The sequence below is a fragment of the Streptomyces liliiviolaceus genome, assembly GCF_018070025.1.
Classification (GTDB): Bacteria; Actinomycetota; Actinomycetes; order Streptomycetales; family Streptomycetaceae; genus Streptomyces; species Streptomyces liliiviolaceus.
Window position 1 is genome coordinate 8191830 of record NZ_JAGPYQ010000001.1, and the last position, 55954, is coordinate 8247783.

Sequence of the window (55954 nt, forward strand, 5' to 3'; positions counted from 1 at the left end):
GGCCGGGTCGACGCGGTCGTCTTCACGGCGGGCGTCGGGGAGAACGCGGCCCCGGTGCGCGAGGCCGCGATCGCGGGTCTGGACTCGCTGGGCCTGGCCGTGGACGGCGGCCTGAACGCCGTACGGTCCGGCGAGGCGCGGCTGATCTCGCCGGAGGGCGCGCGGGTCGCGGTGGCCGTCGTGCCGACCGACGAGGAACTGGAGATCGCGCACCAGACGTACGCGCTCGTGGCGGACAAGGACGCCGGGACCGCCTGAAAAAGCCTCGAAGACATTAAAAAGTCCGCTGGGAGAACGACGGGAAAACAGCCGGTCGGGTCCACGCCTGAGCGCACACCCGCCCATTTGTATCTTCCACCAGACGGAATATTCCGAAGCGAAACAAACCGATAGGATCGCCCCCATGCGCCGTTCCAAAATCGTCTGCACACTCGGTCCCGCCGTCGACTCCCACGAACAGCTCGTCTCGCTGATCGAGGCCGGCATGAACGTGGCCCGTTTCAACTTCAGCCACGGCTCCCACGCCGAGCACCAGGGCCGCTACGAGCGGGTCCGCTCCGCCGCCCGGGAGACCGGCCGCGCCATCGGCGTCCTGGCCGACCTCCAGGGCCCGAAGATCCGGCTGGAGACCTTCGCCGAGGGCCCCGTCGAGCTGGAGCGCGGTGACGAGTTCACCATCACGACCGAGGACGTCCCGGGCGACAAGTCGATCTGCGGCACCACCTACAAGGGTCTGCCGGGCGACGTCTCCAAGGGCGACCAGGTCCTGATCAATGACGGCAACGTCGAGCTGCGGGTCGTCGAGGTCGACGGCCCGAACGTGAAGACGATCGTCATCGAGGGCGGCGTCATCTCGGACCACAAGGGCATCAACCTGCCCGGTACGGCCGTGAACGTGCCGGCGCTGTCCGAGAAGGACGTCGACGACCTGCGCTTCGCCCTGCAGATGGGCTGCGACCTGGTCGCGCTGTCCTTCGTGCGCGACGCCCACGACGTGAACGACGTCCACAAGGTCATGGACGAGGAGGGCCGCCGGGTCCCCGTCATCGCCAAGGTGGAGAAGCCCCAGGCGGTGGAGAACATGGAGGCCGTCGTGGCGGCCTTCGACGGTGTCATGGTGGCCCGTGGCGACCTGGCCGTCGAGTACCCCCTGGAGCGGGTCCCGATGGTGCAGAAGCGCCTCGTGGAGCTGTGCCGGCGCAACGCCAAGCCGGTGATCGTCGCGACCCAGATGATGGAGTCGATGATCACCAACTCCCGCCCCACGCGCGCCGAGGCGTCCGACGTGGCCAACGCGATCCTGGACGGGGCGGACGCGGTCATGCTGTCGGCCGAGTCCAGCGTCGGCGCGTACCCGATCGAGACCGTGAAGACGATGTCGAAGATCGTCGTCGCGGCCGAGGAGGAGCTGCTCTCCAAGGGCCTCCAGCCGCTCGTGCCGGGCAAGAAGCCGCGTACGCAGGGTGGTTCCGTGGCCCGTGCCGCGTGCGAGATCGCGGACTTCCTCGGTGGCAAGGGCCTGGTGGCCTTCACCAAGTCCGGTGACACCGCCCGCCGCCTGTCCCGCTATCGCGCGGCCCAGCCGATCCAGGCGTTCACCACGGACGAGGGCACCCGCAACCAGCTCGCGCTGAGCTGGGGCGTCGAGTCGCACGTCGTGCCGTTCGTGCACAGCACCGACGAGATGGTCGAGCTGGTCGACAGCGAGCTGCGCAAGCTCAACCGCTTCAGTGACGGCGACATCGTCGTGATGACCGCCGGCTCGCCCCCCGGCGTCACCGGCACCACGAACATGGTCCGCGTGCACCACCTGGGCGGCTGACCGCCTCCCGTACGCGGCTGAGGGCGCTCCCTGGTTCACAGGGGGCGCCCTCGGTGCGTTCTGCCGTGCTGTCTTGCTGCCGTGCTGTCCACCGCGTCCCGGGGGCTAGCCGAGGGGCGTGTTGTACTGCCTCATCCCGGGGATCGTCAGGTCGCCGCCGAACTGGGCGGCCTGGACGACCTTCACCTTCGTGAAGTAGATCAGCGGGATGTTCAGCGGCGGAGGGTTCTCCGGGTCGAACGTGATCGGGATCAGTCCGAGCAGGTTGCCGGAGATGCTCTCCGTGTACATGACCGTCTTGCCGTCCTTGATGGTGGACGTCGTGCCGCTGCCCGCCTGGACGTGGTAGCGCACCCCGGCGTCCTTGTCGTCGACCGTCTGGTGCAGGTCGCCGATGTCGGTGCCGTTGGAGATCACGTACTTCAGGACCTTCTTGACCGAGCCGTTGGCGGTCTTCACCTTGACGATGCCCTTGTAGTCGGCGCCCTTGAGGGTCAGGGAGCTGGCCTCCAGCATCCACGGGTCGTCGGCGAGGGCGGGGATGCCCTGCTCGACACCGCTCTCGTCGTCCGTGGCGGCCGGGCAGTCGTCGGGGTCCGTGGTGGAGCTCGCGGACGGGCTGGGCGTCGCGGAGGCGGTGGCCTCGTCGGCCGCGTCCTCCAGCTCGTCCTTGGCGTCCTTCGCGGCCTCGGACGCCTTGTCGGTGACGTCCTTGGCCGTGTCCTCGGCCTTGCCGGCCGTGTCCTTGACGGTGTCCTCGACGTCGTCGGCCGCGTCGGACGCGCCCTTGGTGGCCGAGGCGCTGGGCGTGGCGGACGGCTCCGCGGTGGGGGTCGCGGTCTCCTTCCCGCCGGGCGTGAGGATGTCCTCAAGCGCGTCGCCGATCTCGTCCAGGACGTTGCCGCTGCTCTGCGACGGCGTGGGCGTCGGTGTGGACGCGCCGCCCCCGGACCCGGCCGGCTTGCTCGCCGAGGCGGACGGCGTGGGTTCGGGCTTGTCCTCGGAACCTGAATCCGAGGAAGAGCCGTCGCCCGTCGAGCCGTCGCCCGCGGAGTCGTCGTCCGAGGCGGGAGCGCTGGTCGAGGCGGAGGGCGACGGGGTGGCCGTCGTGTCCTTCTCCTCGTCGGCCTTGTCGTCCTTGGCGTCCTTGGCGCTGTCGTCCAGCGCCTCGACGCAGTCCTTGTACTCGTCGATCGTGAGGTTCTTCGCCGACGGCTTGTCGTCGGCCTGGGCGAGGGTCGGTGTGAACCCCATGCCCATGAGGATCGCGGTCGGCATCGACGCTATGGCTATCGCCTTGCCCGCGGGCACGTGCAGCCTGGTGAACAGCGGCTTCCTGGGGGCTGCGTGCCGCGGCCCGGTTCTCTCACGGGACTCGCCCGCGGAGTCCGCGTAGTGGACCTCGTCAGCCGGCACTGTGCCTCCCGTTCGCCCCGTCATCGGGGCTCGTTCCTGACAGATCGTTCGGCCCGCCCGTCCCGTCGGCCGGCGCGGCCTGCGGAACGCCTCCCTTGTCCGTACGGTCCGTCCCGGTCCGACGCTCGGCCGACTCCTCGCCCGGCACCCACGCGACCGCCATCCCGCCGCCCACCAGGGCCAGCAGGAAGCCGATCAGGAAGCCGCCGAGGTTCGACACGGGGATGGAGACCAGCCCCAGCAGGATCGCCGCGACACCGGCGAAGACCCGCACGTGCTTCTGGTACCAGAGGCTGATTCCGAGAACACCCAGGAGCACTCCGATGATGAGCGAACCGGCACCCGCGGTCGTCGCCATGGCCAGCGTGAGATGCCCGATCTGAAGGTTCGCATACGGGAAGTACGCGATCGGGAATCCGGCGAGCAGGATGAACAGGCCGGCCCAGAACGGGCGGCCACCACGCCAGACACGGAACCGCAGCCGCCAGTAGTCGAATTGACCGCGCGCGGCAGGATTCCCTGCAGGAGTCTCGGCGCTCATGGAAAACAGCTCCCTGGAACGGCGTTGCTGTGAGAGGTTCACGTACTGCTCAGAATGACTGAGCAAGGTACTACTCAGTAGGACTGAGCAGGGGGACGGGCGGGCGAGGCAGCACAGGCTCCCTCACCCGCCCAGGGAGTGCTTAGTAGCACTCCTTGACACCCTTGGACAGCGACATCTTCAGACCGCTGAGCTTGAAGGTGCCGGCGGTGGTCGCCCACGCCGTCTGCTTCACGTCGGTCAGCACGGCCTTCTCGGCCTGCTGCGCGAAGCCGTAGGGGTTCGCCTGGTCACCCTTGGCGATTCCCGGACCCTTGCTCGCGTCCTTGGCCGCAACACCGATGTCGATGTTGGTGAAGGTCGCGTTGGCCGAGAGGTCCTCGACGTCGATGTAGAGGTTCTCGGCCTCTACCGGCTTGCTGCCGCCGCCCGCCTTGAGGGTCAGGCTGACCGACCCGAGCAGCGGGATGTCCGGGGTGACCACGGACTGGCACATGTTCGTGATCGAGGCGGACTTGAACGCCGACACCGCGACCGGGTGCGCCGTCTTGTCGCCCTTGAGCGTGTACCCCTGGTCGATGGCTCCGTACTGCGAGAAGCCGGTGCCGACCAACTGGTCAGCCGTCACCTTGAACGACTGACCCGACACGCTGAACGACGCGGCGAGAGCGCCTTGTGCCAGTGCGATGCCTATGCACGCCGTGGCGGCCACGCTGGGCACCATGACGACGGCGAACCGCTTCCATCTGGTCCCGCCACGCACCTGGGACTCCATATTTCCTCCTTCTCGGACGTACATCTCCGGCCCTGGCCGCCGCCAGACAGCGACTCAGCCGGGCAGGGATGGGAGAAGTGCTACGTCCTCGGGAAGGAGAGCGCCCGAACCCGGAGGCGCGCAACGCACCCGAATCACCGGCGATCACCCCCGAGCGACAACCACTGGTCGCGCCTGAACACTTCACGCACAACCTGCCGGACAGGCTCCGCCTAGCGGCGAAGACCCCCCTGTCCAAGGACCGGCGCCACTGCCGCCGCCCCTACTCGGTGGGGACCCAAGGAAACCCGCTGACCCGAGTGGTTGTCGGGGGAAGGTAATGGACCGAGCGTCGCCGATCGTGGTGCATTCTCGCCGCCCGCACAAGGGGGTTCGTTACTGGCTAGTAACGGCCGGATAACCGAACAACGACCCGTCGGTGTCGGCCGACCACCGAGGGTGGCCCCGAGCGAGGTGACAAAGTGATCGAAGATTGGACGGAATCCGACAGATCACCACCCCGGCCTTACTCCCAGTAACAGCGGCCGCGTTTACCAAGTTTTGGTAAAACGCGGCCACTGTGCAGCCTTCGCGGCAAATCCTTCACCCGGGCATCACGGGTCGCCGCGTTTAGCGACTGGTCAGAACAGAGCGCGCGCCAGCGCCCTGCGCGCCGCCGTCACACGCGGGTCGTCGCCGCCGACGACCTCGAAGAGCTCCAGCAGCCGGACGCGCGCCGCCTCGCGGTCGTCGCCCGCCGTACGCGCCACGGTGTCGACGAGCCGCCCCAGGGCGTCCTCCACATGGCCGCCCACCAGATCGAGGTCGGCCGCGGCGATCTGCGCCGGTACGTCACCGGGCTTGTCCGCGGCCTCCTTGCGCACCTGCTGGGGGTCCACGCCCTGCACCCGCTGGAGCAGTTCGGCCTGGGCGAGGCCCAGCTTGGCCTCCGTGTTGCCCGGGTCGTCGCTCAGCACGTTCCGGTACGCCTGGACCGCGCCGGCCAGGTCCCCCGCGTCCAGCGCCTGCACGGCGGCTTCGAGCAGCGCGTCGTACGGACCGACCGGGACCTCGGAAGCCGCGGCGGCCCCCTCCGGGCCGTCCCCCTCGCCGTCCTGCGCCACGGTCACGCCCGTGAGCCCGAACCGCTCCTCGGCGACCTGGACGAGCTGGTCCAGCGTGCCCCGGATCTGCGCCTCGGGAGCGGCGCCCTGGAAGAGCGGCAGGGCCTGGCCGGCCACCACCGCGAAGACGGCCGGGATGCCCTGGATCCCGAACTGCTGCATCAGCATCTGATTGGCGTCGACGTCGATCTTGGCGAGGACGAACCGGCCGTTGTACTCGACGGTGAGCCGCTCAAGGAGCGGGCTGAGCTGCTTGCACGGCTCGCACCACTCGGCCCAGAAGTCGATGACGACCGGCACCTCGGTGGAGCGCTGAAGGACGTCCCGCTCAAAACCCGCCTCGTCGACGTCGATGACGAGACTCGACGCGGACACTGCGGGAACGGCCCCGCCCCCCTGTCGTACCGCTTCGGCGCGCGCCTGCTCCGCCTTCGCCTTGGCCTCCTGGGCCGCTTTCACCGCGGCGAGGTCGACGACTCCGCTCATGGACATGTTCCGTGGCTGCATGCGTCTATCCTCCCCCCTCCGCGCGCCTGTGTGAAAAGCGCTGTGAAAGCCAGTCCTGATACGTGTTTCTGACGCCGGGTCCCCACCTGGCGCCGCGTGGTCGTCGCGCTTTCGCTACGGCCCGTAGCGTAACTGTCCCGGCGCGGCCGGGGGAAGCCCATTCCGGTGATCTCCCTCACCCGTCCACAGGATCCCCCTCGGCGGAACGCCCGGATATGGTCGCCGACATGCAAAGTCGCAGTTCCGCACCCCGTACGGGCCGTACGGGACGTCCGCGCAGCGCCGAGGCCGACGAGGCGATCCTGGCGGCGACGCGTGCGGCCCTCGTGGAACTGGGCTGGTCGGGACTGACACTGGGCGATGTGGCCACCCGCGCGGGTGTCGCGAAAACGACCCTCTACCGGCGCTGGGCGGGCAAGAACGAGCTGGTGGTCGACGCGGTGGCGGTGCTCTTCGACGAGCTCGAACTGCCCGACCGGGGCAGCCTCGCCGCCGACGTGGAGGGCGTGGTCCTGCAGTTCGCCGGGCTGCTGGAGCGGCCGGAGACCAAGACCGCGCTGATGGCGGTGGTCGCCGAGTCGACCAGTGACGCCGTTCTGCGCGACCGTATCCGCTCGTCGATCGTCGACCGCCAGAAACGTCTCGTCACGGAGGGACGCGCCCGCGCGCAGGCCCGGGGGGAGTTGCCGACGGAGAGCGACCCGGAGACGGCCGCCCGCGGCTCGGACCTCATCTTCGACGTGATCGCCGGCGCGGTCGTGCACCGCTGCCTGGTGAGTTCGAAGCCCGTCGACACGGACTGGGCCCGCGACTTCACCCGCCTCCTGCTGAGCGGGCTGACCGCGATCTCACCGGCCTGACCGGTCAGCGACCGGTCAGCTCGTCAGCTCGCACCGGACGAGCTTTCCGCCCGTCCGGGAGCGCCCCATCGGGTTACGGGCGGTCGGAGCAGGCCGCCCGGCGGACGTGCCATGAAGACGTCGATCGGGTCCTGCTCCTCGACGACGAACCCGTGGCGCTCGTAGAGCCGTCGGGCGGCACTGCCCTGCAAGACGTTCAGACGGACGGTCGCGCCCTGAGCGTCGGTCCGCTCCAGCACCGTACGCAGGACAGCGGATCCGAGCCCCCGGCCCTGATGGTGGGGAGCGAGGTAGAAGTGCTCCAGCAACTGCCGGCCTTCGGAGGGCCGGACCGTGACGCAGCCCACGAGTTCGCGGTCGATCTCGACGATCGAGGTGTGCCGCGTGGAGAAGGAGTCCCGCAGCCGCTGCCGCACCCGGTGCTCGTCGTAGCGTCCAAGGCGTTCCAGATCCGCACGCATCACCGTGGCGCGCAGTTCCGCGACCGCCTCGACGTCCGATGACACCGCGGAACGCAGCGTCCAGTCGACGGGACACACGACCAGCACCCCCTGCATCACACCCACCCGCCCGGGCCACCTCATCCGGGCGGTCACAGCGGACCGCTCGCCGGTCAGGCCTTCGCGACCGCGCCCGGGTCGTCGACGACCTTGGACTCCAGCTCGCGGCTGACCTTGCGCTCCACGAAGAACGCGGCCGTCGGGACCGTACCCGCGAGCAGCACCCACAGCAGCTTCGGCACCGGCCACTTCGCCTTGGAGCCCAGGTCGAAGGCGAAGACCAGGTAGACGACGTACAGCCAGCCGTGCGCGACGCTCACGACACGCGTGAAGTCCGCGGCGCCGTCCAGGTCGAGCACGTACTTGCCGATCATGCCGAGGACCAGCAGGACCAGCAGGACACCGGTGACGTAGGCCATGACGCGGTAGCGGGTCAGCACGCTCTTTTTCATGGCTACGAGCCTAACCACCGGTTTGCCACGATCTTCGCGCGGGCCCTACTCCTCGTCGAAGTCGTGCGCCGCCACCCTCAGCGGTCGCAGCATCGCGAAGATCTCCTGGCACTCCTCGGCGTCGTACGCGCCGAGCCCGAAGTCCATCGCCATCAGATCGCGGGTGGCCGCGTCGCAGACCTCGCGGCCCTTGTCGGTGATGGAGGCGAGGGTGCCGCGGCCGTCGTTGGGGTTGGGCCGTTTGTCGACGAGCCCGGACCGTACGAGCCGGTCCACCGTGTTCGTCACGGACGTCGGGTGGACCATCAGCCGCTCGCCGATCTTGGACATCGGCAGCTCACCCGCCTTGGAGAAGGTGAGCAGCACCAGCGCCTCGTAGCGGGCGAACGTCAGCCCGTACGGCTTGACGACCCCGTCGACCTCGGCGAGGAGAATCTGGTGCGCGCGCATGATCGAGGTGATCGCGCCCATGGACGGCACGGACCCCCAGCGCTGTTTCCAGAGTTCGTCGGCTCGGGCGATGGGATCGAAGGCAAGGCTGAGCGGCTTCGGCACGGCAAAACCCTACCGGCCGGTCATATCGCGGTCAGCCCCGTCTCGCCTTTCGGTATTCGCCCGCTTCCGCGCCCTTCTTCCCCGCTCTTCTCCTTCACCCCTTCCGGGCGGCCTCGCCCCCCGTTCCTCCCGTGCGCCGCACCTCCGCCGCCAGGAGCAGACAGCACACCGTCCCGAGCACGCCGACCCCGCCCACCACCGTGCTGACCGGCCAGAACTCGGCCGCCGCCCCGGCCAGCGCCATGCCCACGCCCTGGATGGTCATCAGCCCTGCCGTGTGCACGGTCATCGCCCGGCCGCGCAGTTCGTCCGGCACGGCGTCCACGAACCAGCGGTCGAGCCCCAGCGTGTACGCGCCCGTCGACCCGGCGACCAGCAGCGCGAGCAGGATCCAGCCGAGGTCCGGATGGAAGGGGTAGGCCAGGAGCGGCAGCAGACCGCAGCCGGCGAGGGGCAGCACGATCCGGGAGCGGGTCGCCGGGGAGAGCGCGGAGCCCGCGTACAGCTCCCCCGCGATCGTGCCGATCGGCATCGCGCACATCAGCAGGCCGATCCAGGCCGTGCCCACCCCGATCTCGTCCGCGTACGCGGCGGCCAGTGCCTCCGGTGCGACGACGAACATCGGCGGCACCCAGAGCAGCAGGAGCAGCGCCCGGATGCGGCGGTCGGCCAGGACCTGCCGGGTGCCCGCGAGCGAGTACCGCATCAGCGGTCCGGCGCCGGTCCGCGCGGGCCTGCGCCGGGTGCCGACGCGCAGCAGCAGCGCGGAGGCGAGGAAGGTGCCGAAGGTGATGCCCAGGGCCCCGCGCGGGGACACGAACGTCAGCAGGACGCCGCCCAGGCCGAAGCCCACGAGCACGGCGCTCTGCGACACGATCCGCAGCAGGGAGCGGCCGAGCACGAACAGGTCGCCGTCCCCGAGGATCTGCGTCAGCGTGGCCATCCGGGTGCCGCTGAACACCGGCGAGACGGCGGCGATGGCGCACCGCAGGGCGAGCAGCGCGGCGACGGGGGTGGCCGGCACGGCCATCAGCGCCGCGCATCCGGCGCACACGAGGTCGCACACGACGAGCACCCGCCGGGCCGGGAACCGGTCGGCCACTCCGGACAGCAGCGTCCCGCCCACGAGGTACGGCAGGAAGCCCAGCGCGAAGGCCAGCGCGCTGAGCAGCGGCGATCCCGTCAGTTCGTACACGAGGACGGTCAGGGCGATCTCGCTGACGACGACGCCCAGCAGGGACAGGGCGTGGGCTGCGAAGACGAACCGGAACTCCCCGACGGCGAAGACCCGGCCGTATCCGCTTCCCCGCGTGTCGGCGGAGGGTTCGGGGGCCGCCGTCGCGGTCTGTGTTTCTTCTGGCATGGGAAGCAGCGTCGCGTGGCCGCGCCGGGCACCATAGAGTTTCGGCCCAGGCCGAATCTTCGCACTGAACCTTCGGGCTGGATCTTCGGGTCGAATCTCCGGGAGGCGTGATGCCGTACCACCTCCACTTCGGGGAGGACGACTTCCTCAACTGCCGTTTCGCGCTGTCGCCCCTGTGGGAGACGCACGAGGCGGTACGCACCCTGCGGCGCCCCGAGCGGCAGGGCTACCACCCCGCCTGGCTGCGCCGCATCCGTTCGGCCGCCGCCGAGCTGGACCTGGAGCCGCTGTGGCTGCTGATGCCGCAGCGCGGGAACAGCCCGGACTGTCTGATGCCCCCTCCGATCGGGCCCGCGGCCACGTTCGAGGAGGAGATCGCCGCCGTGCGCGCCACGGACCCCGAGCTCGCGCGGACCGAACTCGCGATCTCCCTCGCGGACACCCCGGGCGCCACCGAGTCCCCGGCCGGCCGGGCGATGCTCGCCGACCCCGCCCGCGCGGTACGGGAGCTGGCGGACACGACGGAGGCGGCCTGGCACGCCCTCGTGGAACCCGCCTGGCCGAGGCTGCGGGCCCTCCTGGAGGCCGACATCGCCTTCCACTCCCGGCGCCTCGCCGAGGTGGGCCTCGCCGGACTGCTCCCGGAATTGGACCGGCGGGTCGCCTGGGACGCGGGCAGGCTCACGGTCGACTCACGGGGCGAGCACGTACGCGAACTGGGCGGCCAGGGGCTCGTGCTGATGCCCAGCGTCTTCACCTGGCCGGACGTGGTGAGCGGCTTCGACCCGCCCTGGCAGCCGGCGCTGGTCTACCCGGCGCGCGGCATCGGGGGCCTGTGGGCCGAGCCGTCCGACCGCACACCCGAAGCCCTCGTACGGCTGCTGGGCCGGGGCCGGGCCGCCGTGCTGGCCGCGCTCGCGGAACCCACCTCCACCACGGCCCTCGCGCACCGCCTCGGCCTCGCGCCCTCGTCCGTCTCCGCGCATCTGTCGACGCTGCGGGACGCGGGCCTGCTCGTCGCACACCGGTACGGGCACCAGGTGCTGTACGAGAGGACACCGCTCGGCATCGCGCTGGCCTCGGGCGGGGCCTGACGGGCCGAAAGGGGGCGGGGGCTCGCGGTGTGGCGGCCTCGCGGTGTCGCACCCCTGACCGATAGGCCCGTTATGTCACGATGGCCGGAAAACCGTCACTGACGGTCACCTTCGCCCAAGGGGGCAGGATGTACCGGCCGACCCGTACCCGAACCCGTACCCGCGCGGCGCGCGCCGTGCTCGTCGCGTCCGCCGCGTCCGCCGCGCTGGGACTCGTGACGGGCTGCTCGTCCCCGTCCTCGGACGGGGACGGCCCGGCCGCCGCCGTCCGGGAGACCCGCGCCGCGAACCCCGCCGCGGGCTCCGCGTTCTGGGTCGACCCGCAGAGCCCCGCGGCCCGGCAGGCCCGGGCGTGGGAGCGGCAGGGCAGGGGGAACGACGCCCGGCTGCTCAAGCGCATCGCGGACCGGCCCGCGGCGCTGTGGCCGGCGGGCGACCACCCCGAGTCGAGGATCAGGGAGGCGACGGGGGCGGCCGCCAAGGACGGGCGGACGCCCGTGTTCGTCGCGTACGACATCCCGCACCGCGACTGCGGTCAGCACTCGGCGGGCGGGGCGCGCGACGCCGCCGCCTACCGGGACTGGATCGACCGGTTCGCGGGAGCCCTGGGCGACAGCCCCGCGCTGGTCGTCCTGGAGCCGGACGCCGTCGCCCACATCGTGGACGGCTGCACACCGGGCGAGTACCACGCGCAGCGCGAGCAGTTGCTCTCCGAGGCGATCGTGCGGCTGAAGGCCCAGCCGAACACGAAGGTGTACCTGGACGCGGGCAACCCGGACTGGATCGAGGAGCCGCGGAAGCTCGTCGAACCCCTCGGGCGGGCCGGGGTCGCGAACGCCGACGGCTTCGCCCTGAACGTCTCCAACTTCCAGACCGACGGGATCACCAAGGAGTACGGCCGCCGCCTCTCGGAGGCCCTCGGCGGCAAGCACTTCGTGGTGGACACCAGCCGCAACGGCAACGGCCCGCTGCGCGGCGACCGTGCGCAGGCCTGGTGCAACCCGCCGGGCCGGGCGCTCGGCACCCCGCCCACCACCGACACCGGCGACCCGGTCGTGGACGCCTACCTGTGGATCAAGCGGCCCGGGGAGTCGGACGGGCAGTGCCGGGGCGGCCCCGCGGCCGGGCAGTGGTGGGCGGACTACGCGCTGGGCCTGGCCCGCAACTCCGAGCCCCGGTAGGTCGCCCGGACGCCGCGGGCAGCCCTTCGGTACGTCACTTCACCTGCACCCACTTCGCCTCGGACGGTGTCCCGTCCGCGTCCGACACGAACAGCATGTACCAGCCGGGCGGCACCAGCGTCCGGTCCTTGGGTACGGCCACGGTCACCGAGTCCTTCGACCTGGTGAGTTCCAGCGCGATGGACCGCTGTTCGACGTCCGTGGTGTGCGTGACCGCGCTCGGCCGCATCAGCCGGGCGTTGACGACCTTCTCCGGGTGCCGGGTCGCGAAGGTGGCGCGGCCCTCGCCGTCCACCTCCTGCGGTCCGTCCCCGAGGACGGGGCGGCCCTTGCCGTTCTTGTGCAGGGCGGGCGGGGTGAAGATCTCCATGCGCTGCTCGAAGTGACCGAGCTTGGTGTTCTGCTGGTCGTCGAAGAGCGGGTCGGAGCCGAAGGTGGCGATCCGGCCGTCGGGCAGCAGCAGCGCCTCGGAGTGGTAGTTGCGGCCGACCTTCGGCGAGGCGGCCGTACGGAACGAGTTGGACTTGGGGTCGTAGAACTGCGCCTTGTGGATGTTGCTGGCGCCGCGCCCCCGGTAGTCCTTGGCGCCGTTGGACGTGAACACCGAGTCGTCCGGCATGATCACGCTGTTCAGATAGCGGGTGCCCTGCGGCAGGTCGGGGCCGTCCTCGAAGGCGGGGTTCTCCTTCTTGAGGTCGACGACGGCCGTGCGCGAGGTCGACTTCTCGGACTCGCCGACCCCGCCGCCGCCGAGGATCATCACCTTCTGGTCCTGGGCGGGCGGCAGCAGGAGCGAGGTCGAGGTCTCCGTCTCGTCCGGGTCGCTCAGCCCCGGCACCTTCTGGAACTTGTTGGTCTTCAGGTCCCACAGACCCGCGTCGCGGCCGAGTTCGGCGGGCCCGTAGCCGGCGTTCGAGGCCGGGTAGAAGAGCTTGCCGCCCTTGGTGAGGAAGAGGGCCGGATAGGTGGGGAAGTAACGCTTGGGCCCGGGGTTCCACTTCTGCGTCTTCGGGTCGTAGATCTCGTTGTCGCCCGGGTCGATCACGCCGACGTCGTCGAGCCCGGAGACCGCGAGCACCTTCCCGTCCTGGAGCCCGACCAGCGTCGGGTACCAGCGGGCCTTGTCCATCGGCTCGACCGGCACGTACTTCTCCGCCGTCGGGTCGAACTCGTAGGCGGCCCTGATCCCCTGGAAGTCCTGCTTCTCCATGGTGATCTTCTCGGAGAGGCCGTACGTGTTGTCGGCGTCCTTGCCCTTGAGGCCGAGGATCTCGTACTGGGCGCGCTTGTCCGTGACCGGCGCCGGGCCGTCCTCGGTGGCCTCGACGAAGACCCGGGCCTCGCTCGCCTTGACCTTCGTCTTCCAGGGCTGCATGACGCCGGCCTTGTTGTAGGTGATCTCCTGGGTGCGCTTGGCCTTGGGCACCGTGACGTCGACACGGCTGATGTACTCGACGCCGGAGGGCGAGCGGAAACGGGTGCCCTTCTTGAGGGCGATGGCCTTGTCCGGGTTCTCGTTCTTCACCCGCATACCGCCGCCGGCCCGCTCGACCTCCCCGTCGAGCAGTTCGTAGCGGGCCGTGCCGCCGGCCACGAGCATGCGGCCGCTGGGCAGTTGGGCGTGTCCGGCGCAGAAGAAGTCGGCCGGTGTGGCGATCTTCTTGAAGGTGTCGGCCTTCGGGTCCCACAGGATCGTGTCGAAGGACCCCTTGTCGAACTTCTTCTGCTCGTTGCCGGAGCCCGCGACGATCAGCACCTTGCCGGTGTGCAGGAGCGCCGCGTGGATGGCGTTGGTACGGAACTCCTTCGGGATGTCGAGCTGCTTCCACGAGCCGTACTTCGCCTGGTAGCCGGGCTGCGCGATCTTGTATTCGTAGTACTGCTCCGAGGCGAAGCCGATGGCGGCCGGCGCGTTGAGTCCGGCGAGCAGCGCGACGCCGCCGACGCCGAGCAGCCGCTTCTGGGTCTTCTTCGAGAGCGTCATCTTCAGTGACGCGTTCTTCACGGACGCCTTCTTCAAGGGCCGGTGGGCCATGGCCTAGCTACCTCCTGTCGTACTGCTGGAGACCGTTCCGGCGGCGCTGCCCGCGAGGGCCGGGGCGGGCTCGGCCGTTTCGCCGATCCGGACGGCGGGCACGAGGTGCCGCTGCGCCCTGCGGTCCCTGGCACGGGTCGCGGTCCACACCGCCACCGGGGCGAGGGAGATGGCCAGCGCGAGGACCGCCCAGGTGCGCATGGCCGCGTGGGTGTGGTCGAGCACGAACGACGCGACCAGGGACGACGTCAGGACCGCCGCCCAGAAGAGATGGATACGGAAGGTCGCGACGCGGTCGGGGCTGGTGTCGCCGCCCTTGGGGGTGATGACGAACCGGCTGGGACGGCGGATCAGGGCCGCGCCGAGGGACTTCAGGTAGATCGGCGCGGAGAGGGCCGACATCGCCATACCGGCCAGCCCGCCCGAGCCCTCCGGTTCGTGCGGCGAGACGTTGTGCCGCCGGTTCCACAGATAGAGCCCGACCTGGAGTGCGGCGGCGTCGCTGTAGAGCATCAGCCACATGGAGGCCGAGACCTGCGTACCGGACGCCCCGAAGCACAGGAACAGGACGCAGCTCAGAATGCCCAGCAGCCAGTTGACGGCCGTCATCGGGTAGTAGACGAGCATCAGCGTGTACGAGAAGAGCCGTCCCGGCGGCATCGAGAAGGGTGCCTTCCAGTACTGCTTGAACAGCGTCTCGTAGGTGCCGCGCGACCAGCGCATCTGCTGGGTGAAGAAGTCGGTCCAGGAGGCGGGGCCCTCACCGACGGCGAGCACGTCGGGGGTGTAGACGGACTGCCAGTGGTGACCGGTCCTCGGGTTCTTGTGCCGGTGCATCTCGAAACCGGTGGCCATGTCCTCGGTGATGGAGTCGTACAGGCCGCCGACCTGCTTGACGGCCGCGATCCGTACGACGTTGTTGGTGCCGACGAACATGGGTGCGCGGTAGCGGTTGCCGGCGCGCTGGATCAGCGCGTGGAAGAGGAACTGCTGGGACTCGGCCGCCTTGGTGACGGGGGTGGTGTAGTTGCCGTACACCTGCGGTCCGACGACGAAGGCGACGTCCGGGTCGCGGAAGTAGCCCATCATCCGTTCCAGGAACTCCGGGAGCGGGACGTGGTCCGTGTCGACGGAGGCGAAGAAGTCGTAACTGCCGCCGTGCATCGCGATCCACGCGTTGTAGTTGCCGTGCTTGGTACGGGTCTTGTGGACGCCCTTGGCCCTGTTCCACTCCGGAACACCGTGCCGGGTGAAGTGCCGGACGCCCAGCTCCTCGCAGAGCGCCTTGGCCTGCTCGTCATCCCCTTCATCGAGAAGCCAGACGTCGAGCGGACCGGTGTGGGTGACCCTGACGGCCCCTTCGAGGGTGGCGCGGACCATCGAGAGCGGTTCCTTGCCGGGGACGAAGGTGGTCAGGAAGGCGACGCGGGTGCCCTCGGCGGGGGTGACGGGGACGGGATCCCTGGCCACCATCGTCGCGTGCGCGATCGACACGACGTTGACGACCATGAAGAGCTCGATCAGGCCGATCGCCACGAGCATCGTGATGTCGAGGCCGACCAGCCAGCGGGCTCCGCCCTCGCGCTCCACCCAGTGGGTGGGCCACACGAGATAGACCAGCAGGAGTCCGGTGAGCACCGGGGCGAGCGTCATGAGCAGGACGGCTCGTATTCGGTGCGGCTCGCTCGACAGGAGCTTGGTGTACTGCACCCGGTAGGCCGAGCCGGACGGCTCCGTGAGCGGTCCGGCCAACCTGCTGTGGGTGTCGTAGTCGTAGCCCTCCGGCCGCACAGCGCCCTCCAGTGCCCAGTGATCGAACAAGCCGATACCCACACAAAAGTGGCATTACGTCGGCGTGTCGAACGGAGGGGGTCCAGGTGGGTGTTGTCTCCGACGGTTGGGGGGTTGCGTCGTCGGGTGGGGGTTGCGTGGTCGGGTGCGGGTTGTGTGTGGCTGGCCGCGCAGTTCCCCGCGCCCCTAAAGGATTGGGGTGCTGTCGGCGGGCTGCTTTTAGGGGCGCGGGGAACTGCGCGAACGGCCCCCACCGGGCCGCAGCCGGGAACGAACCCCGCAGCGCCACGCACCTTCAGGGGCGCGGGGAACTGCGCGGGCCACCCCCACCGGGCCGCACCCGGGACCCAAGCGACCGCGTCACACGGACAGGTGGCGCTCCACCGTCGACACCTTGGACGTCAGTCCGTCCGTCACCCCCGGACGGATGTCCGCCTTCAGGACCAGCGACACCCGAGGCGCCCGCGCCTCAACCGCCGCGACCGCCCGCCGCACGACGTCCATCACCTCGTCCCACTCCCCTTCCAACGAAGTGAACATCGCGTCCGTCCGGTTCGGCAGCCCCGACTCACGAACGACCCGCACCGCGTCGGCGACGTACTCCCCCACGTCCTCCCCGACCCCGAGCGGCGTCACGGAAAAGGCGACGATCATGCGCCCACGATCCCCTCGTTGCGCGCGCGGGACTTGATGACCGCGGCCTCGGCCTCACCCTTGAGCTTGCGCTCGGCGAAGAAGCCGCCCGTCGGCAGCACGGACAGCACGAAGTAGAGCGCCGCGGTCTTCAGCCCCCACTTCGCCCGGTTCCACGCGTCGGCCCAGAAGATCACGTACAGGACGAAGAGCACGCCGTGGACCATGCCCATCACCGGCACCGCGTTGAAGTCCGTGGTCCGCTTCAGCACCGAGCAGACGAGCAGCAGCAGGAACGAGACGGCTTCCGGGCCGGAGACCAGGCGGAGGCGGCGGAGGGCGGAGGCGGTCTTGATGTCCACGGGTCACCTTCGATGTTTGTGAATGAGAGCACAAGCGTTCGCCCATTGTGGCATTGGAGTGCCGGCGGACCGCCTCAGGGGTCCCGCGACGAGGCCCCTAGGGGGACACTCCGGGTCGTTCTCCACCCGTGGGACCTGTCGGCGGAGACGGCCCGCCCGCTACCTTCACTTCGTGGCGATGTTCCGACTACAAGGCAGCAAGGTGCTGGCCGTCGACATGACCGGCGACGCCGTGAAGGCGAAGAACGGCTCCATGGTCGCGTACGACGGTCAGATGGCCTTCAAGAAACTCAGCGGCGGCGGCGAAGGCATCCGCGGCATGGTGACGCGCCGGATCACCGGCGAGCAGATGACCCTCATGGAGGTGAAGGGCCAGGGCACGTGCTGGTTCGCCGACCGGGCCAGCGAGATCAACCTCGTGAGCCTCCAGGGCGACAAGCTCTTCGTCGAGTCGAGCAACCTCCTGGCGACCGACTCGGGCCTGCGCACGGGCACGTCCTTCACGGGACTGCGGGGTGCCTCACAGGGCAACGGGCTCTTCACGACGACGATCGAGGGCCACGGCCAGGCGGCGATCATGTCCGACGGCCCGGCGGTCGTGCTGCGGGTCAGCTCGCAGTACCCACTGACCGTCGACCCGGGCGCGTACATCGCCCATCAGGGCAATCTGCGGCAGTCCTTCCAGTCGGGCGTGACGTTCCGCACGTTCATGGGCGAGGGCGGCGGCGAGGCCTTCCAGATCCGCTTCGAGGGCGACGGGGTCGTCTACGTCCAGCCCAGTGAGCGCAACTCGATCGCGGGAGACGTGTGACATGCCCTTCCGTGAGATCAACTCGAAGATGATCGAGGCCACCGTCGCACCGGGCCAGAAGCTGTTCAGCCAGCGCGGCGCGATGCTCGCCTACAAGGGCGAGGTCTCCTTCACCCCCAACCTGCAGAGCGGGCAGGGCGGCGTCATGTCGATGATCGGCCGCCGGGCGGCCGGCGAGGCGGCGCCCCTGATGACCGTGGAGGGCTCCGGCACGGTCCTGTTCGGGCACGGCGGCCACCACATCCAGGTGATCACCCTCGAAGGAGACACCCTGTACGTGGAGGCGGACCGGCTCCTGGCCTTCGACGGCACCCTGACGCAGGGCACGATGTTCATGGGCTCGCAGGGCGGCGTCATGGGCATGGTGCGCGGCCAGGTGACGGGGCAGGGGCTGTTCACCACGACCCTCAAGGGCCACGGCTCCGTCGCCGTCATGGCCCACGGCGGGGTCATCGAGGTCCCCATCAGCCCGCAGCGCCCGGTGCACGTCGACCCGCAGGCGTACGTCGCCCACCACGGGGACGTCCGCAACAAACTGTCCAGCGCGCTCGGTCTGCGCGATCTGGTCGGCCGCGGTTCGGGCGAGGCCTTCCAGCTGGAGCTGAGCGGCAGTGGCGCGGTGTACGTGCAGGCGTCGGAGGAGAAGCTGTGACCACCTACCCGGGCACGGGCCCCGTGATCCACGACCCGGCGACCCTGCCGGTCGACGACAACGTGAACGCGTACACCTTCTGCGTGGAGCTCAAAGGGAGCGAGTGGTTCCTGCAGAAGGGGAAGATGATCGCCTACTACGGCTCGATGGAGTTCAACGGCATCGGGCACGGCCGCCTCGACCGCCTCGTGCGAACGTCGTTCCATTCGCCGTTGCACGCGAGCGACTGGGTGGTGGCGTCCGGCTCGGGCAAGATGCTGCTCGCCGACCGGGCCTTCGACGTGAATTCCTTCGACCTGGAGGAGGGCAACCTGACCATTCGCTCGGGCAACCTCCTCGCTTTTCAGCCAAGTCTCGCGCTCAAGCAGTCGATCGTGCCGGGCTTCCTGACGCTCATCGGAACGGGCAAGTTCGTCGCCGCCTCGAACGGCCCCGTGGTGTTCATGGAACCCCCGATCCGGGTCGACCCGCAGGCCCTGGTCGGCTGGGCCGACTGCCCCTCGCCCTGCCATCACTACGACCACGGCTACATGACGGGCCTGATGGGCGGTCTACGTGCGATGACGGGCATCGGCGGGGCCTCCGGCGAGGAGCACCAGTTCGAGTTCGTGGGGGCCGGCACGGTGCTGCTGCAGTCCAGCGAGGCACTCATGGCGGAGCAGGCGGCGGGGGCGGTGCCGAACGAGCCGGGAGTGCCCGGCGGCGGCCATCAGGGGCAGCAGGGCGGCGCACCGCGTCTTCCCGGACAGCTGGGGGACCTCCAGCGTCGCTTCGGGCTGTGAGCGGTAGTCTGCAGAGTGTGACGTCGAACGTGTGCACGTCGTCACACCACCCTCACTAGTTCGCCTTTCAACCTTTTAGGTAGACTTGATTCATGGAGACCGAGACGGCCACTCGCTGGCTGACCGATGCGGAGCAGTGCGCATGGCGCACCCACCTGGAGGTCAACAGGCTGTTGACGTACCAGCTCGAAAGGGACCTCCAGCCGTTCGGCCTGACGATGAACGACTACGAGATCCTGGTGAACCTCTCCGAGTCCGAGGGCGTACGGATGCGGATGAGCGACCTCGCGTCCGCCACCCTCCAGTCCAAGAGCCGCCTCTCGCACCAGATCACCCGCATGGAGAACGCGGACCTGGTCCGGCGTGAGAACTGCGAGTCCGACCGCCGCGGGCTGTTCGCGGTGCTCACGGACCACGGCATGGAGACGATGCAGAAGGTCGCACCCCATCACGTGGGCTCCGTGCGCCGCCACTTCATCGACCTCCTCTCACCGGAGGCCCTGGAGGAACTCCACAAATCCCTGACCCCGATCGCAGAACACCTACGCACCCAACGAGGCCGCCCCTGACAGCTGGCGCCCCGTCGGGGGCGCCCCCTCAGGGGCGCGGGGAACTGCTCAATCTTTTGCTTTTTTTGGGGGCGCGGGGAACTGCGCGACCAGCCCCCACCGGGCCCGCAGGCTGATCACCGGCCACCAGCAGGCCGCTCAGGCCACGGCAGGCGCAGCTCGAACAGAGCTCCGCCCGCCACAGCCTCCCGCACGGTGAGCGAACCACCATGCCGCACAGCCACGTCCCGAGCGATGGCAAGCCCCAACCCCGCCCCACCGTCGTCCCGGGCACGGGCCTCGTCGAGCCGCACGAACCGCTCGAAGACCCGCTCACGCTCAGCCGCAGGCACCCCCTCGCCGTCGTCGGCGACCTCCAGGAGCGCCCACTCCCCCGCCCGCCGCACGCTCACGGAGACCGACGACCGGGTGTGCCGCTGGGCGTTGTCCAGCAGATTGCCGAGCACCCGCGCCAGCTGCCCGCGGGACCCGCTCACCTCCAGACGGTCCACGGAGTCCGCCGCCACGGACACCGCGATCCGGTCCCCGGTCCGCTGTCCGGCCTCGTCACGGACGAGCGCGACCAGATCGAACCGCGCGTCCGCCGGCCGCTCCCCCGCGTCGAGCCGGGCGAGCAGCAGCAGGTCGGCGGCGAGCCGCTGCAGCCGTACGGTGTCCTCGACGGCCCCTCCCACGTCGAGCAGCTCCGGGTGCGCGGCGCCCACTTCCAGCTGGGTGCGCAGGGAGGCGATGGGGCTGCGCAGTTCGTGCGAGGCGTCGGCGACGAACCGGCGCTGGCGTTCCACGGACTGCTCCAGGGCGGCGAGCGTCTCGTTGGTCGTCCGGGCGAGCCGGGCGACCTCGTCGTGCGTGTCCGGCACCGGGACCCGCCGGGTGAGGTCCTCGGAGGCGGTGATCGCGGCCATCTCGCCGCGGATGCCCTCGACGGGGCGCAGCGCCCGCCGGGTGACCAGCCAGGTCACCAGGGCCACCACGGCCAGCAGCAGCGGGAACCCGATGAGCATGACGGTCAGGGCCGTACTCACGGCCTCCTGTTCGGCGGTCAGCGGCGCACCGGCGTGCACGGTGACCGTGCCCTTGCCCTCCACCTCGACCGGCACGGCGGCGAAGCGGTAGTCCGCCGTGTCGCCGTCGATGGTCGCGGAGCCGTCGCTGAAGGAGGCCTCGCCGAGTTCGCCGGCCTCGTGCGGGTCGTCGTCGCTGCCGCCGTCGTCGCCGTCATCGTCGTCGTCATCGCCGGTCACGGCCCCGGGGGCCTGCGGCGTGACGCGGTCGACGCCCGTGCCGCTGATCCGCTCCAGGTCCTCGGTGACGGCGACGAGCCTCCCCGCCCCGTCCACGACCTGGACCGGCTGGTCGTCGCTGTCCAGCGAGAGGTCGCCGTAGGCCTGCCCGGACGCGATGTCGGTGGCGACCTTCTGGGCGGCCCGTTCCGCCTCCGTGCCCGCCTGTTCGCTCAGGTTGGTCCACAGCGACAGCAGGACGGCGGCGCCGGCCGCGGCGAGCGCGACGGCCACCACGATGCTCGCGGCGAGGGTGGCCCTGGCCCGTACGGACCCGAGGACGCGTCTCATCGCGACTCCAGGCGGTAGCCGGCGCCGCGCACGGTCCGGATCAGCGCGGCCCCCAGCTTGCGGCGGAGCGTGCTGATGTAGACCTCGACGATGTTGGGGTCGCCGTCGTACGCGAAGTCCCAGACGTGTTCGAGGATCTCCGCCTTGGACACCACCTCGCCCGCCCGCACGACGAGCTGTTCGAGGACCGAGAACTCCTTGGTGGTGAGGGCGATCTCGTCCTCGCCGAGGTGGACGCGCCGGGCGGCGGTGTCGACCTTGAGGTCACCGAGCACATGCACGGGCGACGCCCCGCCCGAGGGCCCGCGCCGGCGCAGCAGCGCCTTCACCCGGGCCACCAGGACGACGTACGAGAACGGCTTGGTGAGGTAGTCGTCGGCGCCGGTGTCCAGGCCCTCCGCCTCGTCGTACTCGCCGTCCTTGGCGGTGAGCATCAGGATCGGCACGTCGTGCCCGGCGGAGCGCAGGGCGCCGCACACCCGGTAGCCGTTCATGCCGGGCAGCATGATGTCGAGGATGACGAGGTCGTACGAGCCCTCGCCGGCCATGTGCAGCCCCTCCAGGCCGTCGTGGACCACGTCGACGGCGTACCCCTCGGCCGTCAGGCCCTTGGCGAGCGACAGGGCGAGCCGCTTCTCATCCTCCACGATCAACAGGCGCATGCGTAAAGAGTCGCAAACCGAACCTGAAGAAGCCTTCAGGCTGCTTCAGGTCCGCTTCAGCGTCGGTCGGCCAGATTGGGACACGTCGAAACGCACCGAAGACGCTCGACCCCGGTCGAAGCCGATGATCTCGGAGGAATCCCCATGAAGCGCAACATCGTCATCGCCACCGTCACCGCCGCCGCTCTCGTCGCAGGCGGGACGGCGACGGCCCTCGCCGTCACGGGTGACGGCGGGGACTCCCAGGTGAAGCAGTCCAGCGTGCGGGCCGCGGACGACGACCGCAACGACCGTGACGACCGTGACGACTCCGCCGACGACGACCGCGACGGGCGTGACGACGACAAGGCCGACGACAAGGCCGAGCGGGCCGCGGACGCCGCCGACGCGAAGGCGGCGAAGGTCACGGCGGCCGACGCGATCACGGCGGCGCTGAAGAGCGTGCGGGGTACGGCCGTCTCGGCCGACCTGGACGACGAGGGCAGCAGCCTGGTGTGGGACGTGGACGTGCTGTCCTCGGGCGGCACCTGGCACAGCGTCAGCATCGACCCGGGCACGGGCAAGGTCCTCGGCTCGCACACCGAGCAGGAGGACGCCGACGACACGGCGGAGGCCCGGGCCGCGCTGAAGGGTTCGTCCGTCACCGCCGTGGAGGCCGCGCGGGCCGCCGCCGCGAAGGGCACGGTCACCTCCGTCGAGCTCGACGACGACGGCCGTACCCCCGCGTGGGACGTCGACACGACCGCCGCGAACGGCGCCGAGAAGGAGTGGAAGGTCGACCCGAGGTCCGCGAAGGTCACCGCGGACACCTCGTCGGACGACAACTCCTCCGACCACGACGACAACGACGACTCGGACGACGACGGCTCCGACGACTGACGTCGGCCGGCATCAGCCGACATCACTTGACGAGTTCGGCGGCCTCCCCGGTCCGTGTGGCCGGGGAGGCCGCCTTGTCGTGCCCGCCGTGCCACGGGGCGAGCGCGGCGACCAGGGCCATCGCGCCCGAGACGGCGAAGCACACCGCCAGGGGCAGTCGGCCGACCAGCAGGCCGACGGCCGCGGCTCCGGCCGAGGAACCCGCGTTCACGGCGGTGTTCACCCATGTCCCGGCCCGGACCCGGGCACCGGGCGGGGCGCTCTCGTCGGCGAGCAGGTACGCCGTGGTGAGGGCCGGGGCGACGAACAGGCCCGCCACGGCCACGGCGGCGGAGAGCGTCACGAGGCCCGGCGCGAGCCCCGCCGCGCCCAGCGCGAGGGCGAGCCCGACCGCCAGCAGCGGAAGCCGCAGCCGGGCCGGCGCACGCCAGTCGACGGCGCCGTTCAGGAGTCCGCCGACCGCGCTGCCCGCGGACAGCGCGGCCAGCACCCAGGCGACGGTGTGCTCGCCGTGGTGCCCCTGCTCCGCGAAGGCCAGCACCAGCAGGTCGACGGCGCCGAGCGCGAGCCCGACCCCCGCGGCGGCGACGACCGGCTGTACGAGCCCGCGCCCGAGGCGGGTCCGCCGCCCGGCGTGGGCGGCGTGCACGGTGACGCCCCTGACCACGGGGGACGTGACGAAGGCCGCGGTGCCGAGCCCCACCAGCAGCGCGCTCAGGGCGACCGCGGCGGCCGGGGGCGCGAAGCCCACCACCAGCCCCACGAGCAGGGGGCCGGAGACGAACAGCAGTTCCTCGGCGACCCCGTCCAGGCTGTAGGCGCGCTGCAACAGCCTTCGGTCCGTGACGAGTTCGCCCCATACGGCCCGCATGGTGGGACCGAGCGGCGGGGTGCACGCGCCCGCGGCGACGGCCACCGCCGCGAGGAGCAGGACCGGGGCTCCCGGGCGCCAGCTCACCGCCGCCAGGGTGCCCAGCAGGGCGGCGTACAGGGAGGCCATCGGGACCAGGGCGCGGCGCGGGCCGTACCGGTCGACGAGGGACGCCCGCGCGGGCGACAGGAACACGCTCGCGGCGCCGAAGAGCGCCACGACGATGCCGGCGGCGGCGTACGAGCCGGTGGCGTCGCTCACCGCCAGCATCACGCCGAGGGCGACCATGCCGTAGGAGAGCCGGGCGACGAGGGCGGCGGTGAAGGTGCGGGTGGTGTGGGGCGTGCGGAGTACCGCGGCGTACGTGGGCCGCGTCGTGGGCGCGTTCATGCGGGGTTCCTCAGGGAGGGGGCGCCCTGTGAGGGCGTCCGGGCTTCGGGGTCGCCTGGGGCCGCGGGGGCTGCGCGGGGGCGCTGCCGGCGCGGGTCATGGGCGGGCCCTATGCCATGTGGAGGAACACGGGGGTCAAGGTAGCAGCCCTTTCCTCGCCCCCGCCGCCCCTACCCGTTCCCGTCCCTGTCTCGGGGGCGCTGCCCCCGAACCCCCGCTCCTCAAACGCCGGAGGGGCTGACTACCAGCCCGTCCGGCGTTTGAGGACGAGCGCGCAGCGCGATAAGGGGGGCGAGGGGGCGCAGCCCCCATGCGTGGACGGGAACGGGTAGGGGCGGCGGGGGCGAGGAAAAAGCCTTCAAGCGCTCGTCAGGTCCCGTACCAGCGAGTCCGCCGCCCGGTACGGGTCCAGGTCGCCCGAGACGATCCGGTCCGCGAGCGCGCTCAGGCGCCGGTCCCCGTGCAGGTCGGCAATCCGCTCCCGCAGCGCCGTGACCGCGATCGTCTCCACCTCGCGGGACGCGCGCGCGAGCCGCCGCGCGGCGAGCTCCCCCCGCTCCTCCATCCACGCCCGGTGCTTCTCCAGCGCCTCGACGACCTCGTCGACACCCTCCCCGCGCGCGGCCACCGTCTTGACGATGGGCGGCCGCCAGTCCCCCGGGCCACGGGACTCGCCGAGCCCGAGCATGTGGTTCAGCTCACGTGCCGTCGCGTCGGCCCCGTCCCGGTCGGCCTTGTTGACCACGTACACGTCGCCGATCTCCAGGATTCCGGCCTTCGCCGCCTGGATGCCGTCGCCCATGCCGGGGGCGAGGAGGACCACGGACGTGTCCGCCTGCGAGGCGATCTCGACCTCGGACTGACCGACGCCGACGGTCTCGACGAGGACGACGTCGCAGCCGGCCGCGTCGAGCACCCGGACCGCCTGGGGCGCGGCCCAAGCGAGCCCGCCGAGGTGCCCGCGGGTGGCCATCGAGCGGATGTAGACGCCGGGGTCCGAGGCGTGGTCCGACATCCGGACGCGGTCGCCGAGCAGCGCCCCGCCGGAGAACGGCGACGACGGGTCGACGGCGAGGACGCCGACCCGCTTGCCCTGCCGCCGGTAGGCGGACACGAGCGCCGACGTGGAGGTCGACTTGCCGACGCCGGGTGATCCGGTGAGGCCCACGACGTACGCGTTGCCCGCGAGCGGGGCCAGCGCGGCCATCACCTCGCGCAGTTGCGGGGACGCCCCCTCCACCAGGGAGATCAGCCGGGCCACGGCCCGCGGCCGGCCTTCCCTGGCCGCGGCCACCAGCGAGGGGACGTCCTGCATCACAGCTCCGTTCGGTCGATCGGCCGGCCCACAGTGCGGGTCAGGCCCTGGGTACCCGCACGATCAGCGCGTCACCCTGGCCGCCGCCACCGCACAGCGCCGCCGCGCCCACGCCGCCGCCGCGCCGCTGCAGTTCGAGGGCGAGGTGCAGGACAAGCCGGGCGCCGGACATGCCGATCGGGTGGCCCAGCGCGATGGCGCCGCCGTTGACGTTCACCTTTTCCGTGGACACGCCGAGATCCTTCATTGACTGGACCGCGACGGCGGCGAAGGCCTCGTTGATCTCGATCAGGTCAAGATCCTCGACGCCGATGCCCTCCTTCTTCAGGGCGTGCTGGATGGCGTTCGACGGCTGCGACTGCAAAGAGTTGTCGGGTCCGGCGACGTTTCCGTGGGCGCCGATCTCCGCGATCCAGTCGAGGCCGAGCGCCTCGGCCCTGGCCTTGCTCATGACGACGACGGCGGCGGCGCCGTCGGAGATCTGCGAGGCCGAGCCGGCCGTGATCGTGCCGTCCTTGGCGAAGGCGGGGCGCAGCCTGCCGAGCGACTCGGAGGTCGTCTCGCCGCGGATGCCCTCGTCCTGGCTGAAGACGACGGGCTCGCCCTTGCGCTGCGGGATCTCGACGGGGGTGATCTCCGCCTCGAAGGTGCCGTTCTTCTGCGCGGCGGCGGCCCGCTGGTGGGACAGGGCGGCGATCTCGTCCTGCTCGGGGCGCAGGATGCCCAGCCGGGTGTTGTGCTTCTCCGTGGACTCGCCCATGGCGATGTTCTCGAAGGCGTCGGTCAGCCCGTCGTGCGCCATCGCGTCGAGCATCTCGATCGCGCCGTACTTGTGGCCCTCACGGGACTTCGGCAGCAGGTGGGGGGCGTTGGTCATCGACTCCTGGCCGCCCGCGACCACGATGTCGAACTCACCGGCGCGGATCAGCTGGTCGGCGAGCGCGATGGCGTCGAGGCCCGACAGGCAGACCTTGTTGATCGTGAGCGCCGGGACGCTCATCGGGATGCCCGCCTTGACGGCGGCCTGGCGTGCCGGGATCTGCCCTGCCCCGGCCTGGAGCACCTGGCCCATGATCACGTACTGCACCTGGTCGCCGCCGATGCCCGCACGGTCGAGGGCGGCCTTGATCGCGAATCCACCGAGGTCGGCTCCCGAGAAGGTCTTCAGGGAGCCGAGCAGCCGTCCCATCGGGGTGCGTGCACCCGCAACGATGACGGAGGTGGTGTTGTTCGTTCCAGACATGAGGAGCGATCCCCTTCCAGCTTGCACAGCCGAGGAGTGAACGAGGGTTTACTCAAGAAGGTACTGAGCGGTAGGCCAGCCGTCATCCGGCCCGTCGTGTGATCGCGCGCACGTTGCGTAACCGTCTCCGGAGCGCTGCACTGACAGCATGCTGACGCGAATCGACCACATCGGGATCGCCTGTTTCGACCTCGACGCGACCGTCGAGTTCTACCGGGCCACGTACGGCTTCGAGGTGTACCACTCCGAGGTCAACGAGGAGCAGGGCGTGCGCGAGGCCATGCTCAAGATCAATGAGACGTCCGACGGGGGCGCCTCCTACCTGCAGCTCCTGGAACCCACCCGCGAGGACTCCGCGGTCGGAAAGTGGCTGGCCAAGAACGGTGAGGGCGTACATCACATCGCCTTCGGCACGGCGGACGTGGACGCCGACGCGGCCGGCATCCGGGACAAGGGCGTACGCGTGCTGTACGACGAGCCGCGCAGGGGTTCGATGGGCTCCAGGATCACCTTTCTGCACCCAAAGGATTGTCATGGCGTCCTGACAGAACTGGTCACTTCGGCGCCAGTTGAGTCACCTGAGCACTGACCTCCGTATATCTGGGCCGGTAGGGTTGGGCACGGCCGTCGCCTCTTCGGGGCGGTCCGGGTCCTCATCGTCAGGATCCGAGGGCCGGGGTCCAGGTTTCGGGGGACGAGCGTCGGGGGAGCAGCCCGTGCTCCGCCGTTGATCTGACACCATTCCCCGGGGGCCCTGTCCGGCGGATGGACGGTGCTCGTTTGGAGAGACTTGCGACCAGGGGACGGATGGGACCGCGCAGTGCGGGGCTACGAACGCCAGGAGCGAGAGCCGGCGGCTGACGTCGACCACCTCTCTCGGTTCGAGGCCGAGATGGAACGGCTGAAGACCGAGCGGGAGAAGGCCGTCCAGCACGCCGAGGACCTCGGCTATCAGGTCGAGGTGCTGCGCGCCAAGCTGCACGAGGCGCGCCGCAGTCTGGCGACCCGGCCTGCCTACGACGGTGCCGACCTCGGCTATCAGGCCGAGCAGATGCTCCGTAATGCGCAGGTTCAGGCCGATCAGCTGCGCCAGGACGCCGAGCGGGAGCTGAGCCAGGCCCGCGCGCAGACGCAGCGGATTCTGCAGGAGCACGCGGAGCAGGCCGCCCGTCTCCAGGCGGAGCTGCATCAGGAGGCGGTCACCCGCCGCCAGCAGCTCGACCAGGAGCTGGCCGAGCGCCGCCAGAGCGTCGAGTCGCACGTCAACGAGAACGTGGCGTGGGCCGAGCAGCTGCGGGCCCGCAGCGAGCAGCAGGCCCGCCGGCTGGCCGACGAGTCGCGCGGCGAGGCCGAGCAGGCCCTGGCCGCCGCCCGCGCGGAGGCCGAGCGGCTGGCGGGAGAGGCCCGCCAGCGGCTGCAGAGCGACGCCGAGCGGGCGCGCGCGGAGGCCGAGGCGCTGCTGCGCCGGGCCCGCACCGACGCCGAGCGGCTGCTGAACGCCGCCTCGACGCAGGCCCAGGAGGCCACCGACCACGCCGAGCAGCTGCGCAGCTCGACCGCGTCCGACTCGGACAACGCCCGCCGCCAGGCCGGCGAGCTGAGCCGCGCCGCCGAGCAGCGCATCAACGAGGCCGAGGCCGCGCTGCGCGAAGCGCGGGCCGAGGCGGAGAAGGTCGTCGCCGAGGCCAAGGAGGCCGCGGCCAAGACGCTCTCCGGCGCGGAGTCGGCGAACGAACAGCGCACGCGTACGGCCAAGGAGCAGGTCGCGCGGCTGGTCGGCGAGGCGATCAAGGAGGCCGAGGCCACCAAGGCGGAGGCCGAGCAGGTCGTCGCGGACGCCCGTACCAAGGCCGAGAAGATCACCGCGGAGGCCGAGGAGAGCGCCCGCAGTCTCACGGCCGAGGAGACCGCGTCCCAGCTCGCCAAGGCGGCCCGTACGGCCGAGGACGTGCTGAACAAGGCGTCCGAGGAAGCCAAGACGACCACCAAGGCCGCCTCCGAGGAGGCCGAGCGCATCCGCGCCGAGGCAGAGGCCGAGGCGGACCGGCTGCGTGCCGAGGCGCACGACATCGCCGAGCAGCTCAAGGGCACGGCGAAGGACGACACCAAGGAGTACCGCGCCAAGACGGTCGAGCTGCAGGAGGAGGCGCGCCGGCTGCGTGGCGACGCCGAGCAGCTGCGCGCGGACGCCAACGAAGAGGGCGAGCGGATCCGCTCCGAGGCCCGGCGCGAGGCCGTCCAGCAGATCGAGGAGGCGGCCAGGACCGCCGAGGAGCTGCTCTCCAAGGCGAAGGCAGACGCGGACGAGCTGCGGTCGAACGCGACGACGGAGAGCCAGCGGGTCCGCACCGAGGCCATCGAGCGCGCGACGACGCTGCGCCGGCAGGCCGAGGAGACCCTGGAGCGCACCCGTACGGAGGCCGAGCGGCACCGCACGGAGGCCGTCGAGCAGTCCGACGAGATCAAGGCGGAGGCCGAGCGGGCCGCCGCCGAGCTGCACGAGGACACCGAGCGGGCCATAGCGGCCCGGCAGGCCGAGGCCGCCGAGGGGCTGACCCGGCTGCACACGGAGGCCGAGGAGCGCCTCGCCTCTGCGGAGCAGGCGCTCACCGACGCCCGGGAGCAGTCCGAGCGGATCCGCCGCGAGGCCTCCGAGGAGATCGACCGGCTGCGCGCCGAGGCCGCCGAGCGGGTCCGTACGCTCCAGGCGCAGGCCGAGACGGAGGCCGAGCGGCTGCGCACGGAGGCCGCCTCGGACGCGTCCGCGTCCCGGGCCGAGGGCGAGGCCATCGCCGTACGGCTGCGTTCGGACGCCTCGGTGGAGGCCGAGCGGCTCAAGACGGAGGCACAGGACACCGCCGACCGCGTACGGGCCGAGGCCCAGGCCGCCGCCGAGCGGCTGGCCACGGAGGCCGCCGAGGCGCTGTCCGCGGCCCAGGAGGAGGCGGCCAGGCGCCGCCGCGAGGCCGAGGAGCTGCTCGGCGCCGCCCGCCAGGAGGCCGACCAGGAGCGCGAGCGGGCCCGCGAGCAGAGCGAGGAGCTGCTGGCCTCGGCGCGCAACCGCGTGGAGGAGGCCCAGACCGAGGCCGTACGGCTGGTCGAGGAGGCGGACCGCCGGGCGACCGAGATGGTGTCGGCCGCCGAGCAGACCGCACAGCAGGTGCGCGACGCCGTGGCCGGGCTGCACGAGCAGGCCCAGGAGGAGATCACGGGCCTGCGCAGCACCGCCGAGCACGTGGCGGAGCGCCTGCGCACCGAGGCGCAGGAGGAGTCCGACCGGGTCCGCGCCGACGCGTACGCGGAGCGGGAGCGGGCGACCGAGGACGGCAACCGGGTCCGGCGCGAGGCGCGGGACGAGGCGGAGGCCGCCAAGACCCTCGCGGAGCGCACGGTCTCGGAGGCGATCGCGGAGTCCGAGCGGCTGCGTTCGGACGCCGCCGAGCATCTGCAGCGGGCGCGTACGGAGGCGTCGGACGCCATCGCGTCGGCCGAGCAGGACGCCTCGCGTTCCCGGGCCGAGGCCCGCGACGACGCCAACCGCATCCGGTCGGACGCGGCGACGCAGGCGGACACCCTCATCACCGAGACGACGGCCGAGGTCGAGCGGCTCACCGCGGAGACGAACCAGGAGGCGGAGCGGGTCCGTGCCGAGTCCGTGGCGAAGGCCGAGAAGCTGATCTCGGACGCGACGGGCGACGCGGAGCGGCTGCGCGCCGAGGCGGCCGACACGGTCGGCTCCGCGCAGCAGCACGCCGAGCGGATCCGCACGGAGGCGCAGCGCTTCAAGGCCGAGGCCGCCCAGGAGGCCGACCGCCTCATGTCGAACGCCCGCGACGAGGCCGACGACACGCTGGACAAGGTGCGCAAGGAGGCCAACAAGCGGCGCTCCGAGGCGGCCGAGCAGGTCGACAAGCTGATCACGGAGACGACCGCCGAGGCCGACAAGCTCCTCTCGGAGTCGCAGCAGAGCGCGCACAAGACCACCGCGGACGCCGAGGCACAGGCCGACACGATGGTCGGCGCCGCGCGCAACGAGGCGGAGCGGCTGCTGTCCGAGGCGACGGTCGAGGGCAACACCCGGGTGGAGCGGGCCAGGACGGACGCCGACGAGCTGCTGGTCGGCGCGCGCCGGGACGCGACGGCCATAAGGGAGCGTGCCGAGGAGCTGCGCGACCGGATCACGGGTGAGATCGAGGAACTGCACGACCGGGCCCGCCGGGAGTCCGCCGAGACGATGAAGGCGGCGGGCGATCGGTGCGACGCGCTGATCAGGGCCGCCGAGGACCAGCTGAAGGAGGCCGAGGCGAAGGCCAAGGACCTCGTGTCGGAGGCCGGTTCGGAGGCGAGCAAGGTCCGGATCGCCGCGGTGAAGAAGGCGGAGGGGCTCCTCAAGGAGGCCGAGCAGAAGAAGGCCGCGCTCATCGCGGAGGCCGAGGGCATCAGATCCGAGGCGGTCCGCGAGGCGCGGGCCGCGGTCGAGGAGGGCAAGCGCGAGCTGGAGGTGCTGGTCCGCCGTCGGCAGGACATCAATGCCGAGATCTCCCGTGTCCAGGACGTCCTGGAAGCGTTGGAATCCTTTGAGGCGCCGTCGGGTGGCAAGGACGGGGGCGTCAAGGCGGGCGCGGCGGCCGGTGCGACCCGTTCGGGTGGCAAGCCGTCCGAGGGCTAGCCAGATGGGCAACTTCCGTGCATGCCGGGGGGCTTCGGTGAAGCTCCCTGGCAAGCGTTCCGGCCGTTAGCCACCAAAAAGGGTGTCATTCTCCATATCAATCGGGCTACTGCTCGATGACACACCGTTTTGGCCCCTAGGATTCCACCTATCACCTCACCGGTCTCATTCGACAGGAACCCCATGAGCGACACTTCCCCCTACGGCTTCGAGCTTGTGCGGCGTGGGTACGACCGCGCTCAGGTGGACGAACGCATTTCGAAGCTCGTCTCCGACCGTGACAGCGCTCTGGCCCGCATCACTGCTCTCGAAAAGCGCATCGAGGAACTCCATCTCGAAACGCAGAACGCCCAGGCCCAGGTAAGCGACGCCGAGCCGTCGTACGCCGGCCTCGGTGCCCGCGTCGAGAAGATCCTCCGCCTCGCCGAGGAGGAGGCCAAGGACCTGCGCGAGGAGGCCCGTCGCGCGGCGGAGCAGCACCGCGAGCTCGCCGAGTCGGCGGCCCAGCAGGTGCGCAACGACGCAGAATCGTTCGCTGCGGACCGCAAGTCCAAGGCGGAGGACGAAGGCGTCCGGATCGTCGAGAAGGCCAAGACGGACGCCTCCCAGCTCCGTCAGGAGGCGACGAAGGACGCGCAGTCGAAGCGCGAGGAGGCGGACGCCCTCTTCGAGGAGACCCGCGCGAAGGCCGCGCAGGCCGCCGCCGACTTCGAGACGAACCTCGCCAAGCGGCGTGAGCAGTCCGAGCGCGACCTGGCCTCGCGTCAGGCCAAGGCCGAGAAGCGTCTCGCGGAGATCGAGCACCGTGCGGAGCAGCTTCGGCTTGAGGCCGAGAAGCTGCGTACGGACGCCGAGCGTCGTGCCCGTCAGACCGTCGAGACGGCTCAGCGGCAGGCCGAGGACATCGTGGCCGACGCGAACGCGAAGGCCGACCGGATCCGGTCGGAGTCCGAGCGGGAGCTTGCGGCGCTCACGAACCGGCGTGACTCGATCAACGCGCAGCTCACGAACGTGCGCGAGATGCTGGCGACGCTCACCGGTGCGGCTGTTGCCGCCGCCGGGTCGCCCGCTGAGGACGAGCCGATCACTCGTGGGGTGCCCGCTCAGCAGTCCCGCTAGGCGCTGGCGCTGGCCCTGGCCCAGTACGGGTCGGGGTGAGGTCGCGGGGATCTGCGGGCCGGCTGTGGCTGGTCGCGCAGTTCCCCGCGCCCCTTCTGGGGCCCCTTGCCACTCCGGTGGCAGGGGGCTTTGTTGCGTTCTAGCGTGGGCGCATGATCGAGATCGAGGGGCTGACCAAGCGGTACGGCGAGAAGATGGCGGTGAATCAGCTGACGTTCGCCGTGCGGCCGGGGATCGTCACCGGGTTTCTCGGGCCGAACGGGGCCGGGAAGTCCACCACGATGCGGATGATGCTCGGGCTCGACCGGCCGACCGCGGGTGACGTCCGGATCGACGGGCAGCACTACGACCGGCTCAAGGACCCGCTGACGTACATCGGCGCCCTGCTCGACGCCAAGGCCATGCACGGTGGCCGCAGCGCCTTCAACCACCTGCTGTGCCTCGCGCAGAGCAACGGCATCCCGCGCAGCCGGGTGCACGAGGTCCTGGACACCGTCGGGCTCACCGCGGTGGCGAAGAAGAAGGCCAAGGGCTTCTCGCTCGGCATGGGCCAGCGGCTCGGCATCGCGGGCGCGCTGCTCGGCGACCCCCGGATCCTGATGTTCGACGAGCCGGTCAACGGGCTCGACCCCGAGGGCATCCACTGGATCCGGAATCTGATGAAGTCCCTCGCCGCCCAGGGCCGTACCGTCTTCGTCTCCTCGCACCTGATGAGCGAGATGGCGCTGACCGCCGACCATCTCGTGGTGATCGGCCAGGGCCGGCTGCTCGCCGACACGTCCATGGCCGACTTCATCAGGGAGAACTCCCGCTCGTACGTACGCATCCGGTCGCCCCAGCGTGAGCTGCTGCTCGACGTGCTGCACCGGGCCGGGGTCGTCGTCGTGGAGACCGGCGTCGGGACGCTTGAGGTGGACGGGTACCGGCCCGAGGACATCGGCGAGCTGGCCGCGCAGCACCGGATCGTGCTGCACGAGCTGAGCCCCCAGCAGGCCTCGCTGGAGGAGGCGTTCATGCAGCTCACGGCGGAGTCGGTGGAGTACCACGCGCACACCGGCGCCCCTCTCGGCGCCGAGCCGCCGCCCCTTCCCGGCGGGCAGCCGGGACCGCAGGTGCCGGGGCCCCAGTGGGGCGACGACTGGAAGAAGGGCTGATTCCATGGCCGCGACCCAGGTCCTGAGGTCCGAGTGGACCAAGATCCGGTCGGTGGCGTCCACACTGTGGACGCTGAGCCTCGCCGCCGTGGTGACCGTCGTGCTCGGCGTACTGATCTCGCTGCTGTCGAAGAACGAGTTCGACAAGATGAACGCGAAGGACCGGCTCTCCTTCGACCCCACCTACATCAGCTTCGCCGGGATGAGCCTCGGCCAGCTGGCGATGATCGTGTTCGGCGTGCTGGTGGTGTCCAACGAGTACAGCACCGGCATGATCCGCACCTCGCTCTCCGCCGTCCCGCGACGCGGCACGTTCCTGTTCAGCAAGATGGCCGTGGCGACCGTGCTCGCCTTCGTCGTGGGACTCGTGACCAGTTTCGTCGCGTTCTTCCTCGGCCAGGCGGTGCTCGGCTCGCACAAGGCGGCGATCGGCGACCCGGGCGTCCTGCGCGCGGTCATCGGTGGCGGCCTCTACATGACCCTCATCGCCGTGTTCTCGATGGGCGTCGCCACGATGCTGCGCAGCCCGATGCTGTCCCTGGGCATCCTGATGCCGTTCTTCTTCCTGATCTCCGCGATCCTCGGCAACGTCTCCGCCACCAAGAAGATCGGACAGTTCCTGCCCGACCAGGCCGGCAGCAAGATCATGCAGGTGGTCACCCCGCTCGACGACGACGTACCGTACGGACCCTGGGGAGGGCTGGGCATCATGGTGCTGTGGGTCGTCGTCGCGGTGATCGGCGGTTACGTGCTGCTGAAGAGGCGGGACGCGTGACGCGAGGTTTTTTACCCGCTCTTGAGGGGAACCGTCAGCGCCCCGATATCCTCCTAACCCTTACGGGGGCGTGTGCCCCGACGTCCTGAACCTTTCGATGGGTGCGGAGAATGATCGAGGCAGTCGGCCTGACGAAGCGCTACGGCGACAAGACGGCCGTGTACAACCTTTCCTTCCAGGTCAGGCCGGGCTCGGTCACCGGCTTCCTCGGCCCCAACGGGTCGGGCAAGTCCACGACCATGCGGATGATTCTCGGGCTGGACAACCCCAGCGCCGGGCAGGTGACGATCGGCGGCTACCCCTACCGCAGGCTGCCCAACGCCCCGCGGCAGGTCGGCGCGCTGCTCGACGCCAAGGCCGTGCACGGCGGCCGGCACGCCCGCAACCACCTGCTGTGCCTGGCGCAGCTGTCGGGCATCCCCGCCCGCCGGGTGGACGAGGTGCTCGGGGTCGTGGGCCTCCAGGACGTGGCGAAAAAGCGCTCCAAGGGCTTCTCGCTCGGCATGGGCCAGCGGCTCGGCATCGCGGCCGCGCTGCTCGGCGACCCGCAGGTGCTCCTCTTCGACGAGCCGGTCAACGGACTCGACCCCGAGGGCATCCTCTGGGTGCGCAACCTGATGAAGTCGCTGGCCGCGGAGGGCCGGACCGTCTTCGTCTCCTCGCACCTGATGAGCGAGATGGCCCTCACGGCGGACCACCTCATCGTGATCGGCCGCGGCCAGCTGCTGGCCGATATGAGCGTCCGCGACTTCATCTCGCACAACTCGGCCGACTTCGCACGGGTGCGCACCCCCGCCACCGACCCCGCGCAGCGCGAGAAGCTGACGGCCGCGCTCACGGAGGCGGGCGGTCAGGTGCTGCCCGAGCAGGACGGCGGGCTGCGCGTCACCGGGCTGCCGCTCCCCCGCATCAGCGACCTCGCCCACGACGCCGACGTACGGCTGTGGGAGCTGTCGCCGCACCAGGCCTCGCTGGAGGAGGCGTACATGCGGATGACGCAGGGCGCCGTCGACTACCGCTCCACCGTCGACCAGCGCGCCGGCCTGCAGCAGCAGCTGCCGCCGGGCGCGATGCCGACGCCGCAGATGCCGGTGCCGGGACAGGGCCAGCCGGGCTGGTACGCGCCGCCGCCGCCCCAGCAGGGCGGGCAGCCGTTCGCGATGCCCCAGGGACAGCCGCCCGCGGGCCCCTACGGCGCTCCGGGCATCCCGGGCGCCGGGGAGCCCAACCCGTACGCGCAGCCCGCCCAGCCGGCCCCTGCGCCGTCCGCTGCCGCACAGCCCGCTCCCGTACAGCCCCCGGCCGCCCCCGCGCAGCCCTCCTCCGCCGCCCCCGACCTGACCAAGCCCGAGGACGCCCGATGAGCACGCCCCAGCCACAGACGCACCAGCAGGCCGCCCCTGCCCCGAACTGGCAGTCGGCGCCCGGGACTTCGTACACCTCGCCGATTCCGATCACGCGCACCCATCTCGGGCACGCGCTCACCTCGGAGTGGACGAAGATCAAGTCGGTGCGCTCCACGATGTGGACGCTCGGCGTCTTCCTGCTCCTGGTCGTGGGGATCGGTCTGCTCGTCGCGGCCCAGACCCAGGACACCGACTACGCGGACGTCCCGTACACGATCCCCGCGTTCTTCGGGCTGATCCTCGGGCAGATCTGCCTGATCACCCTGGGCGTGCTGGTGGTCTCGTCCGAGTACGGCACGGGCATGATCCGTACGACGTTCACGGCCTCGCCCCAGCGCCACCGGGTGCTCACCGCCAAGCTGATGATCTTCTTCGTCGTCGCGTTCGTCGTGTCGGCGCTGGCCATCGGGTTCGTCGGCCTGATCACGTCGGGCATGCACGGCGGGTCCTCGGACAACGCGTGGGGCGGGACCGTCCTGAAGGGCGCGCTGTACGTGTCGCTGCTCGGCGTGCTCGCGCTCGCCGTGGGCTCGATGCTGCGGCACTCCGCGGGCGCGATCACCGCGATGCTCGGCCTGGTGCTGGTCCCGGCGATCATGCCGGCGTTCCTGATGATGTCCGAGAGCCTGCGCACGGTCGGCGAGAAGATGATGGACTACAACGCCCCGAACGCGCTCGCCAAGATCTTCGAGATCGACTCCGAGAACGGCGGCGGCACCTCGCAGCTCCTCCTGCTCGTCGGAGTGACCGCCGCGGCGATCGCGGGCGCGTACGTGCTCCTTGAACGACGGGACGTCTGAGCTCGGCCGTGTCCGAGTCCGAGTGTCCGCCGGGTTCTAGAACCTCGGCGCGTTCCGGGACCGCTGCACCCGCGTGGTGCGGCGGTCCTTCGCGTTCCAGCACGACTTGTGCCAGTGGCGGCGCTCGTCCACCCCTGAGTGCTCGGGCCAGGCGACCACGTGCGGGACGCCGGAGGGGATCTGCTGGTCGCAGCCCGGGCAGCGGTAGGTCTTGCCCTGCGCGCTCGCTCCCGCCACGTGCCGTACGCTCCAGGACTCGCCCTGCCAGCTCTCGGCCGACTGCCAGCCGCCGTACCGGTCGGACGGATCCTCGTCCGCGCTCCGGCCGGAGCCACCGACGTGGGGACGGTTGCGACGCGGGGACACAGGACACCTCACGGAGCTATACAGGGAGCAGGGGCTGCGTCCAGCCTACGCGGAGCTCCCAGGGGTACGCGTACGTCACCAATCCCCACAGACCTCCCGCACGGTCGGCTCATTCTCCAGACAATCCGCCAATCTCCCCGCCAAGCCGTGACTTTGGCACGTGTCAGACGGTTATGCGGGATGGGGGAGCCTCGTCGGCGCAAGGAGGCAGGAGCGCGATGCGCGTAGGAAGTTTCGTTCTGGCGGCCCAGTTTCCCGGTCAGGGACAGGGCGAGGCGCTGCACCGCGCGGTGCGGTCGGCGGAGGTCGCCGAGGAGGCCGGGCTCGACACGGTATGGCTGGCCGAGCACCACTTCGTGCCGTACGGGACGTGCCCGTCGGCCGTGACGCTCGCGGCGCTGCTGCTGGGCCGCACCCGACGGATCCGCGTCGGCACGGCGGTCAGCGTGCTGCCCACCGTGCACCCGGTGGCACTCGGCGAACAGGCCGCGCTGCTGCACGTGACCTCGGGCGGACGCTTCTCGCTCGGGGTCGGGCGCGGCGGACCGTGGGTCGACCTGGAGGTCTTCGGAATGGGCCTCGAAGCGTACGAACACGGGTTCCCGGAATCACTCGATCTGCTGATGCGCTGGCTGCGCCAACCGGCCGTGGCGGGCGGCTCCGAGCGATTCGGCTTCCGCGAGGTCCCGGTCGTACCGAGGCCGTCGGAGGCCCTGTCGGGCGGTGAGAGCCCCGAAGTCGTCGTCGCGTGCACCTCGCCGTCGAGCGTCCGGACGGCCGCCGGGCGCGGGCTCCCGATGCTGCTCGGCATGCACGTGGGGGACGAGGAGAAGGCCGAGATGGTCGCGCTGTGGCGGACGTACGCGCTCGCCGCGGGGCACTCCCCCGACGACATCGCGGTCGCCGGCGCCTCCCATGTGTCGGCCGGTGTCGCACAGATCGCGGACCGGCGGACGGACGCCGTCGAGACGCTGCAGAAGGCCATGCCGGGCTGGCTGCGGCAGGGTCTTGAGGCCCATGTGACGGTGGACGACCGCAAGCGCTCGATGCGCGACCCCGCTGCCTACACCGAACTCCTCTGCGGGCTGCACCCGGTGGGCACGCCCCGGCTGTGCGCGGACCGCCTCGCGGCGACCTCCGAGCGCACGGGGATCACCCGCTTCGCGCTCCTCGTGGAGGGCTCCGGCGATCTGGCCGCCACGGAGGAGAACGTACGGCGGCTGGGGGACGAGGTACTGCCACGGCTCCGGTGACCATCGGGCCGGCGCACCCGACCGGGACCACCGCACCCCGCCTCCGCGGACCCGTGGCCCGGGCCGGACAGGCCCGGACCACGGGAAGCCCGCCGCTCCGGTACAGAACACCTCCCGCGTACGGAGCGGCGAGCGGGGCGGCATCACGGCATCAGCAGTCCCGGAATTCCGGCGACTGGTTCAGCAGTTGACTGCGCACCGACGTGAAGCGGGTCAGGGTGTCGTCCACCGAGCCGTCCAGCGGGAACACTGCCACCCGGTGGCAGTTCTGGAAGGCCAGCCTCACCCCGAAGTGCCGCTGCAACGCACCTCGTATCGCGTCACTCGCGAGGGCACGCAGCAGCTGGCCCCGCGCCTGCTCGTCCGGCGGAGGCGTCTGGTTGTCGGCGAAGTTGCCGCCGTCCACCTTCAGCTGGGCCACCAGGGAGCTGATCATCTCCCATGCGTAGGGCAGGGAGGTCCGGACGCAGTCGACGAATTCCGCTTCGTCGACCTCGCCTCGCTCGGCCTTTTCGAGTAGGGCCGGTGAGACGTCCAGCGACATGGGTTCTCCTCTCGCACCCCCTCGGCAGAGGGGGTTGACGGACAGGGAAGGAGACCGCGATGTCGAACACGCTGAGTACATGCATCGCGACCTCCCGTTTATACGGTAGGCAACTGTTCGTGGCCGCACCAGGACATTGGGCACACAGCGAAGACCCAACGTGCACACAACCGGCCACTTTCGAACAGGGCTTATCCGGGGAAACAGGGGCGACAGGGAAGCCGGTGGGGAGACTCCGGTCAACGAGCATCCTGGCCGGATCGCGCCGACCCGTGCCGGTCGAGTAGCGTTGCCGACCATGCGTCTCGTCATTGCCCGCTGCTCCGTTGACTACGCGGGCCGGCTCACCGCCCATCTCCCGTCGGCCCCCCGTCTCATCCTCGTGAAGGCGGACGGCAGCGTCTCGATCCACGCGGACGACCGGGCCTACAAGCCCCTCAACTGGATGTCGCCGCCCTGCACCCTGAAGGAGGGTTCGGGGGACGAAGAGGGTGTGTGGACCGTCATCAACAAGGCGGGCGAGAAGCTCATCATCACCATGGAGGAGGTCCTCCACGACTCCTCGCACGAGCTCGGCGTCGACCCCGGCCTGATCAAGGACGGTGTGGAGGCACACCTCCAGGAACTGCTCGCCGACCGGATCGAGATCCTCGGCGAGGGCTACTCCCTGATCCGCCGCGAGTACATGACGGCCATCGGCCCGGTCGACATCCTGTGCCGCGACGCGGACGGCAAGACCGTCGCCGTGGAGATCAAGCGGCGCGGCGAGATCGACGGCGTGGAGCAACTGACGCGCTACCTCGACCTGTTGAACCGCGACCCGCATCTCGCGCCGGTCCGCGGCGTCTTCGCCGCCCAGGAGATCAAGCCGCAGGCCCGCGTGCTCGCCACGGACCGGGGCATCGGCTGCACGGTCCTCGACTACGACGCGATGCGGGGCATCGAGGACGACAAGCTGCGGCTGTTCTGACGCGGGCCTGAATTGTTCGTACGGCATGACGGTGGGCCCGGACCTTTCACAGGTCCGGGCCCACCGTCATGCCGTGGCGCGGTCGTACGCGCCCGTGCGGCGCCTCAGATCACCGTCGGCGACCCGGCGCCTCCGCTGTCCGCCGGGCTGCTCGCGGAGCTGCTGGTGGCGGGGGTGGACGCGGGGCCGCTGGCCGAGTCGGAGGTCGACGGGGTGGACGGCGGATCCGAGGGCTCACCGCTGGGGTCGGTGGGCGGATCGGTCGGCGGGTCGGTCGAGGGATCGGTGGGCGGATCGGTCGGCGGCTTCGTGGTGTTCGACGGCTTCGGCGAAGTCGGCGGCTTGGTGGACGGCGGCTTCGTCGTGGACTTCGTCGGGCTCGGTTCCTTCGACCCGCTCGGGTCGTCCGACGGCTCACCGGTCGACGTCGGCGTCGGGTCGTCCGAGGTGCCGAGTACGCCGTCCTCGCCCGGGTCGCTCGGCCGGGCGGTCGACTCCACGTCGCTGCTGCCCTTCTTCGGCCGGTCCGCGCCGAGCCCCTCGCCCTCGTCGTCCGCGCTGGCCGACGGGGTGACGCCGACCTTCTCCGACGGGGTGTTGTCGTCGGGGTTGGAGGTCGCGCCGAGCGTCACCACCGTGCCGAGCACGGCGGCGAGCAGGGCGCCCGCCCCTGCGGCCACCAGATTGCGCCGGGTGCCGTTGACCAGGCCCTTCACCCCGCCCGCCTTCACGCCGCCGGCTCCCGCCGACGCGGTGGATCCGGTGCGGTGCGTGATCAGCGTGGCGGGCTCGCCGGGTCCCTGCAGCGAGGGGACCGGCGCGAGCGCGGCCGGTACACCGCCGGGCGGGGACGCCGACTCCTCGTACCGTGCGTCGGGCACCTCCTCGCCGGACGTCGAACCGGCCCCTGCGGGCAGCGCCAGGAGTCCCTGTCCCGGCGAGGCCGGGAGGCCGGAGAAGCCCGAGCGGTCGGCGACCAGGGCCAGGGCGCGGCGGCCCGCGACGGTGCCGCGCTTGTCGGCGAGGGCGCCGCGCAGGCCGACCGAGGCCTCCAGTTCGGCGCGGGCCCGGTCGAGCTGTCCGCCGCAGAGCGCGAGGATGCCCAACTCGTGGTGGAAATAGGCTTGATCCGAGACCTCGCCGGCCAGCCGGGCGGCCTCGCTCCCGGAGCGCAGCGCGCGCTCCCAGGCGCTCCAGTGCAGTCCCGCGGCGAAGGCGGGCGCGGCCTTCCGGGCCAGCTCCACCGCCGTGGCGTTCTCGTCGTCCTCGGTCGGCGGCACGGTGAGCGGCACCAGCGCGGCCAGTGCGGCGAGCACGGCGTCCGCCTCGGCGCTGACCCGCTCCGGGGTGACGGACGGGTGCCCGGCCCACCAGGCGTAGTGCCGGGCGGCGGCGCGGGCCGTGTCCTCGGCGTCGTCGGCGTATCCGGCGCTCTCCAGTTGGGTCTGGACACCGGCCGCGAGCCGGTAGTGCGAGCCGACCGGGGTGACGAGCGCGCAGCCGACGAGTTCCGCGAGCGCGGCGTCCGCGTGCGTGTGCCCCACGATGGCGGGCAGATGCGCTTGGTGCGGCACCTCGCCGCTCAGGGCGACGGCGAAGCGCAGGGTGGCGCGGGCCGACTCGCTGAGCCGGGAGGCGAGCAGCGCGGCGGGCGCGGCACCCTCGGCGAGCGAGGGCAGCGGTACCTCGTGGCGGTCCTCGGTGCCGGACTCGCCGGTGGACGTGTCCACGGGTACGTCCACGGGTGCGTCCGCGGGTGCGTTCGTGTAGCTGTCCGAGGGCGCGTCGTCGTACTCGCCGGAGTAGCGGCCGAAGTCGTCGAAGGCCTCCGGGTCGGTGCTCAGCTGGTCGCGCTGCCGCAGCAGGGCGCCGGCCTGGACGAAGCGCAGCGGGAGACCCTCGGACTCGAACCAGAGGTCGCCCGCCCAGTTGGCCTCCTCCTCGGTGAGGACGCGGCCGACGGCACGTTCCAGCAGTTCGAGGCCGCCGGCGCGGCCGAGACCGCCGAGGAAGACCTCTTCGAGGAGCGAGTCGGCGACCGGCGCGGCGATCTCGGGCGTCGCGGAGACCAGGAAGGCGCACTCGGGTGCGGCGTCGAGCAGGTCTTCGAGCGCGTTGCCGCCGAACTCCACGTCGTCCAGGACGACGACCGCGCCGATCTCGTGGACGAGTGCGAGCAGTTCGTCCTGTTCCGGCCGGTGCAGCGGAGCGTCGTAGACGGCGGCGAAGAGGTCGTGCAGCAGGTCGTCGGCCGTGCGGCGATGGCCGCTGAGGCGGATCACGCCGTCGGGCGCGAGGTCCGCGCAGTCGTCGGCGACGGCGTCCAGCAGAACGGTGCGGCCCGAGCCCGAGGGCCCGGTGAGCCGGACGGAGCGGCCGCGCGCGAGTAGCCGTACGAGCCTCTCACGCTCCTCCTGGCGCTCCAGGAGCGGCAGTCCGGGCCCCGGCGCCCCGGGCGGGACGGGCGGCCGTGCGGAGCGGGTGTGCTCGGTCCGCTCGGCGGCGCTGAACTTCGTGGGCCGCGGCGGCCGCTCGCCCGGCGGGCAGAGCTCGATCTCGCTGCCGTCGACGGGATTGACGGTGAGCAGATGGTCGCCCGCGACCAGCCGGACGATACGGGCCGGTGCGGGTGTGTGCTGGACGCCACCCTGCCCCAGCGCGTGCGTCAAAGGCTCACGCGGTGGGCGCTGTCGTGGCGCCGAGTCGTCGTCGTGACCGTGGTCTTCGGGTCCCCGGTTGATCGGGTCCATAGGTCCAAGCCCCCCAAAAGCGTCGTGTGCGAGCCCCCTCCGGCCTGCCGCACACTGCGCTGTCGCTTCTGGTCCGGTGCCCACTGGCGGGTTCATCAACACGCGGGCACGCGAACCCTAAACCTTCGCACAGTATCTACGAACACACGGGGTACCGCGCGGTCCGAGACGTCACAGCTTCGTGAGGATTGTTCGCGAGGTACGGGTTTCGTACGCCGCTTCCGATCCGATCTTCGCCGTTTGCGGCAGTGACGCGAAGCCTCACACCCGGGGCAGTGACTCGACCCCGATCCCGCCCTCGATCGCCAGGATGCGGTGGAGGCGGGTGGCCACCAGCAGGCGCTGCATCTGCGGCTTGACGCCGCGCAGCACAAGCCTCCGGCCGCACCGCCCCGCCCGCCGGTGGGCTCCCATGATGACACCGAGTCCGGTGGCGTCCCAGGAGTCCAGCTCTGACAGGTCGAGCACCAGGTCGCCGACGCCGTCGTCGATGGCCGTGTGCAGGACCGTACGGGCGTCCGCCGCGCTGCGGACGTCGAGGCGGCCCCCGACGACCAGCTCGGCGTGGTCGCCCCTGATGTGCATATGCGCTCCCCGAGAGTGCGTTTTTCGTACTCGGCGTCTTCGTCTGTCCTGTGGTGCGAGGTGTTGCCAGGACTGACTGCCGTACCGGGGCAGAAGTTGCCGTCCGTGAGCGAACCGATACCCAAATCACCCTGACGAGTGACGGTGTGACGGGTCGTGGTGCACCACGGAGTCGGTACGTGTGTCAGTACGTGTAGAAGCCCTGCCCGCTCTTGCGTCCGATGTCACCGGCGTCAACCATCCGGCGCATCAGCTCCGGCGGGGCGAACTTCTCGTCCTGGGACTCGGTGTAGATGTTGCCCGCCGCGTGCAGCAGGATGTCGACACCCGTGAGGTCGGCGGTGGCGAGCGGTCCCATGGCGTGACCGAAGCCCAGCTTGCAGGCCAGGTCGATGTCCTCGGCGGTGGCCACGCCCGACTCGTACAGCTTGGCCGCCTCGACGACGAGTGCCGAGATGAGCCGGGTGGTGACGAATCCGGCCACGTCGCGGTTGACGACGATGCAGGTCTTGCCGACCGACTCGGCGAACTCCCGGGCGGTGGCGAGCGCTTCGTCGCTGGTCTTGTAGCCGCGGACCAGCTCGCAGAGCTGCATCATCGGCACCGGCGAGAAGAAGTGGACGCCGACGACCCGCTCCGGGCGCTCGGTGGCCGCCGCGATCTTGGTGATCGGGATGGCGGAGGTGTTGGAGGCGAGTACGGTCTCGTCCTTCACCAGCTTGTCGAGCGTACGGAAGATCTCGTGCTTGACTTCCAGCTTCTCGAACACGGCCTCGACGACGATGTCGACGTCGGCGACCGCGTCCAGGTCGGTGGTCGTGGTGATGCGGCCCAGCGCCTCCTCGGCCGCGCCCGCGTCCAGCTTCCCCTTGCTCACGAACTTGTCGTACGAGGCCTTGATGCCGTCGGTGCCACGGGTGAGCGCCGCGTCGGTGACATCCCGCAGGACGACGTCCCAGCCGGCCTGTGCGGCGACCTGGGCGATACCGGACCCCATGAGTCCGGCCCCGATGACGGCGAGCTTCCCTGCCACTGTCCGACTCCCCTGCTGCTTCTTCCCCAGGGCCGCTTCGATGTGCGGCGACCGCCGCGCGACCCCGGACTCCGGCCGGCGGGAGGCCGACCGGGACGACTGGCGTTGACATCGCGAGACAGCCCCGAACAACACGTCTTCGAGTTGTCTCTCCGGCGGACCATAGCGCTCGTGAGGTGCTGTGTGACCGCTAAGTAATGCGCGTCACGTCTCATCTGACGGACATCACACCGGGCGGCTCATTGCGCCGCCCGTACGGCGTAGTTGAGGACCTTCTCGCTCAAAAGGTCCTCCATGCCGTCCAGCAGCGTCAGCACCTCGCGGGAGACCTCGGCCGGATCGCGCCCGGCTATCATCTCGCGCCCGACGGTGCTCATGACCGTCTGGTGGAGCCAGCCGATCTGGCCCGCCATCAGCCCGGGCATCGGATCGTCCGGGGCCGCGCCCGTCTCCGCACGCAGGGTGTCCGCCAGGTGGTCGTGCACCTCCTGCTGAAGACTCCACAGCCGGGAGCGCAGGGCCGGCGCGTCGTGGATGACGCGCATGAACCGGTCGTACCCCTCCATCAGGCCGACCCGCGGCGAGACCGCCTCGACCTCCCCGCGCAGCTCGCGCAGGACGGCGGCGGCGGCCGACTCGCCGGGGTCCCGGCCGCGCACCCAGCGCGAGAGCCGGTCGATCACACCCTTGCTGCGGTCGAAGAAGAGGTCTTCCTTGGCCGGGAAGTAGTTGTACACGGTGTTCACGGACACATCGGCGGCGTCCGCGACGTCGACCATCGTCACGGTGACGAAGCCGTGCTCCAGAAACAGTCCCGTGGCGATGTCCGAGATGCGCTGCCTGGTCTCGCGCTTCTTCCGCTCCCTGAGCCCCTCTGCCATGGCCCCATCGTAGGCCGGACCGGGATTTTCTGGGCTCCATCAAATTTTGGGGCCATTGCAAAATTGCTATGGCTCTGTTTTTCTTGGCGCATGCCCATCATCAGCACGGCCGGCCTCGCCCGGACCTTCCAGACCAAGCGCGGCCCCGTCGAGGCGGTCCGCGGCATCGATCTCACCGTGGCGCCGGGCGAGATCCTCGGACTCCTCGGCCCGAACGGCGCCGGCAAGACGACCACGCTCCGGATGCTCACGACCCTGCTGGCCCCCACCGGCGGCGCCGCCACCGTCGCGGGCCACGACCTGGCCGGCGACCCGGCGGGCGTGCGCCGCGCGTGCGGGTACGTGGCGCAGTCGGGCGGGGTCGACCCCCAGGTCTCCGTACGGGAGGAGCTGGTCACGCAGGGCCGCCTCTACCGCCTGACGAAGCGGCAGGCGGTGGAGCGCGCCGACGAACTGGCCCTCGACCTCGGCCTGACCGACCTCCTCGACCGGAAGACGTCGGCGCTCTCCGGCGGCCAGCGCCGCCGCCTCGACATCGCGCTCGGCCTCGTCCACCGCCCGAAGGTGCTGTTCCTCGACGAACCGACCACCGGCCTCGACCCGGCGAGCCGCGCCGACCTCTGGGACCTCGTCCGCCGCCTGCGCGCCGAGTACGGCACCACGGTCTTCCTCACCACGCACTACCTCGACGAGGCGGACGCGCTCGCCGACCGGCTCGTGATCGTCGACGGGGGTGTCGTGGTCGCGGAGGGCACACCGAGCGCGCTCAAGCTCCGGTACGGGGGTTCGGTCGACGCGACGCTCCAGGACACGTTCCTGGCGATCACCGGCCGCGCCCCCGAACCGGCGGCTCCCGCCCCCGCGACCGTCTAGCCTCCAGGAAGTGATCTGCCCATGCTGCTCCAGGACACCGCGCTGATCTTCGGGCGCTATCTCCGCCAGACCCTGCGCTCCAGATTCGCGATGCTCTTCGGCGTACTGATGCCGCTGCTCTACCTGCTCTTCTTCGGCCCCCTGCTCACCGATCTGCCGCTCGGCGGCGACGGGAGTTCCTGGCAGATCCTGGTACCGGGACTGCTGCTGCAACTCGGCCTGTTCGGCGCCGCGTTCGCCGGGTTCATGATCATCGTGGAGAAGAACCACGGGGTCGTGGAGCGGATGCGCGTCACCCCGGTCAGCCGGCTCGCGCTCCTGCTCGGCCGGGTGCTGCGCGACACGGCCGTCTTCGTCCTCCAGGCTGTCCTGCTGGTCCTGGCCGCCGTGGTGATGGGCCTGCGCGCACCCGTGGCGGGCATCCTGATCGGCTTCGCCTTCGTCGCCCTCCTGACGGTGTCGCTGGCCTCGCTCTCCTACGCGCTGGCCATGCGCATCGGCTCGCCCCACGCGTTCGGCCCGACGATCAACGCCCTGACCATGCCCTCCATGCTCCTGTCCGGCCTGATGCTGCCCATGTCGCTGGCCCCGGGCTGGCTGGACGCCCTCTCGCACGTCATGCCGTTCCGCTATCTGGTGGACGCGATGCGGGACGCGTACGCCGGCTCGTACACCACCGCCTCCATGGCGTACGGGGTCCTCGTCGCCGTCGGTCTCACCGGACTCGCCGTGACAGTGGGCACACGCGTGTTCCGAACGGCCGGGGCGTAACTACGCTGGCCGCATGGTCAATCTGACGCGCATCTACACCAGGACCGGCGACCAGGGCACGACCGCCCTCGGCGACATGAGCCGCACCGCCAAGACGGATCCGCGGATCTCGGCGTACGCCGACGCCAACGAGGCGAACGCGGCCCTCGGCACGGCGATCGCCCTCGGCGACCTCGACGAGGAGATCGTGAAGGTCCTCTCCCGCGTCCAGAACGACCTGTTCGACGTGGGGGCGGACCTGTCGACGCCGGTCGTGGAGAACCCCGAGTTCCCGCCGCTGCGCGTCGAGCAGTTCTACATCGACAAGCTGGAGGCGGACTGCGACCGCTTCAACGAACAGCTGGAGAAGCTGCGCTCCTTCATCCTCCCCGGCGGCACGCCCGGAGCGGCCCTGCTCCACCAGGCCTGCACGGTGGTCCGCCGGGCGGAACGCTCGACCTGGACGGCCCTGGAATCCCACGCGGAGGTGATGAACCCCCTCACAGCGACCTACCTGAACCGCCTCTCGGACCTCCTCTTCATCCTCGCAAGGACAGCGAACAAGGAGGTGGGCGACGTCCTGTGGGTCCCGGGCGGCGAACGCTGACGCTTGCTCCCTGGGGGCGCGGGGAACGGCGCAGTCCTGTCGTCTTTCGTCTTCAGGGGCGCGGGGAACGGCGCAATCTTGTCGCTTTTAAGGGGCGCGGGGAACTGCGCGGCCCGCCCCCACCGGGCCCGCACCCGAGAACCGCACCCGAGTCACTCCTTCGTCAGGCCCGCCGCAGGCACCTTCTTCGGAAACACCAGATACGTCAACGCGATCACCCCGTGGATCCCGGCGGCCCGCCAAGCCACATACCGCCAGCTCTCCAGCGAAGACACCCGCCCCGGATCACCGACGTACCAGATCGCGATCTGCAGCAGAGCCGTGGCGACGGCAGCCCCCACCACGGTCCCGACCCACACCCGCCCTTCATGCCGCGCACGAGCCATCCCGTATCGCGGCGGCCCCGCCGGCCGAGGCGCACCGCCGAGCCGATGCGCCGCATGCCCGTCGAGCCACGCCACGGTCCGGTGCCCGTGCCCGACGGTGTAGCCGATGTACAGCGCGGCCAGCCCGTGCGTCCAGTTCGGCTCGGCCCCGGCCTTGAGGTCCAGCGCGGTGACCACCAGCAGCACGACCTCAAGCAGCGGCTCGCACAGCAGCAGCGCCAGCCCGGTGCGGGGCATCTTCAGCAGGTAACGGAAGGCGAGCCCCCCGGCCAGCAGCACCCAGAAGCCGACCTCGCACACGACGATCAGTGTGACGATCACGACGAACTCCTCTCGGTCACCTTCAAGGCTTCCGCGTGCGGCGTCCTCGATCGTCGTCGGCAGTGACGAAGTCGTACTGCATCCTTCGATGTACCGGCGGACCGTCCTGCGGCATCAGGCGACGAGCGGACCCGCCGTGTTGGATGGAGTCATGGCCCTCCGATTCCCGCGCCCGCACCGCGACGACGTGCGCATCGCGCTGGCGGGACTGCTCGGCGGACTCCTCCTGTGGGCCGTCGGCCTCGGTACCCGCCCGGCCGCCGACCCGATCGTGCTCTGGTCGGGCCGCTGGCCGATCCTGCTGCCGCTCGCCGCGGTGGCGGGCTGCGAGCTGCTGCGCCGGACCCACCCGCGCACGGGCCTGCTGGTCGGCGTCGCCGCACTGACCGTGGACACCATCACGCAGGGCAGCCTGGCGACGGTCGTGATGTTCACGGACCTCGTGTACGCGGCCGTCCTGTACGGCCCGCCCGCCACCGCCCGCCGCGTCCTGTGGATCAGCGGGGCGCTCACGGTGCTCGGCACGGTGGTGCCGCTCGCCGTCTGGCGGGCCCCGGAGGCGCTGCTGATCGGCGCGGTCATCGGGATCGTGGCGTTCACGCCCGGCGCCACCGGCTGGGTGGTCCGCAACCACCGCGACGCCGCCGAGTCCGCCCGGCTGCGCGCCGAGCAGACCGCCCTGCTCGCCGAGATCGACCGCGTCCAGGCCGTCACCGCCGAACGCGCCCGGATGGCCAGGGAGTTGCACGACATGGTGGCCAACCACCTGTCGGCGATCGCCATCCACTCCACGGCCGCGCTCTCCCTCGACGACCCGGACACCTCGAAGCAGGCGCTCGGCGTGATCCGCGAGAACAGTGTCGAGGGGCTCGCCGAGATGCGCCGTCTCATCGGCATCCTGCGCGACAGCAGCGGGGACACCGAACCGGCCGCCGCGCCCACCCTGGACGGCCTCGCCTCCCTGGTGGAGCACGCCCGCGGCAACGGCCTGGACGTCGTCCTCGACTGCGCCCGCACCGCGCTCCCGGCCCCGGTCGAACTGGCCGCCTACCGCATCGTGCAGGAATCCCTGACCAACGCCCTCAAGCACGCCTCCCCCGGCCGGGTCACCGTCTCCCTCGTCCAGCGCGACCACGCCCTGGACGTACGGGTGACCAGCCCTTTCGGCGAGGTCCGGCGCGACGGCCCGCGCGCCCCCGGTTCGGGCGCGGGCCTGATCGGCATGCGCGAACGGGTCGCCCTGCTGCACGGCACGTTCGAGGCGGGACCCGGGATCGAGGAAACGGGTACCGCCCCGCAGAACACACCGGGCGGCGGAACCTGGACGGTCCGCGCCACCCTCCCGATCACCGAAGGAGAAACCGCATGATCCGTGTGCTCGTCGCCGAGGACCAGTCCGCCGTACGCGCCGGTCTCGTCCTCATCCTGGGCAGCGCCCCCGATATCGAGGTGGTCGGCGAGGCCGCGGACGGCGAGCAGGCGGTGGCCATGGCCAGGGAACTCCGTCCCGACCTGGTCCTGATGGACGTCCAGATGCCCCGCCTGGACGGTGTCGCCGCCACCCGCCAGGTCGTCGGGGAGGGCCTCGCCGACGTCCTCGTACTGACCACGTTCGACCTGGACGCGTACGTGTTCGGCGCGCTGCGCGCGGGCGCCGCCGGATTCCTGCTGAAGAACACCGAGGCCCGCACACTCATCGAGGCGGTCCGCACGGTGGCGGGCGGCGAGGGACTGATCTCCCCCGCGGTCACCCGCCGGCTGATCGCCGAGTTCGCCGCCCGCCCCGTCCGCGAACCGTCGGCGGACCCGTCGGTCCTGGACGCGCTGACCCGGCGCGAACGGGAGGTCCTCTCCTGCCTGGGCGAGGGCCTGTCGAACGCGGAGATCGGGGTACGCCTCGACATGGCGGAGGCGACGGTGAAGACGCACGTCAGCCGCCTCCTGGGCAAGCTGGAGCTGCGCAGCCGGGTGCAGGCGGCCGTACTGGCCCAGGAGTTGGGCGTGTAACAAGTAGTCGCACCGCACCCCAACAGTGGTCTGGACCTATTGACCTATGGTCCAGACCTTTCTATTGTCCTGCGCACCTCATAAAACTCCCCCAAGGAGACGCGGATGCGCCTCAGACGCAGACTCGGTCACAGAGCCATAGCGGGGTTCACCACCCTGCTGCTGCCGTTCGCCGCCCTGGTCGGGCTCGCGAGCCCCGCCTCCGCCGCCACGTCGGCGACCGCCACCTACGCCAAGACCCAGGACTGGGGCACCGGCTTCGAGGGCAAGTGGACCGTCAAGAACACCGGTACCACGGCCCTCAGCTCCTGGACCGTCGAATGGGACTTCCCCTCGGGCACCTCGGTCACCTCCGCCTGGGACGCCGACGTCACCAGCTCGGGCACCCACTGGACCGCCAAGAACAAGTCCTGGAACGGCACCCTCGCACCGGGCGCCTCCCTCTCCTTCGGCTTCAACGGCGCGGGCGCCGGCTCCCCGTCCAACTGCAAGCTCAACGGCGGCAGTTGTGACGGCGGACCGACGGTCCCCGGCGACAGCGCACCCTCCGCCCCGGGCAAGCCGACCGCCTCCGACATCACCAACACCTCGGTGAAGCTGGCCTGGAGCGCGGCCACCGACGACAAGGGCATCAAGAACTACGACGTCCTGCGCGACGGCGCCAAGGTCGCCACGGTGACCGGGACCTCGTACAGCGACACCGGTCTCACCGCCGGCACCGACTACTCGTACACCGTGCAGGCGCGTGACACGGCCGACCAGACCGGTCCGGTCAGCGGCGCGACCGCCGTGCACACCACCGGCGGCACCACCGACCCGCCGCCCACCGGCGACAAGGTCAAGCTCGGCTACTTCACCGAGTGGGGCGTCTACGGGCGCAACTACCACGTGAAGAACCTGGTCAGCTCCGGCTCCGCGTCGAAGATCACGCACATCAACTACGCGTTCGGCAACGTCAAGGGCGGCAAGTGCACCCTCGACGACTCCTATGCGGCCACCGACAAGGCGTACACCGCCGACCAGTCCGTCAGCGGCACCGCCGACACCTGGGACCAGCCGCTGCGCGGCAACTTCAACCAGCTGCGCCAGCTGAAGGCCAAGTACCCGAACATCAAGGTGCTGTGGTCGTTCGGCGGCTGGACCTACTCGGGCGGCTTCGGTGAGGCCGCCGCCAACCCGGCCGCGTTCGCCGCCTCCTGCAAGGCCCTCGTCGAGGACCCGCGCTGGGCCGACGTCTTCGACGGCATCGACATCGACTGGGAGTACCCGAACGCCTGCGGCCTGACCTGCGACACGTCCGGCTTCAGCTCCTTCAAGACCCTCACCCAGGCGCTGCGGACCGAGTTCGGCTCCAACTACCTGGTCACCGCCGCCATCACCGCGGACGGCTCCTCCGGCGGCAAGATCGACGCCGCCGACTACGGCGGCGCCTCGCAGTACCTCGACTGGTACAACGTGATGACGTACGACTACTTCGGCGCCTTCAACGCGCAGGGCCCGACCGCCCCGCACTCGCCGCTGACCTCGTACAGCGGCATCCCGACGGCCGGCTTCAACTCGGCCGACGCCATCGCCAAGCTCAAGAGCAAGGGCGTGGCGTCCAAGAAGCTGCTGCTCGGCATCGGCTTCTACGGACGCGGCTGGACCGGCGTCACCCAGGCCGCCCCCGGCGGTTCGGCGACCGGCGCGGCACCCGGCACGTACGAGGCGGGCATCGAGGACTACAAGATCCTCAAGACCTCCTGCCCCGCCACCGGCACGATCGCCGGCACCGCCTACGCCTACTGCGGCAACAACTGGTGGAGCTACGACACCCCGGCCACCATCGGCTCCAAGATGACCTGGGCCAAGAACCAGGGCCTGGGCGGCGCCTTCTTCTGGGAATTCAGCGGCGACACCACGAACGGCGAACTGGTGACAGCCATCAACAACGGCCTCAACTAACAGCCCCGTAGGGGGCGCGGGAAACTGCGCCCCCCCGTAAGGGCTGCAGGAACTGCAGGCCCCGTAAGGGGCGCGGGGAACTGCGCGACCAGCCACGACGGACCCGCAGACACCCACCGGCCCCCGCGGCGTAAGCCAGAACCGCCCGGGCAGCGAGTGAATGGTTAAGCCACATTCACCCGCTGCCCGGGCGGCGCGGCTTCCAGCCAAGCCAAGAACCCGGTCAGCGCATCCTCGCTCATGGCGAGTTCAAGCCGCGTCCCACGATGGACGCAGGTCAAGATGATCGCGTCGGACAGCAACGCAAGCTCTTCCTCCCCCTCCGGCGCCCGCCGCCCCGCGACCTCGATCGCCGAGCGTTCGAGAACCCGCCGCGGCCGAAGCGCGTACGAGAAGACTCGGAACCACTCGATCCGGTCACCGCTGTAGCGGGCGATGCCGTAGCCCCAGCCCTTGCCGCTCGTGTCGGTCTTCTCCGGGACGTCCCACCGCAGGCTGCAGTCGAAGGTGCCGCCCGAACGCTGGATCACTCTGCGACGCAGGCCGAAGACGAAGAGTCCGAGGGCCACCAGCAGTACTACCGACCCGACCACAGTCAGAGCGAGGACCATCGACACCGACCTCCTCGTCTCCTAGGTAACGGAAAGGAAAAAAGCACCCGCATCGCCTCAGCCGCGACCCGGTCCGGAAAAGCTCCGGTCCTGGCCGCGGCTGAGTCACTTCCTTCTGCGCGCTGGTCTCAGTGCGCAGACACCGCCCGCAGTCGTACGTCCGCACGACGCTCGGCGGACGCGTCGGCGTCCGACTTCGCGCGCTCGAACGCCCGCTCCGCACGCTGGACGTCGATCTCGTCCGACAGCTCGGCGATCTCGGCCAGCAGGGACAGCTTGTTGTCCGCGAAAGAGATGAAACCGCCGTGCACCGCGGCGACGACCGTTCCACCATCACTCGTACGGATGGTCACCGGGCCCGACTCCAGCACACCGAGCAGCGGCTGGTGACCGGGCATGACGCCGATGTCGCCGGACGTGGTACGCGCGACGACCAGGGTGGCCTCGCCGGACCAGACACTGCGGTCCGCGGCGACGAGCTCGACATGCAGCTCAGCAGCCAAGGTGGGCTCCTCGGGTCACCACCCGGCGTTCGCTGCCGGGTGTTGGGTCAAAGTCTAATGGGCGTAGTGAGAGGGGCGGGACCCGCCCCGCGAGGCACGGCCCCGCCCCCCTCACTCAGAACGCGAGGTTCAGGAAACGCCGAGTTCCTTGGCGTTGGCCTTGAGGTCCTCGATGCCACCGCACATGAAGAACGCCTGCTCCGGGAAGTGGTCGTACTCCCCGTCGATGATCGAGTTGAACGCCGAGATCGACTCCTCCAGCGGAACGTCCGACCCGTCCACACCGGTGAACTGCTTGGCGGCGTGGGTGTTCTGGGACAGGAAGCGCTCCACACGACGGGCGCGGTGGACGACGAGCTTGTCCTCCTCGCCCAGTTCGTCGATACCGAGGATCGCGATGATGTCCTGGAGGTCCTTGTACTTCTGCAGGACCGTCTTGACGCGCATGGCGGCGTCGTAGTGGTCCTGCGCGATGTAGCGCGGGTCCAGGATGCGGGACGTGGAGTCCAGCGGGTCCACGGCCGGGTAGATGCCCTTCTCGGAGATCGGACGGGAGAGCACCGTCGTCGCGTCGAGGTGGGCGAACGTGGTGGCCGGGGCCGGGTCGGTCAGGTCGTCCGCGGGGACGTAGATCGCCTGCATCGACGTGATCGAGTGACCACGCGTCGAGGTGATGCGCTCCTGCAGCTGACCCATCTCGTCGGCCAGGTTCGGCTGGTAACCCACCGCGGACGGCATACGGCCGAGCAGGGTGGAGACCTCGGAACCGGCCTGCGTGAAGCGGAAGATGTTGTCGATGAAGAACAGCACGTCCTGCTTCTGCACATCGCGGAAGTACTCCGCCATGGTCAGACCGGCCAGCGCCACGCGCAGACGCGTGCCCGGGGGCTCGTCCATCTGGCCGAAGACGAGAGCGGTCTTGTCGAGAACACCGCTCTCTTCCATCTCCGCGATGAGGTCGTTGCCCTCACGGGTGCGCTCACCGACGCCCGCGAAGACGGAGACGCCCTCGTGGAGGTTGGCGACACGCATGATCATTTCCTGGATCAGCACGGTCTTGCCGACACCGGCACCACCGAACAGACCGATCTTGCCGCCCTTGACGTACGGGGTCAGCAGGTCGACGACCTTCAGGCCCGTCTCGAACATCTCGGTCTTCGACTCAAGCTGGTCGAACGCGGGGGCCTTGCGGTGGATGCTCCACCGGTCGCCGTCGTACGCCTCGTCGGAGTTCAGAACCTCGCCGAGGGTGTTGAACACCTTGCCCTTGGTGAAGTCACCGACCGGGACGGAGATGCCCGTGCCCGTGTCGGTCACCGCGGCCTGGCGGACCAGACCGTCGGTGGGCTGCATGGAGATGGTGCGGACCAGACCGTCACCCAGGTGCTGGGCGACCTCAAGGGTCAGCGTCTTCTTCTCGCCGGCGTTGGCCGGGTCGGCCACCTCGACGTGAAGGGCGTTGTAGATCTCCGGCATGGCGTCGACGGGGAATTCCACGTCGACGACCGGGCCGATGACCCGGGCGACGCGGCCCGTGGCAACGGCCGTCTCAACTGTCGTCGTCATTACCTGTCACTCCCCGCGGTCGCGTCGGCCAGCGCTGCGGTGCCACCGACGATCTCGCTGATTTCCTGGGTGATTTCGGCCTGGCGGGCCGCGTTGGCAAGTCGGGAGAGTGAAGTGATCAGGTCTCCCGCGTTGTCGGTCGCCGACTTCATCGCGCGGCGGGTGGCGGCGTGCTTGGAGGCAGCCGACTGGAGCAGCGCGTTGTAGATACGGCTCTCGACGTACCGCGGCAGAAGGGCGTCCAGGACGTCCTCCGCCGACGGCTCGAAGTCGTAGAGCGGAAGGATCTCGTCCTTGCTGGACGACTCCTCCGCGACCTCTTCGAGGCTGAGCGGCAGCAGACGGCTGTCCACCGCCGTCTGCGTCATCATCGAGACGAACTCGGTGTAGACGATGTGGATCTCGTCCACGCCGCCCTCCGCCGTCTCCTTCTCGATGGCCTCGATCAGCGGAACGGCGACGTTCTTCGCGTCCGCGTACGAGGGCTCGTCGGTGAAGCCCGCCCACGATTCCGAGACCTTGCGCTCACGGAAGTTGTAGTGGGCGAGACCGCGGCGGCCGACGATGTACGTGTCGACCTCCTTGCCCTCGGCCACCAGACGGGCGGTCAGCTGCTCCGCCGCCTTGATGGCGTTGGAGTTGAAGGCGCCGGCCAGCCCGCGGTCGCTCGTGAGGAGCAGCACCGCGGCACGGGTGGCCGTCTCGGCCTCCGTGGTCAGCGGGTGCTTGGTGTTCGAACCGGTCCCGACCGCCGTGACCGCGCGGGTGAGCTCGGTCGCGTACGGCGTGGAGGCCCGTACCTTGCGCTGCGCCTTGACGACACGCGAGGCGGCGATCATCTCCATCGCCTTGGTGATCTTCTTGGTCGCGGTGACGGATTTGATGCGACGCTTGTAGACCCGGAGCTGGGCTCCCATGAGTCAGGTCCCTTCCGTCGTCACTTGCCCGCAGCGGCAGGGGTGTCCTCGCCGAGCAGCTTGCCGTCCGACGTCTCGAACTGCTTCTTGAAGTCCGCGATCGCGTCGGCGATGGCCTGCAGGGTGTCGTCCGACATCTTGCCGCCCTCCTTGATGGAGGTCATGAGGCCCTGCTCTTTGCGGTGCAGGTACTCAAGCAGCTCCTTCTCGAAGCGGCGGATGTCGGCGACCGGGACCTCGTCCATCTTGCCGGTGGTGCCCGCCCACACGGAGACGACCTGGTCCTCGGTGGCCATCGGCTGGTACTGAGCCTGCTTGAGCAGCTCGACCATCCGCTGACCGCGGTCCAGCTGCGACTTCGACGCGGCGTCCAGGTCGGAACCGAAGGCGGCGAACGCCTCCAGCTCACGGAACTGGGCGAGGTCC

At 70.5% G+C, this 55954-nt stretch carries 54 protein-coding genes (2 of these 54 only partly in view); 25 read left to right on the forward strand and 29 right to left on the reverse strand.

Going from position 1 to position 55954, the window contains the following annotated elements; genetic code table 11:
* Positions 1-258 carry the 3' portion of an acetate kinase gene (locus tag J8N05_RS34655; RefSeq protein ID WP_210889731.1) on the forward strand. 975 nt of this gene lie to the left of the window's left edge, so the window shows 258 of its 1233 coding nt (coding positions 976-1233); its start codon lies beyond the left edge, outside the window; the stop codon is at positions 256-258.
* A gap of 145 nt (positions 259-403) precedes the next feature.
* Positions 404-1822 carry a pyruvate kinase gene (pyk, locus tag J8N05_RS34660; RefSeq protein ID WP_210889733.1) on the forward strand — a complete coding sequence of 473 codons (1419 nt, stop codon included), beginning with the start codon at positions 404-406 and terminating at the stop codon, positions 1820-1822.
* A gap of 105 nt (positions 1823-1927) precedes the next feature.
* Here the strand turns inward: pyk and J8N05_RS34665 are convergent, their stop codons facing one another.
* From J8N05_RS34665 to J8N05_RS34680, 4 genes are all read right to left on the reverse strand, one after another.
* Positions 1928-3238 (reverse strand): hypothetical protein, encoded by a 1311-nt coding sequence (locus J8N05_RS34665; protein ID WP_210889735.1) that lies wholly within the window; start codon positions 3236-3238, stop codon positions 1928-1930.
* Complete coding sequence (locus J8N05_RS34670) at positions 3228-3779, reverse strand: DUF6114 domain-containing protein (protein ID WP_210889737.1); 552 nt, start codon at positions 3777-3779, stop codon at positions 3228-3230. Before J8N05_RS34670 ends, J8N05_RS34665 begins: the two co-directional genes overlap by 11 nt.
* A 142-nt stretch (positions 3780-3921) precedes the next feature.
* Positions 3922-4554, reverse strand: a complete 633-nt coding sequence (locus J8N05_RS34675) for a DUF6230 family protein (RefSeq protein WP_210889739.1) — start codon at positions 4552-4554, stop codon at positions 3922-3924.
* Between the two features lie 620 nt (positions 4555-5174).
* Positions 5175-6164: a tetratricopeptide repeat protein gene (locus J8N05_RS34680; RefSeq protein ID WP_210889740.1), complete on the reverse strand. Its 990-nt coding sequence runs from the start codon at positions 6162-6164 to the stop codon at positions 5175-5177.
* Between the two features lie 227 nt (positions 6165-6391).
* Between J8N05_RS34680 and J8N05_RS34685 the strand changes: the two genes are divergently transcribed.
* The gene (locus tag J8N05_RS34685; protein WP_210889742.1) at positions 6392-7024 is read left to right on the forward strand and encodes a TetR/AcrR family transcriptional regulator; all 633 of its coding nucleotides are present in this window, start codon (positions 6392-6394) and stop codon (positions 7022-7024) included.
* A gap of 23 nt (positions 7025-7047) precedes the next feature.
* On the opposite strand, the gene J8N05_RS34690 is transcribed toward J8N05_RS34685, so the two are convergent.
* The 4 genes from J8N05_RS34690 to J8N05_RS34705 form a co-directional block, all read right to left on the reverse strand.
* Positions 7048-7581 carry a GNAT family N-acetyltransferase gene (locus J8N05_RS34690; protein WP_210890573.1) on the reverse strand — a complete coding sequence of 178 codons (534 nt, stop codon included), beginning with the start codon at positions 7579-7581 and terminating at the stop codon, positions 7048-7050.
* Between the two features lie 56 nt (positions 7582-7637).
* Entirely contained in the window at positions 7638-7976 is a 339-nt protein-coding gene (locus J8N05_RS34695) for a DUF3817 domain-containing protein (RefSeq protein ID WP_210889744.1), read from the reverse strand.
* A 45-nt stretch (positions 7977-8021) separates the two neighbouring features.
* Positions 8022-8531, reverse strand: a complete 510-nt coding sequence (locus J8N05_RS34700) for a MarR family winged helix-turn-helix transcriptional regulator (protein ID WP_210889746.1) — start codon at positions 8529-8531, stop codon at positions 8022-8024.
* 94 nt (positions 8532-8625) lie between these two features.
* A complete protein-coding gene (locus J8N05_RS34705; RefSeq protein ID WP_210889756.1) occupies positions 8626-9894 on the reverse strand; it encodes an MFS transporter in 1269 nt (422 codons plus the stop codon).
* A gap of 110 nt (positions 9895-10004) precedes the next feature.
* On the opposite strand from J8N05_RS34705, the gene J8N05_RS34710 reads away from it, so the two are divergent.
* Positions 10005-10988, forward strand: coding sequence for an ArsR/SmtB family transcription factor (locus J8N05_RS34710; RefSeq protein WP_210889758.1), 984 nt, complete (start codon positions 10005-10007; stop codon positions 10986-10988).
* 128 nt (positions 10989-11116) lie between these two features.
* Positions 11117-12169, forward strand: a complete 1053-nt coding sequence (locus J8N05_RS34715) for a glycoside hydrolase family 6 protein (RefSeq protein ID WP_210889759.1) — start codon at positions 11117-11119, stop codon at positions 12167-12169.
* Between the two features lie 34 nt (positions 12170-12203).
* Here J8N05_RS34715 and glxA read toward each other — a convergent pair whose 3' ends face one another.
* The 4 genes from glxA to J8N05_RS34735 all read right to left on the reverse strand — a co-directional run bounded on the left by glxA (position 12204) and on the right by J8N05_RS34735 (position 16990).
* A complete protein-coding gene (gene glxA / locus J8N05_RS34720; protein ID WP_210890574.1) occupies positions 12204-14153 on the reverse strand; it encodes a radical copper oxidase GlxA in 1950 nt (649 codons plus the stop codon).
* A gap of 54 nt (positions 14154-14207) precedes the next feature.
* Positions 14208-15995, reverse strand: a complete 1788-nt coding sequence (locus tag J8N05_RS34725; protein ID WP_210890575.1) for a glycosyltransferase family 2 protein — start codon at positions 15993-15995, stop codon at positions 14208-14210.
* Between the two features lie 360 nt (positions 15996-16355).
* Entirely contained in the window at positions 16356-16649 is a 294-nt protein-coding gene (locus J8N05_RS34730; protein WP_210889760.1) for an MTH1187 family thiamine-binding protein, read from the reverse strand.
* Positions 16646-16990, reverse strand: coding sequence for a DUF3817 domain-containing protein (locus J8N05_RS34735; protein ID WP_210889761.1), 345 nt, complete (start codon positions 16988-16990; stop codon positions 16646-16648). Before J8N05_RS34735 ends, J8N05_RS34730 begins: the two co-directional genes overlap by 4 nt.
* A gap of 178 nt (positions 16991-17168) precedes the next feature.
* Between J8N05_RS34735 and J8N05_RS34740 the strand changes: the two genes are divergently transcribed.
* The 4 genes from J8N05_RS34740 to J8N05_RS34755 all read left to right on the forward strand — a co-directional run bounded on the left by J8N05_RS34740 (position 17169) and on the right by J8N05_RS34755 (position 19804).
* Positions 17169-17801: an AIM24 family protein gene (locus J8N05_RS34740; RefSeq protein ID WP_210890576.1), complete on the forward strand. Its 633-nt coding sequence runs from the start codon at positions 17169-17171 to the stop codon at positions 17799-17801.
* Position 17802: 1 nt separating this feature from the next.
* The gene (locus tag J8N05_RS34745; protein WP_210889762.1) at positions 17803-18453 is read left to right on the forward strand and encodes an AIM24 family protein; all 651 of its coding nucleotides are present in this window, start codon (positions 17803-17805) and stop codon (positions 18451-18453) included.
* Entirely contained in the window at positions 18450-19235 is a 786-nt protein-coding gene (locus J8N05_RS34750) for an AIM24 family protein (protein WP_210889763.1), read from the forward strand. Before J8N05_RS34745 ends, J8N05_RS34750 begins: the two co-directional genes overlap by 4 nt.
* A 92-nt stretch (positions 19236-19327) precedes the next feature.
* Complete coding sequence (locus J8N05_RS34755; RefSeq protein ID WP_107021269.1) at positions 19328-19804, forward strand: MarR family winged helix-turn-helix transcriptional regulator; 477 nt, start codon at positions 19328-19330, stop codon at positions 19802-19804.
* Between the two features lie 116 nt (positions 19805-19920).
* Here J8N05_RS34755 and J8N05_RS34760 read toward each other — a convergent pair whose 3' ends face one another.
* Both J8N05_RS34760 and J8N05_RS34765 read right to left on the reverse strand, forming a co-directional pair.
* Positions 19921-21378 carry a sensor histidine kinase gene (locus J8N05_RS34760; RefSeq protein ID WP_210889764.1) on the reverse strand — a complete coding sequence of 486 codons (1458 nt, stop codon included), beginning with the start codon at positions 21376-21378 and terminating at the stop codon, positions 19921-19923.
* On the reverse strand, positions 21375-22040 hold the full coding sequence (locus J8N05_RS34765; protein ID WP_210889765.1) for a response regulator transcription factor: 666 nt from the start codon (positions 22038-22040) through the stop codon (positions 21375-21377). The genes J8N05_RS34760 and J8N05_RS34765 overlap by 4 nt, the downstream gene beginning before the upstream one ends.
* Positions 22041-22184: 144 nt before the next feature.
* Here J8N05_RS34765 and J8N05_RS34770 point away from each other — a divergent pair, with 144 nt between their 5' ends.
* Complete coding sequence (locus J8N05_RS34770) at positions 22185-22919, forward strand: PepSY domain-containing protein (protein ID WP_210889766.1); 735 nt, start codon at positions 22185-22187, stop codon at positions 22917-22919.
* A 22-nt stretch (positions 22920-22941) separates the two neighbouring features.
* Here the strand turns inward: J8N05_RS34770 and J8N05_RS34775 are convergent, their stop codons facing one another.
* From J8N05_RS34775 to J8N05_RS34785, 3 genes are all read right to left on the reverse strand, one after another.
* The gene (locus J8N05_RS34775; RefSeq protein WP_210889767.1) at positions 22942-24180 is read right to left on the reverse strand and encodes an MFS transporter; all 1239 of its coding nucleotides are present in this window, start codon (positions 24178-24180) and stop codon (positions 22942-22944) included.
* Positions 24181-24538: 358 nt separating this feature from the next.
* A complete protein-coding gene (gene meaB / locus J8N05_RS34780; protein ID WP_210889768.1) occupies positions 24539-25495 on the reverse strand; it encodes a methylmalonyl Co-A mutase-associated GTPase MeaB in 957 nt (318 codons plus the stop codon).
* 40 nt (positions 25496-25535) lie between these two features.
* A complete protein-coding gene (locus tag J8N05_RS34785) occupies positions 25536-26738 on the reverse strand; it encodes an acetyl-CoA C-acetyltransferase (protein WP_210889769.1) in 1203 nt (400 codons plus the stop codon).
* Between the two features lie 148 nt (positions 26739-26886).
* Here J8N05_RS34785 and mce point away from each other — a divergent pair, with 148 nt between their 5' ends.
* From mce to J8N05_RS34820, 7 genes are all read left to right on the forward strand, one after another.
* Positions 26887-27327: a methylmalonyl-CoA epimerase gene (gene mce, locus J8N05_RS34790; RefSeq protein WP_107021276.1), complete on the forward strand. Its 441-nt coding sequence runs from the start codon at positions 26887-26889 to the stop codon at positions 27325-27327.
* Positions 27328-27558: 231 nt separating this feature from the next.
* Positions 27559-31407: a polarized growth protein Scy gene (gene scy, locus J8N05_RS34795; RefSeq protein ID WP_210889770.1), complete on the forward strand. Its 3849-nt coding sequence runs from the start codon at positions 27559-27561 to the stop codon at positions 31405-31407.
* A 183-nt stretch (positions 31408-31590) separates the two neighbouring features.
* Complete coding sequence (locus J8N05_RS34800) at positions 31591-32526, forward strand: coiled-coil domain-containing protein (RefSeq protein ID WP_107021278.1); 936 nt, start codon at positions 31591-31593, stop codon at positions 32524-32526.
* 152 nt (positions 32527-32678) lie between these two features.
* Positions 32679-33680 carry an ABC transporter ATP-binding protein gene (locus J8N05_RS34805; RefSeq protein ID WP_210889771.1) on the forward strand — a complete coding sequence of 334 codons (1002 nt, stop codon included), beginning with the start codon at positions 32679-32681 and terminating at the stop codon, positions 33678-33680.
* Positions 33681-33684: 4 nt separating this feature from the next.
* Entirely contained in the window at positions 33685-34455 is a 771-nt protein-coding gene (locus J8N05_RS34810) for an ABC transporter permease (protein ID WP_210889772.1), read from the forward strand.
* Positions 34456-34565: 110 nt separating this feature from the next.
* Positions 34566-35819 (forward strand): ABC transporter ATP-binding protein, encoded by a 1254-nt coding sequence (locus J8N05_RS34815; protein ID WP_210889773.1) that lies wholly within the window; start codon positions 34566-34568, stop codon positions 35817-35819.
* A complete protein-coding gene (locus tag J8N05_RS34820) occupies positions 35816-36661 on the forward strand; it encodes an ABC transporter permease (protein WP_210889774.1) in 846 nt (281 codons plus the stop codon). Before J8N05_RS34815 ends, J8N05_RS34820 begins: the two co-directional genes overlap by 4 nt.
* Before the next feature lie 36 nt (positions 36662-36697).
* Here J8N05_RS34820 and J8N05_RS34825 read toward each other — a convergent pair whose 3' ends face one another.
* Entirely contained in the window at positions 36698-37027 is a 330-nt protein-coding gene (locus tag J8N05_RS34825; RefSeq protein ID WP_189773446.1) for an ATP/GTP-binding protein, read from the reverse strand.
* A gap of 218 nt (positions 37028-37245) precedes the next feature.
* On the opposite strand from J8N05_RS34825, the gene J8N05_RS34830 reads away from it, so the two are divergent.
* Entirely contained in the window at positions 37246-38280 is a 1035-nt protein-coding gene (locus J8N05_RS34830) for an LLM class flavin-dependent oxidoreductase (protein WP_210889775.1), read from the forward strand.
* A 151-nt stretch (positions 38281-38431) separates the two neighbouring features.
* Here J8N05_RS34830 and J8N05_RS34835 read toward each other — a convergent pair whose 3' ends face one another.
* A complete protein-coding gene (locus tag J8N05_RS34835; protein ID WP_107021284.1) occupies positions 38432-38824 on the reverse strand; it encodes an SCO5389 family protein in 393 nt (130 codons plus the stop codon).
* Positions 38825-39122: 298 nt separating this feature from the next.
* On the opposite strand from J8N05_RS34835, the gene nucS reads away from it, so the two are divergent.
* A complete protein-coding gene (nucS, locus tag J8N05_RS34840; RefSeq protein WP_210889776.1) occupies positions 39123-39794 on the forward strand; it encodes an endonuclease NucS in 672 nt (223 codons plus the stop codon).
* Positions 39795-39898: 104 nt separating this feature from the next.
* Here the strand turns inward: nucS and J8N05_RS34845 are convergent, their stop codons facing one another.
* The 4 genes from J8N05_RS34845 to J8N05_RS34860 form a co-directional block, all read right to left on the reverse strand.
* Entirely contained in the window at positions 39899-42544 is a 2646-nt protein-coding gene (locus J8N05_RS34845) for an ATP-binding protein (protein ID WP_210889777.1), read from the reverse strand.
* 261 nt (positions 42545-42805) lie between these two features.
* The gene (locus J8N05_RS34850; protein ID WP_107021287.1) at positions 42806-43129 is read right to left on the reverse strand and encodes an STAS domain-containing protein; all 324 of its coding nucleotides are present in this window, start codon (positions 43127-43129) and stop codon (positions 42806-42808) included.
* Positions 43130-43313: 184 nt separating this feature from the next.
* Complete coding sequence (locus J8N05_RS34855; protein WP_210889778.1) at positions 43314-44162, reverse strand: 3-hydroxyacyl-CoA dehydrogenase family protein; 849 nt, start codon at positions 44160-44162, stop codon at positions 43314-43316.
* 239 nt (positions 44163-44401) lie between these two features.
* Positions 44402-45043: a TetR/AcrR family transcriptional regulator gene (locus J8N05_RS34860; RefSeq protein WP_210889779.1), complete on the reverse strand. Its 642-nt coding sequence runs from the start codon at positions 45041-45043 to the stop codon at positions 44402-44404.
* A gap of 90 nt (positions 45044-45133) precedes the next feature.
* Here J8N05_RS34860 and J8N05_RS34865 point away from each other — a divergent pair, with 90 nt between their 5' ends.
* From J8N05_RS34865 to J8N05_RS34875, 3 genes are read left to right on the forward strand one after another with little or no spacing between them, the layout of a single operon-like run.
* Positions 45134-45916: an ABC transporter ATP-binding protein gene (locus J8N05_RS34865; protein ID WP_210889780.1), complete on the forward strand. Its 783-nt coding sequence runs from the start codon at positions 45134-45136 to the stop codon at positions 45914-45916.
* Between the two features lie 21 nt (positions 45917-45937).
* Positions 45938-46687, forward strand: coding sequence for an ABC transporter permease (locus J8N05_RS34870; protein WP_210889781.1), 750 nt, complete (start codon positions 45938-45940; stop codon positions 46685-46687).
* Positions 46688-46700: 13 nt separating this feature from the next.
* Positions 46701-47273: a cob(I)yrinic acid a,c-diamide adenosyltransferase gene (locus tag J8N05_RS34875; RefSeq protein WP_210889782.1), complete on the forward strand. Its 573-nt coding sequence runs from the start codon at positions 46701-46703 to the stop codon at positions 47271-47273.
* Between the two features lie 152 nt (positions 47274-47425).
* Here the strand turns inward: J8N05_RS34875 and J8N05_RS34880 are convergent, their stop codons facing one another.
* The gene (locus J8N05_RS34880) at positions 47426-47980 is read right to left on the reverse strand and encodes a hypothetical protein (RefSeq protein WP_210889783.1); all 555 of its coding nucleotides are present in this window, start codon (positions 47978-47980) and stop codon (positions 47426-47428) included.
* A gap of 151 nt (positions 47981-48131) precedes the next feature.
* On the opposite strand from J8N05_RS34880, the gene J8N05_RS34885 reads away from it, so the two are divergent.
* The 3 genes from J8N05_RS34885 to J8N05_RS34895 all read left to right on the forward strand — a co-directional run bounded on the left by J8N05_RS34885 (position 48132) and on the right by J8N05_RS34895 (position 51931).
* The gene (locus J8N05_RS34885) at positions 48132-49349 is read left to right on the forward strand and encodes a sensor histidine kinase (protein WP_210889784.1); all 1218 of its coding nucleotides are present in this window, start codon (positions 48132-48134) and stop codon (positions 49347-49349) included.
* Positions 49346-49987, forward strand: coding sequence for a response regulator (locus J8N05_RS34890; RefSeq protein ID WP_210889785.1), 642 nt, complete (start codon positions 49346-49348; stop codon positions 49985-49987). Before J8N05_RS34885 ends, J8N05_RS34890 begins: the two co-directional genes overlap by 4 nt.
* A 105-nt stretch (positions 49988-50092) precedes the next feature.
* Complete coding sequence (locus J8N05_RS34895) at positions 50093-51931, forward strand: glycoside hydrolase family 18 chitinase (protein ID WP_210889786.1); 1839 nt, start codon at positions 50093-50095, stop codon at positions 51929-51931.
* A gap of 164 nt (positions 51932-52095) precedes the next feature.
* Here J8N05_RS34895 and J8N05_RS34900 read toward each other — a convergent pair whose 3' ends face one another.
* From J8N05_RS34900 to atpA, 5 genes are all read right to left on the reverse strand, one after another.
* Positions 52096-52542: a DUF2550 domain-containing protein gene (locus J8N05_RS34900; protein WP_189773465.1), complete on the reverse strand. Its 447-nt coding sequence runs from the start codon at positions 52540-52542 to the stop codon at positions 52096-52098.
* Between the two features lie 128 nt (positions 52543-52670).
* Positions 52671-53045, reverse strand: a complete 375-nt coding sequence (locus J8N05_RS34905; protein ID WP_107021294.1) for a F0F1 ATP synthase subunit epsilon — start codon at positions 53043-53045, stop codon at positions 52671-52673.
* Between the two features lie 129 nt (positions 53046-53174).
* Positions 53175-54611 (reverse strand): F0F1 ATP synthase subunit beta, encoded by a 1437-nt coding sequence (atpD, locus tag J8N05_RS34910; protein WP_210889787.1) that lies wholly within the window; start codon positions 54609-54611, stop codon positions 53175-53177.
* Positions 54611-55528 (reverse strand): F0F1 ATP synthase subunit gamma, encoded by a 918-nt coding sequence (locus J8N05_RS34915; protein ID WP_107021296.1) that lies wholly within the window; start codon positions 55526-55528, stop codon positions 54611-54613. Before J8N05_RS34915 ends, atpD begins: the two co-directional genes overlap by 1 nt.
* 20 nt (positions 55529-55548) lie before the next feature.
* Positions 55549-55954, reverse strand: partial view of a F0F1 ATP synthase subunit alpha gene (atpA, locus tag J8N05_RS34920; protein ID WP_107021297.1) — the 3' portion only. It continues 1187 nt past the right edge of the window; the window shows 406 of its 1593 coding nt (coding positions 1188-1593); its start codon lies off the right edge, out of view; its stop codon occupies positions 55549-55551.

What these genes read in the sequence shown, in the direction of transcription:
- J8N05_RS34685 (WP_210889742.1), top strand. Translation starts at nt 6,392, where the DNA reads ATGCAAAGTCGCAGTTCCGCACCCCGTACGGGCCGTACGGGACGTCCG.
- J8N05_RS34835 (WP_107021284.1), bottom strand. Translation starts at nt 38,824, where the DNA reads ATGTCGCTGGACGTCTCACCGGCCCTACTCGAAAAGGCCGAGCGAGGC.
- J8N05_RS34875 (WP_210889782.1), top strand. Translation starts at nt 46,701, where the DNA reads ATGGTCAATCTGACGCGCATCTACACCAGGACCGGCGACCAGGGCACG.
- glxA (WP_210890574.1), bottom strand. Translation starts at nt 14,153, where the DNA reads ATGACGCTCTCGAAGAAGACCCAGAAGCGGCTGCTCGGCGTCGGCGGC.
- J8N05_RS34775 (WP_210889767.1), bottom strand. Translation starts at nt 24,180, where the DNA reads ATGAACGCGCCCACGACGCGGCCCACGTACGCCGCGGTACTCCGCACG.
- nucS (WP_210889776.1), top strand. Translation starts at nt 39,123, where the DNA reads ATGCGTCTCGTCATTGCCCGCTGCTCCGTTGACTACGCGGGCCGGCTC.
- J8N05_RS34705 (WP_210889756.1), bottom strand. Translation starts at nt 9,894, where the DNA reads ATGCCAGAAGAAACACAGACCGCGACGGCGGCCCCCGAACCCTCCGCC.
- J8N05_RS34755 (WP_107021269.1), top strand. Translation starts at nt 19,328, where the DNA reads ATGGAGACCGAGACGGCCACTCGCTGGCTGACCGATGCGGAGCAGTGC.
- J8N05_RS34810 (WP_210889772.1), top strand. Translation starts at nt 33,685, where the DNA reads ATGGCCGCGACCCAGGTCCTGAGGTCCGAGTGGACCAAGATCCGGTCG.
- J8N05_RS34815 (WP_210889773.1), top strand. Translation starts at nt 34,566, where the DNA reads ATGATCGAGGCAGTCGGCCTGACGAAGCGCTACGGCGACAAGACGGCC.
- meaB (WP_210889768.1), bottom strand. Translation starts at nt 25,495, where the DNA reads ATGCAGGACGTCCCCTCGCTGGTGGCCGCGGCCAGGGAAGGCCGGCCG.
- J8N05_RS34765 (WP_210889765.1), bottom strand. Translation starts at nt 22,040, where the DNA reads ATGCGCCTGTTGATCGTGGAGGATGAGAAGCGGCTCGCCCTGTCGCTC.
- J8N05_RS34915 (WP_107021296.1), bottom strand. Translation starts at nt 55,528, where the DNA reads ATGGGAGCCCAGCTCCGGGTCTACAAGCGTCGCATCAAATCCGTCACC.
- J8N05_RS34680 (WP_210889740.1), bottom strand. Translation starts at nt 6,164, where the DNA reads ATGCAGCCACGGAACATGTCCATGAGCGGAGTCGTCGACCTCGCCGCG.
- pyk (WP_210889733.1), top strand. Translation starts at nt 404, where the DNA reads ATGCGCCGTTCCAAAATCGTCTGCACACTCGGTCCCGCCGTCGACTCC.
- J8N05_RS34865 (WP_210889780.1), top strand. Translation starts at nt 45,134, where the DNA reads ATGCCCATCATCAGCACGGCCGGCCTCGCCCGGACCTTCCAGACCAAG.
- J8N05_RS34800 (WP_107021278.1), top strand. Translation starts at nt 31,591, where the DNA reads ATGAGCGACACTTCCCCCTACGGCTTCGAGCTTGTGCGGCGTGGGTAC.
- atpD (WP_210889787.1), bottom strand. Translation starts at nt 54,611, where the DNA reads ATGACGACGACAGTTGAGACGGCCGTTGCCACGGGCCGCGTCGCCCGG.
- J8N05_RS34730 (WP_210889760.1), bottom strand. Translation starts at nt 16,649, where the DNA reads ATGATCGTCGCCTTTTCCGTGACGCCGCTCGGGGTCGGGGAGGACGTG.
- J8N05_RS34885 (WP_210889784.1), top strand. Translation starts at nt 48,132, where the DNA reads ATGGCCCTCCGATTCCCGCGCCCGCACCGCGACGACGTGCGCATCGCG.
- J8N05_RS34710 (WP_210889758.1), top strand. Translation starts at nt 10,005, where the DNA reads ATGCCGTACCACCTCCACTTCGGGGAGGACGACTTCCTCAACTGCCGT.
- J8N05_RS34895 (WP_210889786.1), top strand. Translation starts at nt 50,093, where the DNA reads ATGCGCCTCAGACGCAGACTCGGTCACAGAGCCATAGCGGGGTTCACC.
- J8N05_RS34675 (WP_210889739.1), bottom strand. Translation starts at nt 4,554, where the DNA reads ATGGAGTCCCAGGTGCGTGGCGGGACCAGATGGAAGCGGTTCGCCGTC.
- J8N05_RS34690 (WP_210890573.1), bottom strand. Translation starts at nt 7,581, where the DNA reads ATGCAGGGGGTGCTGGTCGTGTGTCCCGTCGACTGGACGCTGCGTTCC.
- J8N05_RS34890 (WP_210889785.1), top strand. Translation starts at nt 49,346, where the DNA reads ATGATCCGTGTGCTCGTCGCCGAGGACCAGTCCGCCGTACGCGCCGGT.
- J8N05_RS34770 (WP_210889766.1), top strand. Translation starts at nt 22,185, where the DNA reads ATGAAGCGCAACATCGTCATCGCCACCGTCACCGCCGCCGCTCTCGTC.
- J8N05_RS34845 (WP_210889777.1), bottom strand. Translation starts at nt 42,544, where the DNA reads ATGGACCCGATCAACCGGGGACCCGAAGACCACGGTCACGACGACGAC.
- J8N05_RS34870 (WP_210889781.1), top strand. Translation starts at nt 45,938, where the DNA reads ATGCTGCTCCAGGACACCGCGCTGATCTTCGGGCGCTATCTCCGCCAG.
- J8N05_RS34820 (WP_210889774.1), top strand. Translation starts at nt 35,816, where the DNA reads ATGAGCACGCCCCAGCCACAGACGCACCAGCAGGCCGCCCCTGCCCCG.
- J8N05_RS34785 (WP_210889769.1), bottom strand. Translation starts at nt 26,738, where the DNA reads ATGTCTGGAACGAACAACACCACCTCCGTCATCGTTGCGGGTGCACGC.
- J8N05_RS34745 (WP_210889762.1), top strand. Translation starts at nt 17,803, where the DNA reads ATGCCCTTCCGTGAGATCAACTCGAAGATGATCGAGGCCACCGTCGCA.
- mce (WP_107021276.1), top strand. Translation starts at nt 26,887, where the DNA reads ATGCTGACGCGAATCGACCACATCGGGATCGCCTGTTTCGACCTCGAC.
- J8N05_RS34860 (WP_210889779.1), bottom strand. Translation starts at nt 45,043, where the DNA reads ATGGCAGAGGGGCTCAGGGAGCGGAAGAAGCGCGAGACCAGGCAGCGC.
- J8N05_RS34760 (WP_210889764.1), bottom strand. Translation starts at nt 21,378, where the DNA reads ATGAGACGCGTCCTCGGGTCCGTACGGGCCAGGGCCACCCTCGCCGCG.
- J8N05_RS34830 (WP_210889775.1), top strand. Translation starts at nt 37,246, where the DNA reads ATGCGCGTAGGAAGTTTCGTTCTGGCGGCCCAGTTTCCCGGTCAGGGA.
- J8N05_RS34695 (WP_210889744.1), bottom strand. Translation starts at nt 7,976, where the DNA reads ATGAAAAAGAGCGTGCTGACCCGCTACCGCGTCATGGCCTACGTCACC.
- J8N05_RS34670 (WP_210889737.1), bottom strand. Translation starts at nt 3,779, where the DNA reads ATGAGCGCCGAGACTCCTGCAGGGAATCCTGCCGCGCGCGGTCAATTC.
- J8N05_RS34850 (WP_107021287.1), bottom strand. Translation starts at nt 43,129, where the DNA reads ATGCACATCAGGGGCGACCACGCCGAGCTGGTCGTCGGGGGCCGCCTC.
- J8N05_RS34900 (WP_189773465.1), bottom strand. Translation starts at nt 52,542, where the DNA reads ATGGTCCTCGCTCTGACTGTGGTCGGGTCGGTAGTACTGCTGGTGGCC.
- J8N05_RS34805 (WP_210889771.1), top strand. Translation starts at nt 32,679, where the DNA reads ATGATCGAGATCGAGGGGCTGACCAAGCGGTACGGCGAGAAGATGGCG.
- J8N05_RS34715 (WP_210889759.1), top strand. Translation starts at nt 11,117, where the DNA reads ATGTACCGGCCGACCCGTACCCGAACCCGTACCCGCGCGGCGCGCGCC.
- J8N05_RS34740 (WP_210890576.1), top strand. Translation starts at nt 17,169, where the DNA reads ATGTTCCGACTACAAGGCAGCAAGGTGCTGGCCGTCGACATGACCGGC.